General features: G+C 65.9%; 54 protein-coding genes, 1 tRNA gene and 1 riboswitch (2 of these 56 cut by a window edge). Of the genes, 33 read left to right on the forward strand and 22 right to left on the reverse strand.

From position 1 onward, the window contains the following. On the forward strand, positions 1-1,011 hold the 3' portion of the coding sequence (locus AC07UW_RS12600) for an NADH:flavin oxidoreductase/NADH oxidase (protein ID WP_105163262.1). The gene continues 93 nt to the left of window position 1, outside the view; the window shows 1,011 of its 1,104 coding nt (coding positions 94-1,104); the start codon falls outside the window, past its left edge; its stop codon occupies positions 1,009-1,011. Between the two features lie 3 nt (positions 1,012-1,014). On the opposite strand, the gene AC07UW_RS12605 is transcribed toward AC07UW_RS12600, so the two are convergent. Further along, positions 1,015-1,926, reverse strand: a complete 912-nt coding sequence (locus tag AC07UW_RS12605) for a LysR family transcriptional regulator (protein ID WP_495212153.1) — start codon at positions 1,924-1,926, stop codon at positions 1,015-1,017. A 113-nt stretch (positions 1,927-2,039) separates the two neighbouring features. Between AC07UW_RS12605 and purU the strand changes: the two genes are divergently transcribed. Then, positions 2,040-2,891 carry a formyltetrahydrofolate deformylase gene (gene purU, locus AC07UW_RS12610; protein WP_093820901.1) on the forward strand — a complete coding sequence of 284 codons (852 nt, stop codon included), beginning with the start codon at positions 2,040-2,042 and terminating at the stop codon, positions 2,889-2,891. Here the strand turns inward: purU and AC07UW_RS12615 are convergent. The 3 genes from AC07UW_RS12615 to AC07UW_RS12625 all read right to left on the reverse strand — a co-directional run bounded on the left by AC07UW_RS12615 (position 2,884) and on the right by AC07UW_RS12625 (position 5,102). Then, a complete protein-coding gene (locus AC07UW_RS12615) occupies positions 2,884-3,603 on the reverse strand; it encodes an NYN domain-containing protein (protein ID WP_495212154.1) in 720 nt (239 codons plus the stop codon). The genes purU and AC07UW_RS12615 overlap by 8 nt on opposite strands. 143 nt (positions 3,604-3,746) lie before the next feature. Next, on the reverse strand, positions 3,747-4,373 hold the full coding sequence (pncA, locus tag AC07UW_RS12620) for a bifunctional nicotinamidase/pyrazinamidase (protein ID WP_223497483.1): 627 nt from the start codon (positions 4,371-4,373) through the stop codon (positions 3,747-3,749). Positions 4,374-4,430: 57 nt separating this feature from the next. Next, the gene (locus AC07UW_RS12625; protein WP_165376008.1) at positions 4,431-5,102 is read right to left on the reverse strand and encodes an epoxyqueuosine reductase QueH; all 672 of its coding nucleotides are present in this window, start codon (positions 5,100-5,102) and stop codon (positions 4,431-4,433) included. Positions 5,103-5,243: 141 nt separating this feature from the next. Beyond that, positions 5,244-5,474, reverse strand: a riboswitch (cobalamin riboswitch). Positions 5,475-5,616: 142 nt separating this feature from the next. Between AC07UW_RS12625 and AC07UW_RS12630 the strand changes: the two genes are divergently transcribed. Continuing rightward, positions 5,617-7,467, forward strand: coding sequence for an RpoH suppressor (locus AC07UW_RS12630; protein WP_495212155.1), 1,851 nt, complete (start codon positions 5,617-5,619; stop codon positions 7,465-7,467). Between the two features lie 62 nt (positions 7,468-7,529). Here the strand turns inward: AC07UW_RS12630 and AC07UW_RS12635 are convergent, their stop codons facing one another. Then, the gene (locus AC07UW_RS12635; protein ID WP_495212156.1) at positions 7,530-8,483 is read right to left on the reverse strand and encodes a DUF1028 domain-containing protein; all 954 of its coding nucleotides are present in this window, start codon (positions 8,481-8,483) and stop codon (positions 7,530-7,532) included. Positions 8,484-8,598: 115 nt separating this feature from the next. Here AC07UW_RS12635 and AC07UW_RS12640 point away from each other — a divergent pair, with 115 nt between their 5' ends. Next, positions 8,599-9,036, forward strand: coding sequence for a YfbO family protein (locus AC07UW_RS12640; RefSeq protein ID WP_099844655.1), 438 nt, complete (start codon positions 8,599-8,601; stop codon positions 9,034-9,036). 378 nt (positions 9,037-9,414) lie between these two features. Here the strand turns inward: AC07UW_RS12640 and AC07UW_RS12645 are convergent, their stop codons facing one another. Beyond that, positions 9,415-10,782: a helix-turn-helix domain-containing protein gene (locus tag AC07UW_RS12645; RefSeq protein ID WP_495212157.1), complete on the reverse strand. Its 1,368-nt coding sequence runs from the start codon at positions 10,780-10,782 to the stop codon at positions 9,415-9,417. Positions 10,783-10,897: 115 nt separating this feature from the next. On the opposite strand from AC07UW_RS12645, the gene AC07UW_RS12650 reads away from it, so the two are divergent. Genes AC07UW_RS12650 through mmsB form a run of 5 tightly spaced genes read left to right on the forward strand, consistent with a single transcriptional unit; the run spans position 10,898 to position 16,441 of the window. Further along, a complete protein-coding gene (locus AC07UW_RS12650; RefSeq protein ID WP_025875748.1) occupies positions 10,898-12,403 on the forward strand; it encodes a CoA-acylating methylmalonate-semialdehyde dehydrogenase in 1,506 nt (501 codons plus the stop codon). Between the two features lie 15 nt (positions 12,404-12,418). After that, positions 12,419-13,585: an acyl-CoA dehydrogenase family protein gene (locus AC07UW_RS12655; RefSeq protein ID WP_495212158.1), complete on the forward strand. Its 1,167-nt coding sequence runs from the start codon at positions 12,419-12,421 to the stop codon at positions 13,583-13,585. Next, entirely contained in the window at positions 13,582-14,379 is a 798-nt protein-coding gene (locus AC07UW_RS12660) for an enoyl-CoA hydratase (RefSeq protein ID WP_313249610.1), read from the forward strand. The genes AC07UW_RS12655 and AC07UW_RS12660 overlap by 4 nt, the downstream gene beginning before the upstream one ends. Further along, complete coding sequence (locus AC07UW_RS12665; protein ID WP_495212159.1) at positions 14,376-15,554, forward strand: enoyl-CoA hydratase/isomerase family protein; 1,179 nt, start codon at positions 14,376-14,378, stop codon at positions 15,552-15,554. The genes AC07UW_RS12660 and AC07UW_RS12665 overlap by 4 nt, the downstream gene beginning before the upstream one ends. Continuing rightward, positions 15,551-16,441, forward strand: a complete 891-nt coding sequence (gene mmsB, locus AC07UW_RS12670) for a 3-hydroxyisobutyrate dehydrogenase (RefSeq protein WP_495212160.1) — start codon at positions 15,551-15,553, stop codon at positions 16,439-16,441. Before AC07UW_RS12665 ends, mmsB begins: the two co-directional genes overlap by 4 nt. A 153-nt stretch (positions 16,442-16,594) precedes the next feature. Here the strand turns inward: mmsB and AC07UW_RS12675 are convergent, their stop codons facing one another. After that, complete coding sequence (locus AC07UW_RS12675) at positions 16,595-17,020, reverse strand: organic hydroperoxide resistance protein (protein ID WP_495212161.1); 426 nt, start codon at positions 17,018-17,020, stop codon at positions 16,595-16,597. A gap of 111 nt (positions 17,021-17,131) precedes the next feature. Next, positions 17,132-18,112 carry a cation diffusion facilitator family transporter gene (locus AC07UW_RS12680; RefSeq protein ID WP_312786554.1) on the reverse strand — a complete coding sequence of 327 codons (981 nt, stop codon included), beginning with the start codon at positions 18,110-18,112 and terminating at the stop codon, positions 17,132-17,134. Between the two features lie 212 nt (positions 18,113-18,324). Between AC07UW_RS12680 and AC07UW_RS12685 the strand changes: the two genes are divergently transcribed. The 4 genes from AC07UW_RS12685 (at position 18,325) to AC07UW_RS12700 (ending at position 24,002) form a co-directional block, all read left to right on the forward strand. After that, the gene (locus AC07UW_RS12685) at positions 18,325-19,779 is read left to right on the forward strand and encodes a SulP family inorganic anion transporter (protein WP_495212162.1); all 1,455 of its coding nucleotides are present in this window, start codon (positions 18,325-18,327) and stop codon (positions 19,777-19,779) included. A gap of 192 nt (positions 19,780-19,971) precedes the next feature. Beyond that, entirely contained in the window at positions 19,972-20,838 is an 867-nt protein-coding gene (locus AC07UW_RS12690) for a lysozyme inhibitor LprI family protein (RefSeq protein ID WP_495212163.1), read from the forward strand. A 129-nt stretch (positions 20,839-20,967) separates the two neighbouring features. Further along, positions 20,968-21,558, forward strand: a complete 591-nt coding sequence (locus AC07UW_RS12695) for a lysozyme inhibitor LprI family protein (RefSeq protein WP_312108058.1) — start codon at positions 20,968-20,970, stop codon at positions 21,556-21,558. A 41-nt stretch (positions 21,559-21,599) separates the two neighbouring features. After that, on the forward strand, positions 21,600-24,002 hold the full coding sequence (locus AC07UW_RS12700; RefSeq protein WP_495212164.1) for a VgrG-related protein: 2,403 nt from the start codon (positions 21,600-21,602) through the stop codon (positions 24,000-24,002). Positions 24,003-24,056: 54 nt separating this feature from the next. On the opposite strand, the gene AC07UW_RS12705 is transcribed toward AC07UW_RS12700, so the two are convergent. Further along, positions 24,057-24,635, reverse strand: coding sequence for a hypothetical protein (locus AC07UW_RS12705; RefSeq protein WP_495212165.1), 579 nt, complete (start codon positions 24,633-24,635; stop codon positions 24,057-24,059). A gap of 145 nt (positions 24,636-24,780) precedes the next feature. On the opposite strand from AC07UW_RS12705, the gene dusA reads away from it, so the two are divergent. The 4 genes from dusA to AC07UW_RS12725 all read left to right on the forward strand — a co-directional run bounded on the left by dusA (position 24,781) and on the right by AC07UW_RS12725 (position 28,596). Further along, entirely contained in the window at positions 24,781-25,812 is a 1,032-nt protein-coding gene (gene dusA / locus AC07UW_RS12710; RefSeq protein ID WP_495212166.1) for a tRNA dihydrouridine(20/20a) synthase DusA, read from the forward strand. A gap of 212 nt (positions 25,813-26,024) precedes the next feature. Then, positions 26,025-26,393, forward strand: coding sequence for a hypothetical protein (locus AC07UW_RS12715; RefSeq protein ID WP_025878314.1), 369 nt, complete (start codon positions 26,025-26,027; stop codon positions 26,391-26,393). Positions 26,394-26,465: 72 nt separating this feature from the next. After that, on the forward strand, positions 26,466-27,149 hold the full coding sequence (locus tag AC07UW_RS12720) for a response regulator transcription factor (protein ID WP_004136763.1): 684 nt from the start codon (positions 26,466-26,468) through the stop codon (positions 27,147-27,149). Between the two features lie 22 nt (positions 27,150-27,171). Further along, positions 27,172-28,596: an ATP-binding protein gene (locus AC07UW_RS12725; protein WP_032978238.1), complete on the forward strand. Its 1,425-nt coding sequence runs from the start codon at positions 27,172-27,174 to the stop codon at positions 28,594-28,596. A gap of 94 nt (positions 28,597-28,690) precedes the next feature. On the opposite strand, the gene AC07UW_RS12730 is transcribed toward AC07UW_RS12725, so the two are convergent. Both AC07UW_RS12730 and AC07UW_RS12735 read right to left on the reverse strand, forming a co-directional pair. Then, positions 28,691-29,473, reverse strand: a complete 783-nt coding sequence (locus AC07UW_RS12730; protein WP_495212167.1) for a M90 family metallopeptidase — start codon at positions 29,471-29,473, stop codon at positions 28,691-28,693. Continuing rightward, positions 29,440-29,715, reverse strand: coding sequence for a hypothetical protein (locus tag AC07UW_RS12735; RefSeq protein ID WP_088100739.1), 276 nt, complete (start codon positions 29,713-29,715; stop codon positions 29,440-29,442). Before AC07UW_RS12735 ends, AC07UW_RS12730 begins: the two co-directional genes overlap by 34 nt. Before the next feature lie 143 nt (positions 29,716-29,858). On the opposite strand from AC07UW_RS12735, the gene birA reads away from it, so the two are divergent. The 5 genes from birA (at position 29,859) to AC07UW_RS12760 (ending at position 32,814) form a co-directional block, all read left to right on the forward strand. Continuing rightward, the gene (gene birA, locus AC07UW_RS12740; protein ID WP_495212168.1) at positions 29,859-30,824 is read left to right on the forward strand and encodes a bifunctional biotin--[acetyl-CoA-carboxylase] ligase/biotin operon repressor BirA; all 966 of its coding nucleotides are present in this window, start codon (positions 29,859-29,861) and stop codon (positions 30,822-30,824) included. Further along, entirely contained in the window at positions 30,821-31,552 is a 732-nt protein-coding gene (locus tag AC07UW_RS12745) for a type III pantothenate kinase (RefSeq protein WP_025878323.1), read from the forward strand. Before birA ends, AC07UW_RS12745 begins: the two co-directional genes overlap by 4 nt. Before the next feature lie 9 nt (positions 31,553-31,561). Next, positions 31,562-32,395, forward strand: a complete 834-nt coding sequence (locus tag AC07UW_RS12750; protein WP_495212169.1) for an SPOR domain-containing protein — start codon at positions 31,562-31,564, stop codon at positions 32,393-32,395. A gap of 41 nt (positions 32,396-32,436) precedes the next feature. After that, positions 32,437-32,512, forward strand: a tRNA-Thr gene (locus AC07UW_RS12755). Positions 32,513-32,520: 8 nt separating this feature from the next. Beyond that, positions 32,521-32,814 (forward strand): helix-turn-helix domain-containing transcriptional regulator, encoded by a 294-nt coding sequence (locus tag AC07UW_RS12760; protein ID WP_495212170.1) that lies wholly within the window; start codon positions 32,521-32,523, stop codon positions 32,812-32,814. A 335-nt stretch (positions 32,815-33,149) separates the two neighbouring features. Here the strand turns inward: AC07UW_RS12760 and AC07UW_RS12765 are convergent, their stop codons facing one another. The 3 genes from AC07UW_RS12765 to AC07UW_RS12775 form a co-directional block, all read right to left on the reverse strand. Next, entirely contained in the window at positions 33,150-33,647 is a 498-nt protein-coding gene (locus AC07UW_RS12765; RefSeq protein WP_495212171.1) for a hypothetical protein, read from the reverse strand. Between the two features lie 103 nt (positions 33,648-33,750). After that, the gene (locus AC07UW_RS12770; protein WP_495212172.1) at positions 33,751-34,233 is read right to left on the reverse strand and encodes a hypothetical protein; all 483 of its coding nucleotides are present in this window, start codon (positions 34,231-34,233) and stop codon (positions 33,751-33,753) included. 705 nt (positions 34,234-34,938) lie between these two features. Beyond that, positions 34,939-35,874 carry a hypothetical protein gene (locus AC07UW_RS12775; protein WP_495212173.1) on the reverse strand — a complete coding sequence of 312 codons (936 nt, stop codon included), beginning with the start codon at positions 35,872-35,874 and terminating at the stop codon, positions 34,939-34,941. A 160-nt stretch (positions 35,875-36,034) separates the two neighbouring features. On the opposite strand from AC07UW_RS12775, the gene AC07UW_RS12780 reads away from it, so the two are divergent. After that, the gene (locus AC07UW_RS12780; protein ID WP_495212174.1) at positions 36,035-36,811 is read left to right on the forward strand and encodes a DUF3011 domain-containing protein; all 777 of its coding nucleotides are present in this window, start codon (positions 36,035-36,037) and stop codon (positions 36,809-36,811) included. A 58-nt stretch (positions 36,812-36,869) separates the two neighbouring features. Next, the gene (locus AC07UW_RS12785) at positions 36,870-37,814 is read left to right on the forward strand and encodes an ankyrin repeat domain-containing protein (RefSeq protein ID WP_495212175.1); all 945 of its coding nucleotides are present in this window, start codon (positions 36,870-36,872) and stop codon (positions 37,812-37,814) included. A gap of 18 nt (positions 37,815-37,832) precedes the next feature. On the opposite strand, the gene AC07UW_RS12790 is transcribed toward AC07UW_RS12785, so the two are convergent. Next, positions 37,833-38,180 carry a hypothetical protein gene (locus AC07UW_RS12790; RefSeq protein WP_093820738.1) on the reverse strand — a complete coding sequence of 116 codons (348 nt, stop codon included), beginning with the start codon at positions 38,178-38,180 and terminating at the stop codon, positions 37,833-37,835. A gap of 130 nt (positions 38,181-38,310) precedes the next feature. On the opposite strand from AC07UW_RS12790, the gene rocF reads away from it, so the two are divergent. The 3 genes from rocF (at position 38,311) to AC07UW_RS12805 (ending at position 39,969) form a co-directional block, all read left to right on the forward strand. Further along, positions 38,311-39,231 carry an arginase gene (gene rocF, locus AC07UW_RS12795; RefSeq protein WP_032978254.1) on the forward strand — a complete coding sequence of 307 codons (921 nt, stop codon included), beginning with the start codon at positions 38,311-38,313 and terminating at the stop codon, positions 39,229-39,231. A 167-nt stretch (positions 39,232-39,398) separates the two neighbouring features. Next, complete coding sequence (locus AC07UW_RS12800; RefSeq protein ID WP_019661832.1) at positions 39,399-39,536, forward strand: entericidin A/B family lipoprotein; 138 nt, start codon at positions 39,399-39,401, stop codon at positions 39,534-39,536. Between the two features lie 211 nt (positions 39,537-39,747). After that, entirely contained in the window at positions 39,748-39,969 is a 222-nt protein-coding gene (locus AC07UW_RS12805) for a CsbD family protein (RefSeq protein WP_025878332.1), read from the forward strand. A gap of 78 nt (positions 39,970-40,047) precedes the next feature. On the opposite strand, the gene AC07UW_RS12810 is transcribed toward AC07UW_RS12805, so the two are convergent. Further along, the gene (locus tag AC07UW_RS12810) at positions 40,048-40,854 is read right to left on the reverse strand and encodes a hypothetical protein (RefSeq protein WP_495212176.1); all 807 of its coding nucleotides are present in this window, start codon (positions 40,852-40,854) and stop codon (positions 40,048-40,050) included. 108 nt (positions 40,855-40,962) lie between these two features. On the opposite strand from AC07UW_RS12810, the gene AC07UW_RS12815 reads away from it, so the two are divergent. The 4 genes from AC07UW_RS12815 to AC07UW_RS12830 all read left to right on the forward strand — a co-directional run bounded on the left by AC07UW_RS12815 (position 40,963) and on the right by AC07UW_RS12830 (position 45,586). Next, positions 40,963-42,255 (forward strand): tryptophan--tRNA ligase, encoded by a 1,293-nt coding sequence (locus tag AC07UW_RS12815; protein WP_105163278.1) that lies wholly within the window; start codon positions 40,963-40,965, stop codon positions 42,253-42,255. Positions 42,256-42,392: 137 nt separating this feature from the next. Continuing rightward, positions 42,393-42,701, forward strand: a complete 309-nt coding sequence (locus tag AC07UW_RS12820; RefSeq protein WP_025878335.1) for a hypothetical protein — start codon at positions 42,393-42,395, stop codon at positions 42,699-42,701. A gap of 150 nt (positions 42,702-42,851) precedes the next feature. Beyond that, a complete protein-coding gene (locus AC07UW_RS12825) occupies positions 42,852-43,784 on the forward strand; it encodes an MBL fold metallo-hydrolase (RefSeq protein ID WP_495212177.1) in 933 nt (310 codons plus the stop codon). A 149-nt stretch (positions 43,785-43,933) separates the two neighbouring features. Beyond that, positions 43,934-45,586 (forward strand): M28 family metallopeptidase, encoded by a 1,653-nt coding sequence (locus tag AC07UW_RS12830; RefSeq protein WP_223497545.1) that lies wholly within the window; start codon positions 43,934-43,936, stop codon positions 45,584-45,586. Between the two features lie 280 nt (positions 45,587-45,866). Here AC07UW_RS12830 and AC07UW_RS12835 read toward each other — a convergent pair whose 3' ends face one another. Both AC07UW_RS12835 and AC07UW_RS12840 read right to left on the reverse strand, forming a co-directional pair. After that, the gene (locus AC07UW_RS12835) at positions 45,867-46,202 is read right to left on the reverse strand and encodes a hypothetical protein (protein WP_495212199.1); all 336 of its coding nucleotides are present in this window, start codon (positions 46,200-46,202) and stop codon (positions 45,867-45,869) included. A gap of 31 nt (positions 46,203-46,233) precedes the next feature. After that, the gene (locus AC07UW_RS12840; protein ID WP_025878340.1) at positions 46,234-47,568 is read right to left on the reverse strand and encodes an MFS transporter; all 1,335 of its coding nucleotides are present in this window, start codon (positions 47,566-47,568) and stop codon (positions 46,234-46,236) included. A 220-nt stretch (positions 47,569-47,788) separates the two neighbouring features. On the opposite strand from AC07UW_RS12840, the gene yedA reads away from it, so the two are divergent. Beyond that, complete coding sequence (gene yedA, locus AC07UW_RS12845) at positions 47,789-48,694, forward strand: drug/metabolite exporter YedA (protein ID WP_223497507.1); 906 nt, start codon at positions 47,789-47,791, stop codon at positions 48,692-48,694. Further along, complete coding sequence (gene rarD, locus AC07UW_RS12850; RefSeq protein ID WP_025878342.1) at positions 48,691-49,590, forward strand: EamA family transporter RarD; 900 nt, start codon at positions 48,691-48,693, stop codon at positions 49,588-49,590. Before yedA ends, rarD begins: the two co-directional genes overlap by 4 nt. 135 nt (positions 49,591-49,725) lie before the next feature. Here the strand turns inward: rarD and AC07UW_RS12855 are convergent, their stop codons facing one another. From AC07UW_RS12855 to AC07UW_RS12870, 4 genes are all read right to left on the reverse strand, one after another. Further along, entirely contained in the window at positions 49,726-52,584 is a 2,859-nt protein-coding gene (locus AC07UW_RS12855; protein ID WP_180831779.1) for a TonB-dependent receptor plug domain-containing protein, read from the reverse strand. A gap of 458 nt (positions 52,585-53,042) precedes the next feature. Continuing rightward, on the reverse strand, positions 53,043-54,359 hold the full coding sequence (locus AC07UW_RS12860; protein ID WP_495212178.1) for an ABC transporter permease: 1,317 nt from the start codon (positions 54,357-54,359) through the stop codon (positions 53,043-53,045). Positions 54,360-54,372: 13 nt separating this feature from the next. After that, positions 54,373-55,530, reverse strand: a complete 1,158-nt coding sequence (locus tag AC07UW_RS12865; protein ID WP_495212179.1) for an ABC transporter permease — start codon at positions 55,528-55,530, stop codon at positions 54,373-54,375. A gap of 14 nt (positions 55,531-55,544) precedes the next feature. After that, positions 55,545-55,717, reverse strand: partial view of an ABC transporter ATP-binding protein gene (locus AC07UW_RS12870; RefSeq protein ID WP_025878346.1) — the final stretch only. The gene runs 517 nt beyond the window's last position; 173 of the gene's 690 nt are visible here — the last part of the coding sequence; its start codon lies beyond the right edge, outside the window; its stop codon occupies positions 55,545-55,547.

Consider the following 55,717-nt stretch of genomic DNA (forward strand, 5'->3'; position numbering starts at 1 on the left):
GGCCGCGCCAGCGACTGGCACGCCATGCATCTGGGCAACCTGGCGCAGTCCGGTGCGGGCCTGCTGATCCTGGAGGCCACCGCGGTCGAAGCGCGCGGCCGCATCAGCTGGGCCGATCTTGGCCTGTGGGACGACGGCACCGAAGCGGCCCTGGCGCAGGTGCTGGCCAGCGTGCGCCGCTGGTCGCCGATGCCGCTGGGCGTGCAGCTGGGCCATGCGGGCCGCAAGGCGTCGGTGAATCGTCCCTGGGACGGCGGTGGCCAGCTGCCGGCCGATGATGCCCGCGGCTGGGCGACCGTGGCCCCCTCGCCGCTGCCGTTCCATGCCGCCGATCCGGCACCGCAGGAACTGGACGAGGCCGGTATCGCCGAAGTCGTTGCCGCTTTCGCCGCCAGTGCGGTGCGCGCCGAGCGGCTGGGCTTCGAGCTGATCGAGATCCACGCCGCGCACGGTTATCTGCTGCATCAGTTCCTGTCGCCGCTGAGCAACCGCCGCACCGATGGCTACGGTGGCTCGCTGCCGAACCGCCTGCGGATGCTGGTGGAAGTGTTCGACGCGGTGCGTGCCGCAGTGTCGGACAAGGTCGCCGTAGGCGTGCGCATCTCCGCCAGCGACTGGGTCGAGGGTGGCTGGGACATCGTGCAGAGCGAAGCGCTGGCACAGGTGCTGGACGCGCGCGGCTGCAATTTCCTGCATGTGTCCAGTGGCGGCCTGCACGAGCGCCAGAAGATCAGTGTCGGCCCGGGCTACCAAGTGCCGTTCGCGGCGGCGATCAAGGCCAAGAAGGTGCGCATGCCGGTGATCGCGGTGGGCATGATCACCGAGCCGGAGCAGGCCGAATCGATCCTGCGCCACAACCAGGCCGATGCCATCGCACTGGCCCGCGGCATCCTGTACGACCCGCGCTGGCCGTGGCACGCCGCTGCTGCACTGGGCGACAGCGTGGTGCCGGCACCGCAGTACCTGCGCTGCGAACCGCGCGACGCACGCGGCGTGTTCAGCCCGCGCTGAGCACTACACCTGCCAGGCCGGCGGCAGGCCGGCCTGCAGGTGCTCGAACAGCGCGCGGATCTTGGCGGTGAAATCGCGGCGGTCGCTCACGCAGAAGTAGACGTCCATCGGTTCCGGCTGCCAGTCGGTGCCGCAACCGAACACGCACTGCAGGCGACCATCGCGCAGGTAGGGCTCGGCCACGAACGCCGCCAGCCGGGTGATGCCGGCACCGGCGGCGGCCAGCTCGGCCAGCGCGTCGATGTCATCGCAGACCATGCTCGGCGGCAGCGCGGCATCCACCCGCTCGCCGTCCTTCAGCAGGCCCCAGCGCAGCGGCCGGCCATCGGTCGGAAAGCGATGCAGCAGGCCGCGATGGGCGGCCAGCTGCGCCGGTTGCAGCGGCATGCCGTGCGCCTGCAGGTACGCCGGCGATGCGCAGAACACGAACGGGACGCGTGCCAGTGGACGTGCCACCAGCCCGTCCTCCAGCTGCGCGCCGATGCGGATGCTGGCATCCACCGCCTCGGCACCGTGCTGCACGGCACGATCGGTCAGGCGCAGTTCCAGCTGCAGCTGCGGGTACCGCTGCTGCAGTGAGGGCAGCAGTGGTGCCAGCACGTGCCGGCCGAACGCGCTGCTGCTGGCGATGCGCAGGGGCCCGGCCGGCTCCACGTCGCCGGCGGTCACCATCGCCTGCGCGCGCGCCAGGTCGGCTTCGATATGCCGCACCTGCGCGAGGTACACCGTGCCGGCCTCGCTCAGCGCCAGCTGACGCGTGCTGCGGTTCAGCAGGCGGACGCCCAGATGGGCTTCCAGCCGGTTGATGTTCTGGCCCACGGCGGTGGCGCTGATGCCAAGGGTGCGCGCCGCAGCGGCAATGCTGCCGGTCTCTGCGGTGCGGGTGAAGCTGCGGATGAGCTGCAACAGGTTCATGACCGACCAGCTTGCCATGCGGAAGCCCAAGTATCGCTTGGGTCTGTACCAAGCAGTCGGTTGCATCGGTGACCATCGTCCACCGCGCAACGGTGCTGCCCTACACTCGGGCAATGCGCCCCGATTCCATCCTCACTCTCTCCTGTCCCGACCGTACCGGCATCGTCTACCGCGTGTCGGGCCTGTTGTTCGACCACGGCTGCAACATCCTCGACGCCCAGCAGTTCGGCGATGAGGAGAGCGGTCGCTTCTTCCTGCGCGTGCACTTCGACCGCGATGCGGGCCTGCCGCTGGACACCGTGCACGCCGCGATGGCCGCACTGGCCGCGGACTTCGGCATGGACTGGCAGCTGCATGATGGCCGCCGCCGGCCGCGCCTGCTGGTGCTGGTCAGCAAGCAGGGCCATTGCCTGAACGACTTGCTGTTCCGTGCCCACAGCGGCCAGTTGAAGGTGGACATCGCTGCGGTGGCCTCCAACCATGCCGACTTCGCAGCACTGGCAGCGTCCTACCAGGTGCCGTTCCACCATCTGCCGGTGAACGCGGACACGCGCGCGGCACAGGAACAGCAGATCATCGATCTGGTCGAGCGCGAGCGCATCGACCTGGTGGTGCTGGCGCGCTACATGCAGATTCTCTCGCCCACGCTGTGCCGTGCGCTGGCGGGCAGGGCGATCAACATCCACCACAGCTTCCTGCCCAGCTTCAAGGGCGCGCAGCCGTACCACCAGGCGCATGCGCGCGGGGTCAAGATCATCGGCGCCACCGCACACTACGTCACCGAAGACCTGGACGAGGGCCCGATCATCGAACAGGACGTGGCCCGCGTGGATCACGCGATGACCCCGCGCGAATTGGTACGGCTGGGCAGCGATACCGAATCGCAGGTGCTGGCGCGGGCGGTACGCCGGCATGTGGAGCATCGCATCCTGCTCAACGGGCACCGCACGGTGGTGTTCAGGTAACGCGGGCTGTGCCCGGGATGGAGCCCGGCAATTGCCCACGATGCGCCCGCTGTTGCTGCACTGGCCTGGGGCAGGTCGAACGCACGCCATCGATATGTTCCATCAGCCCTTTGGGAATGGATGACCACATCGGATCCAATACAAAATCGACCCCTTCACGCCGGGCGAGCTTCGCGGCGGGTACGAAGTCGGCGTCGCCGGCCATCAGGATGATCTGGCGGACCTGGCGCTTGAGGGCGAGTGAGGAAATGTCGATGCCGATGCGCATGTCCACGCCTTTCTGCCGTACATCCGGTTGCAGCTCATCGGCCTGAAGATCGCCGAACGTTCGCTTTCCCTTGAGCAGGTCGTCGAAGGTTCGCGATCCGGTCGTCCACGAACTGAAGTCGGTGAGATGGCCAAGACGCAGGGCGACCTTCCGCTTCTGCTTAAGTGCCTCGTGCAGGCTGGTTCTGAACAGCGCTTCGTCGGATCGCGAATAGTCGATGCACAGACCGGAAATCGGGTTGTGCATCTTCTTGCGCAGCGGCGGGCAGTCATAGAAGAAGATGCGATAGAGATCCCGTCGCTCGCCACTTGCATGCTTCAGATGGGCGATGGCCCATCGATGGGCGACCTCGGCGGCGCGTTGAGCGTTGTAAGCGTTGTGGGGCTCGATGCGGCGAAAGCGCTTGATGAAGTAGCCGCCATCAATGAGAACTGCCGTCGGCATACCTTTGCCCTCCTGGCTTCATCCAATGAAAAGCCCTCGGTTCGGCCGTCCCGCGATCTGTTGGGGGGCGTACTTGGAGGGCTGGATGGCTCGATTCTGCAGGTTGCGAATCAGGTACACAAGCGGCAGAGGCGACATGCCGCTTACAGGATCGCAATCCTCGCCTTCGCCAAGGCCTCGCGCACCATGCCGTCGTTGGCGTCGGTCACCGGGCGGGTCAGCTCCCACAGGAACTTCACCCGGAAACCGGACTTCACCGCGTCCTGCGCGCTCCACAGCACGCAGTAATCGCGCGCCAACCCGCACACGTGCACCTCGCGGATTCCCCGTTCGTGCAGCCAGCCGGCCAGTCCGGTCGCCGGGCGCGTGCCGTCGGGGCCGTGGTTTTCGCGGAAGGCGCTGTACGAATCCACCTGCTGGCGGGTGCCCTTGCGCAGGATCAGGTCGGCCACGGTCCAGTCCACGCCGGGGTGCAGTGCGGCGCCCGCACTGCCTTGCACGCAGTGGTCCGGCCACAGCGTCTGCGGCTGCGCGTGCAGCAGGATCGCTTCAAAAGGCAGATGCCCCGGATGCTGGCTGGCAAAGGAGGCATGGTCGGCGGGGTGCCAGTCCTGGGTCGCCACCACAGTGCGGTAGCGGCGTTCGGCCATCAGTGCCGCGATCGGCGCCACCAGCGCATCGCCCTGTTCGCAGGCGAGGGCGCCACCGGGCATGAAGTCCGGCTGCAGGTCGATCACCAGCAGGGCGACATCAGCGGGCAGGGCGGTCATGGCAGGTCCGGCACAACGGAAGAGGGGCGACCAGCGTGGCCGCCCCTCGCGCGTACGTCAATCGCCGCTGGCGGCGTCGTTGTCCTGTCCGTAATACAGCAGGCCGATCTTGATGCGCTCGCGGCCGTTCTCGCGACGGTGGCGGTTGGCGTCGCGCAGCGAATACACGCAGCCACAGTATTCCTGCTGGTAGAACTGCTCGCGTTTGCTGATCTCGACCATGCGGCTGGCACCGCCACCCTTGCGCCAGTTGTAGTCCCAGTATTGCAGGCCTTCGTAGTGCGAGGCGGCACGCACGCCGCAGTCGTTGATCTGCGCCATGTTCTTCCAGCGCGAGATACCCAGCGAGGAGCTGATGGTGTCGTAGCCGTGTTCGTGCGCGTACAGCGCGGTGCGCTCGAAACGCATGTCGAAGCACATCGTGCAGCGGATGCCGCGCTCGGGTTCGTTCTCCATGCCACGTGCACGGCTGAACCAGTTGTCGGTGTCGTAGTCGCAGTCGATGAAGGGGATGCCGTGCTGTTCGGCGAAGCGGATGTTCTCCTGCTTGCGCAGCTCGTATTCCTTCACCGGATGGATGTTGGGGTTGTAGAAGAAGATCGCGTAGTCGATCCCGGAGGCGGTGATCGCCTCCATCACTTCGCCCGAGCATGGCGCACAGCACGAGTGCAGCAACAGGCGCTGGCCGTTGTCGGGAAGGGTCAGGGTGGGGCGTTGGAGCTCGGTCATCGTCGGGTGCATCTGGGCGTGGGCAGCAGGTCTGGACGGAAACCGTGAACAGGACGCGCGCGGCCACATCGCCTGCACGCGCAGGACGACGATGGCCCCGGCAACCTCCCCGCGGAGATTCCAGGTCGAGTCAGGGGACGGTCGTGTCCCCCGGCCGGGGCCGGTATTCGGGCTGATGGACACGGGCCGGCTGGCCCACCTACTACCTGCCGCTTCCCAGGCGCGAGCCCAGTGCTGTTGGCAGGATTCGTTTCCATTCACCGCTGCGGGGCAGCTCCGGAATGGGCGCGCGAAGCGCCTTCACCGGATTCCCGTTTAAATCCATCCCCTCGCATGAACGCCAGGATGGACACCTTCGGCAGGTGCAAGGTGGACCCGTTGGCAGTCTTGGTCAAGGGACACCATCACGCGCCGAAGCTGTGGCTGCCTTCTCAGGCTGTGAGAGCGTGTCTTGCCATACTGGGCACCGACAGATGGGAGGTGGCTCGTGGCGGCGAAGTACTGCGATCTGGTCATGAAAGGTGGCATCACCAGTGGCATCGTGTATCCCAATGCGGTGCTCGCGCTGGCCCGCGAATACCGTTTCAAGAGCATCGGTGGCACCTCGGCCGGTGCGATCGCCGCTGCCGTGGCGGCCGCTGCGGCATACGGCGACCGGCGCCAGCAGGCCGGCGAAACCCTGCCCGGTGACGCCGGGTACGGTGGCCTGTCGGCGGTGTCGGCACAGTTGTCGCGGCGCGGGTTCATCTACAGCCTGTTCCAACCGGCCAGTGGCGCGCGCGCGGCATATCGACTGCTGGTGGTGCTGACCGGCAACGCAGGCTGGCCGCGCAAGCTGCTGTGCCTGGCCATCGCGGTGTTCCAGATCGCGCCGTTGGAAGTGCTGGTGTCGCTGGCACTGTTGCTCGGCCTTGGCTGGTGGGGCGGCGGCTGGAGCGGCGTCGCGGCGACCCTGCTGCCTTCGCTGCTGTGTGCCTATGGCGCAGGCGTGGCCGCCGCTGCGCTGCGCGTGGCCCGGGTGGCGCGGCGCAACCTGCTGGGCCTGTGCAGCGGGCTGAGCCGCCGTGCGGACAAGCCCGCGCTGACCGAGTGGCTGCATGAAAGCCTGCAGCAACTGGCGGGCAAGCCGATGGATGCGCCGCTGACCTTTGCCGACCTGCACGACGCGCCCCGTTACGCAGACGAGCCAGACAGCCCGCATGCCATCACCCTGCAGATGATCACCACCTGCGTATCGCACAACGAACCGCGCACGCTGCCGTTGGGTGGGGCGCAGTTCTGGTTCCTGCGCGAGGAGTTCGAGCAGCTGTTCCCGGCCAGTGTGGTGCAGTGGATGGTCGACCGCGCCGGACCACCGCGCGAGGTTGATGGCCGCAACTACTACCACCTGCCGCAGGGTGCGTCGCTGCCGGTACTGGTGGCCACGCGCATGAGCCTCAGCTTCCCGCTGCTGATCAGCGCGGTGCCGCTGCATGAGCCCTCGCGTCGCGAACGTCGCTGCGAGCCGACGTCGACGGCTGCAGGTGAGGCCGGACACAACGTGGCCGACAGCATGGAAGGGCTGACCAGCGCGGGCCAGGCCTGTGGTCCGGTGATCACCGCGTTCCGGGTGTGCTGGTTCTCCGATGGCGGCATCAGCAGCAACTTCCCGATCCACCTGTTCGATGCCGCGCTGCCGCGCTGGCCGACTTTCGCCATCAACCTGGTCTATCCGCAACGTCCCGAGCCGGTGGTGCGCGAGAGCGACAGCCGCCAGGCGCTGGAACGCGCGGTGTTCCTGCCCACCGAGAACCGGCATGGATGGCAGCGGCATTACCAGTCCATCGCCACGCCGTTGGCGGCCGGCGAACTGGGCCGTTTCCTCTTCGCGGTGGTGGCCACCATGCAGAACTGGCGCGACCTGCTGCAGGCGCGTGCGCCGGGGTATCGCGACCGCATCGTGCATGTGAGCCTGCAGGGCGACGAGGGTGGCATGAACCTGGACATGCCACAGGAGGTGCTGACCCGCATCGCCGACAAGGGCAGCCTCGCCGGTGCACGCTTCTGTTCGTTCTCGTTCGAGAACCATTACTGGATCCGTTGGCGCAACCTGGCCTCGGCTTACCAGCGCTACACGCTGGAGATATCGCGCACCGATGATCCGGCGCAGCAGGTGCTGGCCTATCGCGCGGCCTATGCGATGGTGGCCACCGGCACACCGCCACCGCCGTCGTACAAGCTGGGTTCGGAAGACAAGCGGCTGGCGTCGCAGCAGCTGTGGGGGTTGATGGTGGAGCAGGGCCGCAGCTGGTATGACCTTGGTCCCGACCTCACCGACGGCTCGCCACGGCCGTTGCCACAGATGAAAGTGACGCCGATCTATTGATCGCGGTGCGTGATCGCGGTGTGCCGCTGCGCTCGCCGGGTATGGCCCGGCGCTACCGTTGGCTATCGCCACGCCTCGACCACCGCATCGCCGCGCAATGGCGCATACAACGGCAAGGCCAATTCCTGCTTCACCCATCCTGGATTGAGCGCGCGCAATCCCGCCAGATATTCGCGGGCCAACGCGGTTTCACCCTGCGACATCGCCAGCCGTGCCGCACGTGCCCACGTCCGGTCCCAGCCATGCGCCAGCGCCAGCGAGGTGGCCAGCGACGCGCGTGCGCCGGCCACGTCGCCCTTTTCCCACTGCTGCTCGGCGCGGATGATCGCTTCATTTGAAAGCCGCATGTCGTACAGCTCGCGCAGGCGCGCCACGGCACGCGGATCGGCATCCACGCGCAGGTCGGTGTCCTGCCAGTCGCCGCCAGGCGTGCGCACCAGCAATGCCGCCGACCATTGCCCGCTACGTTGTCCACCCGCCGCTTGTCCCGCTTCCAGTGCTGCCAACAGGCGCGCGGCAAGCGCACCGTGGGTGGCCGCGAATGTGCGTTGCATGGCGGCCAGTACCTCTGGCCCTGCCAATCCATTGCCCTGCACGCTGACGTTGCCTTCGCCCTGGGCGCCGGCCCAATCGGCCTGCTGGGCGGTCGCGCCGGTGTACTGCGCGTTGCCACCGCGCGCGCTGACCAGGCCTATCTGGCGCTCGGCGATGCTGGTGCCATCGAAATCGCCGTCCTCATCCAGCAGTTGCTTCAGCACCTGCGTGGGCGAGCGACCCGTAGCCAGTAGTTCCAGACCCTTCGACCCATAAGTCGGGTTGGTTTCGAACTGGCTGGCGACCGCGCCGACCTTCGCCTGCGCCCACGGCACGCCCACTCCTCCGACAGCGAGGTTGTGCGTGGCCACCGCCACGCCGCAGTCGCCGGCCTCGTTGCAGGCAGCAATGGAAAAGGTCGCCCACGCCGGTGTCGCGACAGCAGCAAGCAGCAGGGCCAGGCAGGGGCGCAGCACGTACATGGTCGTCTCCGGTGATGGGGTTGGACTGGGATGCAACGAACCTGCGGAAGGTTTAATGCAGGCAGCGGCGGGCGCCCTAGAATGTCCGGCTCTTCATGCATGCAAGGAATGCCCGATGTCCGCCCGCCAGGAACTGCTGGACCTGCTTGAACGCCTCGATGCCCGGGACGCGGACCACTTCCCGGTGGTGCCGCTGGCGGCGTACTTCGAAGGCAACGACCAGGAAGAGAGCATCGCACCGAACCAGTGGGGCTATGGCCGTCCGCCGATCGCCGAACTGTACGCCCGCTTCGCCGCCATTGCCGCGCGCCCGGAGGTGGAAGGTGTGTACGTGGGCCTGCACCAGGACTGGGGCAGCGCACTGGAGGATGACAGCGAATGGCCAGCGGCCGAGAACGTGCACCTGCTGACCAGCGCCGATGCGGCGACCGTTGAAGAGTGGCTGCAGGGGCTGGAATGCGATGGCGTAGGCGAGGGCTGGCCGTATGGACAGCACGTCGATGCGCCGCTGCCCTCCGCCGGCCATCGCGTGCTGACCGTGTTCTGGGACTAGTAGAGCCACGCCATGCGTGGATGCATTTCGCGCACGGCCAGAGCGTGCCAACCAAGGTTGGCATCTACCAGAGCGGATATCCGGATGGGGTCAGAGCCCATTGCGTCGCAACGGGCTCTGACCCCGGTGCCGACCAACCGGTCGGCACCCACCATCAGCAGCAGGTTCCAACAGTCGCGGGAACCTGTCGAAGGCGGGGTGGGTTCGGTTGCGGGGGCGTGAGCCGCATGGATGCGGCGACCGAGCTTACATGGACGTACTTGCAGCGTCCCCCGCAACCGGACCCACCCCGCCATCCCCCGGAAAGCCCGCTGTTGCTTTTGCTGTTGCCTTGGATTGAAGCAGGTGCAGGGCGCAGCCCTACCGAACCCCCAACCCCTACCGCCCCGGCAACTGCGCGAACGCGCGCTGCATGCAGTCCTCGCGCGGGCACACCCGGCAACCCGGCCCGATCGACACCGAATTGCCCGGGCTCTGCACGTCCAGCCCCAGTGAATACACCAGCCGATCCGCATGCTGCAGGTCACACCCCAGTGCCACCGCGAAGGTCTTGCGTGGCTGGCCGTGGCCGACCGGGCCGCTGCTAACCTGCCGTGCCAGCCAGAAATGGCGGCGGCCATCGGGCATGCGCGCGGTCTGGGTGAGGATGCGTCCGGGCTGGTTGAACGCCTCATAGACGATCCACAACGGGCAGGAACCGCCCACCTGCGAGAAGTGGAAATCGGTGGCCGAGTGGCGCTTGGACACGTTGCCGGCGCGGTCCACGCGGATGAAGAAGAATGGCAGCCCCGGCGCACTGCGGCGTGCCAGCGTACTCAATCGATGGCAGACCGCCTCGAATCCCACACCGAACTGATGCGCCAGCAGCTCGATGTCATAACCGCTGGCCTCGGCCGCGCGCAGGAAACGCATGTACGGCATCACCAGCGCACCGGCGAAATAGTTGGACAGGCCGATACGCGCCTGTGCGATGCGGGCCTCGTCGGTGAAGCCGGTGCGCGCGATCACCGCATCGATCTGCGGCAGGTAGCCGCGCAGCGCCAGCTCGACCGCCATCTGGAACGCCTGCTGGCCCGGCTCCAGGTAGTCGGGCAGCCACAGCGTACGGCTGCCGGCATCGTACTGGCGCTTCTCGCGCCCGGCCTGCAGCGCGGCCACTTCCACCAGCACCCCGTGGCGGTCAGCCAGCAGCTGGCGCAGCCGTGGCGCCACATGTCCCGGCGCCAGCCCCCATTCGGCGAACAGCTGCTCGGCCAGTTCGTCCAGCTCGGGGATGTGGTTGTGCATGCGGTTGAAGAACTCGCGCACCTGGTCACCCGCCGGCAACGTGCTGCCCGCACCCGGCTCGCCCAATTGGAACTCCAGCGCGGCGGCATGCTCGCGCAATGCCAGGTGGCGGCGGTGCAGGTCCAGCAGCGCGCGGCTGACCTGCGGCAGGTTGCCGGCCAGCGCGCGCAGTTCGGTGGCGCTGACGTCGGCCAGGCCCAGATCGCGCAGGGTCTCGCCCAGCGACTCCTGCAGCGCAGCGGGCTCATCGTCGTCGAACAGGGTGGAAACATCGCCCAACACCTCGCCCAGCTTCTTCTGCACCGCAGGCGTCAGCGGGCGCTTGTTGCGCTCGATCTGGTTCAGGTAGCTGGCCGACAGCCCCAGGGCGCGGGCAAGGTCGACCTGGCTGTAGCCGCGCTGTTCGCGCAGCCGCAGCAGGCGAAGGCCGAGTTGCCGCTGGATGGCTGAATAATTCACAGAATTAACATGAATCGTCTGGCGTGTTGGCCAGATTAAGCGGATTCAGCCCGGAAATCGAGGTTGGTGCTGTGAATAATGCCAAGCATCTTTCGCACCCCGTGGGATTGTCGTCATGACTGTTGCAGCGCCCCGTATCCGCATGCTGATCGATGGCCAGTTCGTTGAATCGGCCACCTCCCACTGGCAGGACGTGATCAATCCGGCCACCCAGGACGTGCTGGCCCAGGTGCCGTTCGCCACCACCGGTGAAGTCGATGCCGCCGTGGCCGCCGCCAAGGAGGCCTTCAAGACCTGGCGCAAGACCCCGATCGGTACCCGTGCGCGCATCTTCCTGAAGTACCAGCAGCTCATCCGCGAAAACATGAGCGAGCTGGCGCACATCCTCACCGCCGAACAGGGCAAGACCCTGCCGGACGCCGAAGGCGATGTGTTCCGCGGTCTGGAAGTGGTCGAGCACGCGGCCGCCATCGGCAACCTGCAGCTGGGCGAACTGGCCAACAACGTGGCCAACGGCGTGGACACCTACTCGATCATGCAGCCGCTGGGCGTGTGCGCAGGCATCACTCCGTTCAACTTCCCGGCGATGATTCCGCTGTGGATGTTCCCGATGGCCATTGCCACCGGCAACACCTTCATCCTCAAGCCGTCCGAGCAGGACCCGATGGTCACCATGCGCCTGGTCGAACTGGCGCTGGAAGCGGGCATTCCCAAGGGCGTGCTGAACGTGGTCCACGGCGGTGAGGAAGTGGTCAACGCCATCTGCGACCACCCGGACATCAAGGCGGTGTCGTTCGTCGGTTCCACCCGCGTCGGTACCCACGTCTACAACCGCGCCTCGTTGGCCGGCAAGCGCGTGCAGTGCATGATGGGCGCCAAGAACCACGCCGTGGTGCTGCCGGACGCCAACAAGGAGCAGACCCTCAATGCGATGGTCGGCGCGGCCTTCGGTGCGGCGGGCCAGCGCTGCATGGCCGCCTCCACCCTGGTGCTGGTCGGTGAAGCACGCGGTTGGGTGCAGGACCTGGTCGAAAAGGCCAAGACCCTGAAGGTCAGCGGTGGCACGGTCGCCGGCACCGACGTCGGCCCGGTCATTTCCTGCAGCGCCCGTGATCGCGTCGAAGGCCTGATCGCTTCGGGCGTGGAGCAGGGTGCCAAGCTGGTGCTCGATGGCCGCAAGCCGCAGGTCGATGGTTTCGAGAAGGGCAACTTCGTCGGCCCGACCATCTTTGCCGGTGTCACCACCGACATGCGCATCTACCAGGAAGAAATCTTCGGGCCGGTGCTGGTCATCCTCGAAGCGGAAACGCTGGATGAGGCCATCGCCATGGTCAACAGCAACCCGAACGGCAACGGCACCGCGCTGTTCACCCAGTCCGGCGCCGCAGCACGCCGGTTCCAGGAAGACATCGACGTCGGCCAGGTCGGCATCAACGTGCCGATCCCGGTGCCGGTGCCGCTGTTCTCGTTCACCGGTTCGCGCGCTTCCAAGCTGGGCGACCTGGGTCCGTACGGCAAGCAGGTGGTGCTGTTCTACACGCAGACCAAGACCGTCACCGCGCGCTGGTTCGACGACGAGACGCTGAGCCACGGCGTCAACACCACGATCAGCCTGAAGTAACAGCAGGGAGCAGCCATGAGCCACTCGATGACGACGGAACAGGAAGAAGCGCAGCAGGCGTACCGCGAAGCGGCGCGTGACTTCGCACAGGCCGAACTGGCGCCGCACGCCGCGCGATGGGATGCGGAGGGCATCTTTCCGCGCGAGGCGATCGCCAAGGCCGGTGAACTGGGCTTCTGCGGTCTGTACATGGACCCGGAAGTGGGCGGCAGCGGCCTGAGCCGACTGGACGCCGCCGTCGTCATCGAGGAGCTCGCCAACGTCGACCCGTCGACCGCGGCCTACATCAGCATCCACAACATGGCCTCGTGGATGGTGTCCAAGTGGGGCCAACCGGCCCTGCGTGATGCCTGGGGCAATGACCTGTCTTCGGGCAGCAAGCTGGCCTCGTACTGCCTGACCGAGCCGGGCGCCGGTTCGGATGCAGCCTCGCTGAAGACCACCGCCGTGCGCGATGGCGAGATCTACGTGTTGAATGGCTCCAAGGCCTTCATTTCCGGCGCCGGTGCCACCGAGCTGCTGGTGGTGATGGCACGTACCGGCGGTGCCGGTGCAGGCGGGGTCAGCGCGATCGCGGTGCCGGCCGACCTGCCGGGCATCAGCTATGGCCGCAAGGAAGAGAAGATGGGCTGGAACAGCCAGCCCACCCGCGGCATCACCTTCGAAAACGTCCGCGTACCGGTCAGCCACCTTCTGGGAGAGGAAGGTGGCGGCTTCAAGCTGGCGATGAAGGGGCTCGATGGCGGCCGCATCAACATCGCCGCGTGCTCGCTGGGTGCTGCGCAGGGCGCGCTGGATGCCGCACGCCGCTACATGGGCGAGCGCCGCCAGTTCGGCAAGGCGTTGTCCGAATTCCAGGCGCTGCAGTTCAAGCTGGCCGACATGGCCATCGAGCTGGTTGCCGCGCGGCAGATGGTGCATACCGCCGCGCGCAAGCTCGATGCCGGCGCCAGCGATGCCAACGTGTGGTGCGCGATGGCCAAGCGTTTCGCCACCGATGCCGGCTTCAACATCTGCAACGAAGCGCTGCAGATCCACGGCGGCTACGGCTACATCCGTGAATATCCGATCGAGCGCCTGCTGCGCGATTCGCGCGTGCACCAGATCCTGGAAGGCACCAACGAGATCATGCGGGTGATCGTTGCCCGTCACCTGCTCAACACCGAAGAGGAACTGCGATGAAGGATTGGCGTACCCAGGAACACGTGGGCCTGAAGGTCGAGGCCGATGGCCACACCGCGGTCATCACCCTGCACAACCCGCCGGCGCATACCTGGACCGTGCACAGCCTGTCGGCGCTGCGCGACCTGGTGGGCGCGCTCAACGCAGACCGCGACATCTACGCGCTGGTGATCACCGGTGACGGCGAGAAGTTCTTCTCTGCCGGCGCCGACCTCAACCAGTTCGCCTCCGGCGACAAGGCTGCCGCACGCGAAGCGGCGCGCCGTTTCGGCGAAGCCTTCGAGGCGCTGTCCGCATTCCGTGGTGTATCGATCGCTGCGATCAACGGCTACGCCATGGGCGGCGGCCTGGAGTGCGCGCTGGCCTGCGACCTCCGCATCATCGAAGACCATGCCCAGGTTGCGCTGCCGGAGGCCACCGTCGGCCTGCTGCCGTGCGCCGGTGGCACCCAGAACCTGCCGCGCCTGGTCGGCGAGGGCTGGGCCAAGCGCATGATCCTGCTCGGCGAGCGCATCAACGCCGAAACCGCCGTGCGGATTGGTCTTGCCGAAGAAAAGGTTGGCAAGGGCGAATCCAAGGCGCTGGCACTGGAATGGGCGAAGAAGGCCGGCAAGCAGAGCCCGACCAGCATTGCCGCCTGCAAGACCCTGGTGCAGTCCACGCGCACCGGCACCCATGCGTCGGCGCTGGTGGCCGAGCGCGAGGCCTTCGTCGATCTGTTCGACACCGCCGATCAGGTCGAGGGCGTGAGTGCCTTCCTTGAAAAGCGCGCCGCGCAGTGGAAGAACGCATGACCGCGGTCGACACGAACGCTGCCGAAGCACCGGTGCTGTTCGATGAGCGCGTAGCCGGCAACGGTACGCGCATCGGCATCGCCACGCTGAACGCACCGCGCACGCTCAATGGTTTCTCGTTGCCGATGGCGCACCTGTTGCTGAAACAGCTCAACGCGTGGGCCGACGACGACGGCATCGCCATGGTGGTGCTGCAGGGCGCCGGTGAGAAAGCGTTCTGCGCCGGCGGTGACCTGCATAGCCTGTACCAGAGCATGCGTGCCTACCGCGACGCCGGCCATGGCGATATCCGCGAGAACGACTACGCCGCCGAATTCTTCGACGTCGAATACCGCGTCGACTACCTGATCCACACCTACGCCAAGCCGATCCTGTGCTGGGGCCACGGCATCGTGATGGGCGGCGGCATCGGCCTGATGTCCGGCGCCAGCCACCGCGTGGTCAGCGAGCGTTCCAAGCTGGCCTTCCCGGAAATCACCGTGGGACTGTTCCCTGACGTGGGTGGTAGCTGGCTGCTGCCGCGCGTGCCGGGCAACGGTGGCCTGTTCCTGGCGCTGACAGGTGCACCGCTCAACCCGGGCGACGCGATCTATGCCGGCCTGGCCGACGTGCATGTGACCGAGGAACGCCGCAGTGCGGTGTTCGACGCGCTGCTGCAGGTCGCGTGGTCGGCCGATGCCGCACGCAACCACGAGCGCCTGTCACAGCTGCTGCTGTCGTTTGCCAGCGATGCGGCTACCGGCCCGCTGCTGGCCAATGCCGCGCAGGTCGATGCGCTGTGCGCAGGCGATGATCTGGCCGCCATCGTCGAACGCATCAGCACCCTGCAGACCGATGACGCGTGGCTGCAGGCCGCACAGAAGACCCTTGCCGCGGGTGCACCGGGTTCGGCACGGTTGGCCTTCGAGCTGCAGCGTCGCAGCGCCGGCCAGGATCTGGCCAGCGTTTACCGGCTGGAATACATCACCGCCCTGCATTGCGCTGCGCATGGTGATTTTGCTGAAGGCATCCGCGCGCTGCTGATCGACAAGGACCGCAATCCCTCGTGGAACCCGGCCACGCTGGCCGATGCCGACCGCGCATGGGCCGATACGTTCTTCGCTTCTCCCTGGGCCGATGCCGCGCATCCGCTGGCCGACCTGGGTACCCCTCTCGCTGAAAGGAGCCTGGCATGAGCCGCATTGCATTCATTGGGTTGGGCAACATGGGTGGCCCGATGGCCGCCAATCTGGTCAAGAACGGCCACACCGTACGTGTGTTCGATCTGGTGCCTGCCGCGGTGCAGGCGGCGGTCGACGCGGGTGCCAGCGCAGCGGCATCGGCACGCGAGACCTTGGCCGATGCCGAGGTGGTGATCTCGATGCTGCCGGCCAGCCGCCACGTCGAAGGCGTGTACCTGGGCGACGACGGCATCCTTGCCGCGATTCCCGCCGGGGCGCTGGTCATCGACTGCAGCACGATTGCCCCGGCCAGCGCGCGCAAGGTATCCGAAGCGGCTGCCGCACGTGGCCTGCAGATGATCGACGCGCCGGTGTCCGGTGGCACTGCCGGCGCACAGGCCGGCACCCTCACCTTCATCGTCGGTGGCGAAGAGGACGCGCTTGAACGCGCCCGCCCGGTACTGCAGGCGATGGGCAAGAACATCTTCCATGTGGGCGCCAGTGGTGCCGGCCAGGTCGCCAAGCTGTGCAACAACATGGCGCTGGGCGTGATCATGGTCGTCACCGGCGAAGCCATCGCCCTGGGCGTGGCGCACGGGCTGGACCCGAAGGTGCTGTCGCAGATGATGGCGGTCAGCACCGGCCGCAGCTGGGCCACCGAAGTGTGCAACCCGTGGCCGGGTGTGCTGGAAAACGCGCCGGCGTCGCGCGGTTACAGCGGCGGCTTCGGCAGCGATCTGATGCTGAAGGATATGGGCTTGGCGGTGGAGGCGGCGATGAGCGTCGGCGCCTCGATCCCGCTGGGCGAAGTGGCCCGCAACCTGTACTCGATGAACCACCAGGCCGGCCGCGGCAAGCTGGATTTCTCCAGCGTCGTGCAGCTCATCACGAGCGAAAAGTGACCTGGTAGTGCCGGCCGCTGGCCGGCAACCTCATGCCCCCTTCCGGGACAACGAAGGTGGGATGGGCGGATGCCCGGTTTCGACCGGCATCCGCCCATTTTTTTGGTGGTCGGATCCCTTTCGCAACACGAAAGGGTTCTGACCCCGGCCGCATCAGGCAACGATCAGCGTCACGTCGATGTTGCCGCGGGTAGCGTTGGAGTACGGGCAGACGATGTGCGCCTTCTGCACCAGCTCTTCCACCTGCTCGCGTGGCACGCCCGGCACGTTGATGGTCAGCTCGGCTTCGATGCCGAAACCGGTCGGGATCTGGCCGATGCCGACCTTGCCGGTGACGGTGGTGTCGGCCGGCAGCGCGACCTTGGCCTGGCCGGCGACGAACTTCAGTGCGCCCAGGAAGCAGGCCGAATAGCCAGCGGCGAACAGCTGTTCCGGGTTGGTGCCCGGGCCGCCAGCGCCGCCCAGCTCGCGCGGGGTCGACAGCTGGATGTCCAGCACGTTGTCGGAGGACACGGAACGGCCTTCACGGCCGCCAGTGGAGATGGCCTGGGCGGTGTACAGAACCTTTTCGATGGACATCGGGATGCTCCTGGTCAGTGGGTGGGTGGTGCGTTGGAGCCTACTTTGCCCGGATTCTGCAGACGGTGGGTGACAGTTCGTCCGCAAAACTTGACGGATCGTCCGCCGGGTCTAGATCGTCCATTCCCGGTCAGTGGTGAACATGATGGTCAGCCAGCGGTCCGGCGAGGATTCGCCCAGCGCATCGCCGATTTCGTCGCGCAGGTGATCCCACTCCAGCAGGGGCCGCGGCGGGTCGTCCTCGCGCACCACGAAGAACAGCTCGATCTGTTCGCCACGGCCGACCTGCGCCACATAGCTGCGGTGTTCGACGAAGCCGTGTCGGGCGACGATATCGCGCGCCACCGCATCCACGTGCGCCTGCAGCTCCGGCGGGGTGACCAGCAGGATGCCGGCCAGTGCGCGGCGGACCGTGCCCAGTGGCGCGATCATCACCAGAACGCAGACGAAGGCGAGGATGGCCGGATCGATGTACGGCCCGACCCAGGCCAACGATGTACCGCGCACCAGCACGCCACCGAGGAAGGCGGCCAGGTAGCAGGCCGACATGCTGGCGGCGATCACCCAGTTCTTTGCGTCCAGGGCGATGAACTCCGAGCCGATACGGCGATTGGCGCGCAGCACGAACCAGGCCAACACACTCTCGGCAACGATCGACAGGCCAGCGAAGATGATCGCCGGACCCAGCGCGATCTGGCGGCCACCGGACATCAGCGCATCCACGGCGTTGACCAGCGCATACAGCGCGGCGCCGATCATCAACGTACCGCTGACCCCCAGCACGATCGGTTCCAGGTGCCAGAAGCCCATGGTGAAGCGTTGGTTGAGGCGCGACTGCACGGCATCGGTCTGCGTGGACAGGGCGATCAGCCGCGCGACCAGCAGCGACAACCAGGTCATCACCACATCGATCAGCCCGTAGATGCCGTCGAAGATGATCAGCGAAGAATTGGCCAGCAAGCCGAACACCACCGCGGCGGCCGCCAGCAGCAGCGAGCCGGCGATGGAAAGACGCAGCACGCCCTGTTCGGTCGCCGGGTCGAAGAAGTGCGGTCGGTCGGTGGTCATGCTCCGATTGTAGAGCCGAGCCATGCTCCGCCGCTTTCAGAAGGCGCCATCGCTACCCCGGCGGCGGATGTTCCCGTAGACTCCGCCCCTCCCACGCTACCCGACGACACACTGCAGTGATCACGCCACCCTGACCCTTGCCGCCCATCGGCAGCCGGCCCATCCGGCTCAGGAACCCGTGTCTTTCCACTGCAGCGCCACGTGGCCTCGCCTACGCGTGCGCGCGGAGTTTTCCCATGCAAACGTCCTATCCCCTGCGCCAGCAATGGCTCGGCAACCTCCGTGGTGATCTGTTGTCCGGCGCCGTTGTTGCCCTGGCGCTGATTCCCGAAGCAATCGCCTTCTCGCTTATCGCCGGCGTCGATCCCAAGGTCGGCCTGTACGCCGCGTTCTCCATCGCGGTGATCACTGCCATCGCCGGTGGCCGTCCGGGCATGATCTCCGCCGCCACCGGTGCGATGGCGCTGGTGATGGTGGATCTCGTCCGCGATCACGGCCTGCAGTACCTGTTCGCCGCCAGCATCCTGGCCGGCCTGCTGCAGGTAGTGGCCGGCGTGTTCAAGCTTGGCTCACTGATGCGTTTTGTTTCGCGCTCGGTCATCACCGGCTTCGTCAATGCGCTGGCGATCCTGATCTTCCTGGCCCAGTTGCCGGAACTGCTCGGCCGTGGGCCCGCGGTCTATGTGGTGTGTGCGGCGGCGCTGGCGATCATCTACCTGCTGCCACGCATCACGCGCGCCGTGCCGTCGCCGCTGGTGGCGATCGTCGTGCTCACCGCTGTAGTGATCGGCTTCGGCGTCGATGTGCGCACGGTGGGCGACATGGGCCAGCTGCCCGACAGCCTGCCGTACTTCCTCATCCCCGATGTGCCCTTCACCTGGGAAACGCTGCGCATCCTGCTGCCCGTGTCGGCCACGCTGGCGGTGGTCGGCCTGCTCGAATCGATGATGACCCTGCAGATTGTCGAAGACATCACCGAGACGCCCAGTGAGCGCAACCGCGAGTGCGTCGGCCAGGGCCTGGCCAACACGGTCACCGGTTTCCTCGGTGGCATGGCCGGCTGCGCGATGATCGGCCAGTCGGTCATCAACGTGACCTCCGGTGGGCGAGGCCGCCTGTCCTGCCTTGTGGCTGGCGTACTGCTGCTGGTGCTGGTGGTGTACGGCAGCGACCTGGTGCGGCAGATCCCGATGGCCGCACTGGTGGCGGTGATGATCATGGTCAGCATCGGCACCTTCAGCTGGCGCTCGTTGCGCGACCTGCGCACGCATCCGCGCAGCTCCTCGGCAGTGATGCTGTTGACCGTGGTGGTCACCGTGGCCACCCATGATCTGGCCAAGGGTGTCCTCAGCGGCGTGCTGCTGTCGGCGCTGTTCTTCGCCCGCAAGGTCGGCCACATGCTCGACGTGCAGCGCGAAGACGTTGCGGACATGCAGGTCTACCGCGTGCGCGGCCAGGTGTTCTTCGCCTCCGCCGGGCAGCTGGGTGCGGCGTTCGACTACCAGCACGTGGCGCCGAAGGTACAGATCGACCTGCGGGAGGCCCACCTGTGGGATCTGACTGCCGTCGCCGCGCTGCAGCGCGCGCAGGAAAAACTGGCCGCGCACGGCGCCGAAGTCAGTGTTGTCGGCCTCAACGCCGCCAGCCAGACGCTGATCGAACAGGTGGGAGGGCGCGGCGGCGCGCATTGACCGCGCGCTCGCGGCTCCATGCCTCGGACTGGCCAGGCAGTTTCTGCGACGCCGTCCGCGCAAGCTGAATTCAGTCAGCCATCTGAAACCGCCGCTGTCGTAGGATCTGCACCGTGATCGGGGCCGATGGACGGTCCCTCCCCGCCGGCACCCGCTGGCGACACGCAAGGGAGATACAGGCTGATGCAGGCAATGGATGCCCGTCGGGGCAATGAACAGATCGTCTCCGGCCGTCGGTACTGGAAGGTGCTGGCCCTGTGCCTGGCGCTCACCGCGTGCCAGGCACCTTCTTCCCCTGCATCGGCCGAAGCGGCGGCCACCCCGGCACCGCTCGCCGCGGCATCGCCGGCAACCGCCCCCAACCCAGCGACCGGTGATTCCTCTGGGTACCCTGATGCCTCCTACACAGATGGTCGCCTGCGCCCGGCTTATGGCTGGTGCGTGGATGGCGTGGAGGATGCGGGCAAGCTGCAGGCCTGCGGCAAGGATGAACTGGCCTATCAGGAGGGGCGCCTGGAAGAAGGTGCCAGCAAAGCCGTGACCGGGCTCGACGGTGCTGCCAAGCATGCGTTCCTGGCTACCCAGGCGACCTGGCGCAGCGATACCGATCGGCATTGCGCCGCTCCGGCCAATGCCGGTGTGGATGACCTGCAGAAGGCACAGGAGTGCCGCCTGTTCCGTGTGGCCAAACGCGCCGACGCATTGCTGGCGCAGAGCGGCCCGCCCGATACCTCCTACACCCAGGCAACGCTTCTACCGGAATTCATCCGCTGTGTGCAGCAGGCCCGTGGCATGAACGACCATATCCAGGCCTGCGGCGATACCGAGCTGGCCTACCACCAGACGCAGCTGCAGGCCGAAGTGGCGCGCCTGATGAACGGCCCCGACGGTCCGGCCAAGGACCGCTGGATGGACGAACAGGCCACTTGGGCCGAGGACACCGACAAGCGCTGCAGCCCGGGTACAGAGAGCGTGGGCCAGGCGCTGGACGCGCAGTCGTGCCTCATCAACCGCTACGCCAACCGCGCGGAGGAACTGCAGGCGCGCGAGCGGCGTTGATGTCGGCTGAAACCTGAATTCAGTCAGGCATCGGCATTCTGCGCTGGCGTAGCATCCTCACCGTGATGGGGCCGATGGACGGCTCCTCTTTGCCGACCCACCCGGCGACTCACCAGGGAGAAGCAAGCAATGCAAGCCTTGAGCGCGCCTGCGCGCATTGATCGATCCGCCTTTGAAATCCGACGCGGAATTGCGCTGGTGCTGTGCCTGTTGCTGGGCGCCTGCCAGGCCCCTTCGGCCGACAGCGCCACGGTTGCCGCTGCCGCCAGTGCAGATGAGCCCACACCGGCAGCCACATCGACACCGGCCAGCGCGACGCCTGCAACTGCAGCCGCCGATGCCGACGCGGATGCCGAAGACTTTCCCGCGCCGCTGCCCGATGCCTCCTACACCCAGGCCAACCTGCGTCCTACGTACACCCGTTGCGTGGACGCCAGCGAAGCGGTGACAGCACGCCTGCAGGCATGTGGCGACGAGGAGTTGAGTTACCAGGAAGACCGCTTGGCCGAGATCGTCGCCGGTGTCGTGGCAAGTCCCGACAGCAAGGCCAAGGATGACTGGATGGATGCGCAGGCTGCCTGGTGGTCGGACACCAATCGCCATTGCCGCTGGGATCCCAAAACCGATGGCCAGGGCCAGAGGTTGGACGCGCAGTCGTGCCGCATCAACCGCGTGGCCAACCGCGTTGACCAGCTGCAGGCCGCTGCACGGAGCAAGTGACCTCAATCCACCGCATTGCCAACTGAGAGGAGTCCTTCGACATGGATGTAGTGACCGATGCAAGGAAGGCGATGGAACACTGGCATCGCGGCCAGACCTCCGCCCGTTTTGAAACCGACAACCGTGGTCCAGGCTGGATTTCCTCGGGCAAGGGTGACCATGGCGGCGTGTCCTATGGCAGCTACCAGTTCGCCAGCGCCGTTGGCGGGGTGGACGAGTACCTGAAGTCGTCCCGCTATGCGGACCAGTTCCACGGCCTGAAGCCTGCGACGGAAGCCTTCAGCGAGCGCTGGAAAGCGGTGGCCGCACGCGACGAAAAGGGCTTCGCCCAGGAACAGCACGATTTCATCCAGCACCAGTATTACGACGTGCAGATGGATCGCCTGAAGAAGGTCGGCGTGGACCTGCAAGGTCGCGGCCCTGCCGTGCAGGACGCGCTGTGGAGCACGTCGGTGCAGTATCGCAACATGACCCGTGGTGTATTCCAGAATGGCCTGAAACAAGCCTATGGTGATGATTACAAGCTGTCCGAGCTGAGTGACGAGCAGATTGTCAGGGCCGTGCAGGATTACAAGCACGCCAACGTCCAGCGCCATTTCGAGAGCTCGCCCAAGCAGTGGGATTCGCTGCGCGAGCGCACGCTCAATGAAAAGTCCGAGCTGGTTGCGCTGGCGCGCTACGACAGGATCAACCACGACCCGCAGCCGTACCTGGGCAAGACCTACGAACAGGCGTTCGGCGAGCCGGCGCATCGTCAGTCCGCCGCGCGCCCGGCGCGTGCACCGATGGCCGACGGTGTGCTGGTGCAGGGCGAACGCGGCAATGAAGTGCTCGCGCTGCAGCAGAAGCTGGCGCAGGCCGGCTACACCGGTGTGGATGGCAAGGTGCTGAAGCCCGACGGCGATTTCGGCAGCGATACCTACCACGCGGTGCGTCAGTTCCAGAAGGCGCATGGGCTGGAAGAAGATGGCAAGGCGGGGCGTGACACGCTGTCTGCACTGAACGCCGGGGTTCGCCCACCCGCACAGACACCGGCACCGCCATCGGTACCCTCGCCGGAACGCCACGAGCCGAAGGCGCCCTCTACGGATGGTGCGCCGGTGGCGGCCGCCCCCGGTGGCGGCCGCATCACGGTGATCGAGCCCTACGGCAATGTCACCAGCAACCGCACGCTGGCCCACGGCATCAGTGGCGAAACGGCCTATCGCGAACTGAAGATCCATCATCCCAACACCAATGCCGAAGCCGTGCGCACCGGCGATGCCCGCAAGGCCGACCGCCAATCGGGCATGGTCGAAGGCGAGATGGAGAACATCCGCACACGTGAGGACAAGAATGACATTCCGCTGGTGCGCAAGGACCTGATCCTCACCGATCGCCTGGGCAGTCGCGATGTGATGATTCCGAACCCGGTGGCCGGCTACGCGCAGTTCAACAAGGACGCGACCAATTCGATCAGCCTCTACAGCCACCCGGCCGGCGATCCGCGCCGTGAGCTGGTAGGCCAGGTGCTGCACGGCGCCGCTGGCACGTCGCCCTACAAGAACGGTGACTTCGTCGAGTACGGCGCTCCGCTGATCCAGCAGTCGAACGCCGGCAGCAAACCGGTGCACGCGCATATCGAAGTAGAGCCAGCGCAGTTCCGCCGCTACCTCGGCGACATGCTCAACGACCGCATCACCCTCGGCGGCAAGGTACACGCGCAGGGGCCCGAAGCCGCGCAGGCCGCACGTGCCACGCAGCAGGCGCCGATGGCTGATGGCATGCTGGTGAAGGGCGAACGCGGTGACGAGGTCAAAGCGCTGCAGGGCAAGCTGGCGGCACTGGGCCACGTGGGCGCCGACGGCAAGCCGCTGGCGACCGATGGCATCTACGGCAAGGACACCTTTGCGGCGGTCAAGCAGTTCCAGGCCAACAACGGCCTGGAGCAGGATGGCAAGGCTGGCCGCCAAACCCTGGGCCGATTGGACGACCCGGCCGCAGTGAAGGCCGGCGCGCAGACCGCCGCCGCCCCGGCGCGCACCGAACCGACCGCACCGGCAGCGCCCAGCATGCGCGATCCTTCGCATGCCGAGAATCCGCGCTTCAACCAGGCCCTGGAGAAACTGCAGGAGCTGCAGCAGCAGCGTGCGCAGGCCGGGCTGTGCCCGCTGTTCGCCAACGCGCAGGAAACCGAACGCGCCGCTGGACAGCTCGCCTACGAAAGCAAGGTCGCCGGCATGCACCAGATCGATCATGTGGTCGCACGCCCGGATGGCAGCGGCTTGTTCGCCGTGCAGGGCAATGTCGGCGACCCGGCCGCGCAGCGCACCTTCGTCGACAGCCGACAGGCCGTGTCGCAGTCGGTCGAGGCCAGCACCCGCCAGAGCGAGGAACTGGATGTCCAGTTCAACCAGCGCGTGCACGAACAGCAGCAGGAGCAGGTGCGCAACCGCGGCCTGTAAGACTGCCGCACTGTGGGCAAAGGCTCCGGGTCCAACCCGGAGCCTTTTGCGGATTCACTCTGCAGGACCGACCCGCCGGTACACCCCGAACTGGGTACTGCGCTGGCCCATCGGGATGATCAGGGCCAGCAGGACTGCGCCTCCGCCCACCTGCTTCACCACCAGATCGTTTTCCACAGTGCAGGACAGTTCCACGCGCGACCAGACGCAGCCGGCGCCGGCTTCGCCCGGTTTGCACGATGACCACCGGTTGATGACCAGCTGTTCTCCTTCGGCGCTGTAGCTCCTGCTGGAAGCGCTGCCTGCAGCCTCGATGCCGGTGCCGTCGGCGGCATGGAAGCGGGCCACCAGCCGGCTCGCCTCCTGGCGGATCGTGACCTGGTGGATGTCCTTGTTGTAGTCGCCAAAGAGCCTGGAAAGCGCACCGATGGGTGCATTTTCCTGCCCCGCCGACAGGTAGGCCGGCCGGTTGTCGAAGGTGGCGCCTTCGGTGAAGTCGCATCGTGGGCCCGGCCTGATTTCGGTGAGGCGTGCGTCGCGGACGCTGCTGCAACCACTGCCCAGGGCCAGTCCCGCCAGCAGGGTGAGGCAGGCGAGGCCAGAGCCCGCCAGCGAGGATGCAGTTGGTTTCATTGTGGCTTCCCTTCCAACAGGCGCGGTGCAACAGGAACTCGCGTGCCGAGTATCCCCACGCAACGGCGGCAGCGGCAACCCGGCCTGCAACCCGGCTGCCCGTCGCCATTCATCCGCCCGGTGTAAACTATTGATCTCACTGGCAATGCCAGTCTCCACGATCAACCGCCCGATGACGTCCGCCACCGCCCGTTACGCTGATTCCCTGCGTCTGTCCGTCGCCCCGATGATGGACTGGACCGACCGCCATTGCCGGGTGTTCCACCGCCTGCTGGCACCGGGTGTGCGGCTGTACACCGAAATGGTGCACGCCAATGCGGTCATCCATGGCGATCGCCAGCGCCTGCTCGGTTTCGATGCCAGCGAACAACCGCTGGCACTGCAGCTCGGTGGCAGCGATCCGGCCCTGCTGGCGCAGGCCGCGCGCATCGCCGCCGATTGGGGCTACGACGAGGTCAACCTCAACTGCGGCTGCCCGTCCGATCGCGTGCAGGCCGGGCGTTTCGGCGCCTGCCTGATGCGCGAGCCGGTGCTGGTGGCCGAATGCGTGTCGGCCATGGTCGAGGCAGTGGACATCCCGGTGACGGTGAAATGCCGCTTGGGCGTGGACGAAGACGACAACTACGAGGTATTCGCCAGTTTCGTCGACCGCCAGGTTGAGGCCGGCGCCGCGATGGTGGTGGTGCACGCCCGCAATGCCTGGCTGAAGGGCCTGTCGCCGAAAGAGAACCGCGAGGTTCCACCGTTGAAGTACGACTGGGCCTACCGGCTGAAGCAGGAGCGCCCGGCACTGCCGGTGGTGCTCAATGGCGGCTTGGCCAGCATCGAGGCGGTGCAGGCGCAGGCCGCGCACGTCGATGGCGTGATGCTCGGTCGCGCGGCCTACCACGACCCCTACCTGCTGCATCAGCTGGAAGCGCTGCAGACCGGCGCGCCGCTGCGTCCGCGCGGTGAGCTGCTGCGCGCCCTGCGCCCGTACATCGACGCCCGCCTGGGCGAGGGCCTGGCCCTGAAGCACATCACCCGCCACATCCTCGGCCTGTTCCACGGACAGCCCGGTGGCCGCGCATTCCGCCAGGTGCTTAGCGAGGGCGCCCATCGTCCCGGTGCCGACTGGACGTTGATCGAGCAGGCGCTGGCAGTCACCGAACGCGAAGCCGATCGCGCCGCTGCGTGACGTCAGTCACATTCCTGACTTGACAAGGGCGGCCGTTTCGTCCCGAATGTTCACTTAGCTGAACAACGGTCTGGAGCATCTGGAAAAGTTCAGACCGGATTCACTGCCCGAAACCAAGAATTTGCAAAAGATTTGTAAAACGCCGGGTTCCATTCCGGTGCCCGGATTTACGACTTTTGAACGAATCGCCGTGCTCGGCTAGGATCGCATCGATGTCTTCCGCTCCCTTCCACCGCTGTATTGCCCTGGCCACCTGCGTGGTCCTGGCGGCTGCCCCGCTGTCTTCGGCGCTGGCGCAGGACCCGCAGCGGGAACAGGGGCGCGCAGAAATGATGGAGCGTGGAGGCCGTGGCGCCAGCAACGAGCGCTCGCTGTCCGATGCCGTGCGCCGCGTGCAGCGCACCACCGGTGGCCACATCCTGGGCGCCGAGCGTGTGCCGTTCGATGGTCGTGACATCAACCGGGTCAAATACATGGACGACCGCGGTCGGGTCCGCTACATGGACGACCCCGCTCCGGCACGTTCACAGCCGCGCACGCCGCGGTCGGATATGTCATCACTACGCGGCGATAACCCCTGAACAGGGATAGTTGTCGCTATCAACCCGTACCCACAGGCCTCCGGGCCGCACCCAGCACACTAGGGAGAGTTCATGCGTATCCTTCTGGTCGAAGACGAAGCCCCGCTGCGTGAGACCCTGGCAGCCCGGCTCAAGCGCGAAGGTTTTGCCGTCGATGCAGCGCAGGACGGCGAAGAAGGCCTGTACATGGGCCGCGAAGTGCCGTTCGACGTCGGAATCATCGACCTTGGCCTGCCCAAGATGTCGGGCATGGAGTTGATCAAGGCCCTGCGCGACGAAGGCAAGAAGTTCCCGGTGTTGATCCTGACCGCGCGTTCGAGCTGGCAGGACAAGGTCGAGGGCCTGAAGCAGGGCGCCGACGATTACCTGGTCAAGCCGTTCCATGTGGAAGAGCTGCTGGCCCGCGTCAACGCGCTGCTGCGCCGCGCCGCAGGCTGGAGCAAGCCGACCCTGGAATGCGGCCCGGTTGCCTTGGATCTGGCAGCGCAGACCGTGAGCGTGGCCGGCAGCAATGTCGACCTCACCAGCTACGAGTACAAGGTGCTGGAGTACCTGATGATGCATGCCGGTGAACTGGTCTCCAAGGCCGACCTCACCGAGCACATCTACCAGCAGGACTTCGATCGTGACTCGAACGTGCTGGAAGTGTTCATCGGCCGCCTGCGCAAGAAGCTGGACCCGGATGGCGAACTGAAGCCGATCGAGACCGTACGCGGTCGTGGCTACCGTTTCGCGATTCCGCGCAACGAGGGCTGAGGCCTTCAGCAGGCGATAAACGATGTCCGGCCGTCTGTGGTTCTTCCGACGCTGGCGGCCGCGCTCTCTGCAGGCGCGCCAGATGTTCGCCGCGTCAGTGGGTCTGGTCGCGTTCCTGGCCCTGGCCGGTTACGCGCTTGATGCCGCCTTCGCCGATACGGCGAAGGCGAACCTGCGCGAGCGCCTGAAGAACTATGCCACCGCCTATGCGGCCGGCATCGACTTCACCCGCGACCGCTCGCTGTACATCCGCGAGCAGCCGCCGGATCCGCGTTTCGACGTGCCCGGCAGCGGCCTGTACCTGCAGGTCGTCATGCCCGACGGCAAGGGCAATTCGATGTCCGCCGAAGGCCCGATGCTGCCCACGGTCGGCGGTGGCCTGCTGGCCCCGCGCCAGGAAGTCTTCGAAGGCCCGCTGCCGATGATCCAGATCGACGGCAGCCAGGGCTCGGTGTATCGCTACGGCCTGGGCCTGGTGTGGGATGCCGACGCCGACCCGGCCACCGAATTCCCGTACACCATCTACGTGATGGAAGACTCGCGCGCGTTGGGTGCGCAGCTGCGCGTGTTCCGCAGCCGGGTCTGGTTCTACCTGGGCGGCATCGGCCTGATCCTGCTGCTGCTGCAGACGGTCATCCTGCAGTGGAGCCTGCGCCCGTTGCGGCGGGTGATCACCGAACTGACCAAGGTCCAGCGCGGCGAGACCGAGCGCATGAGCGAACGACACCCGCGCGAGCTGGAGCCGTTGACCGACAGCATCAATGCCTTCATCGAGGGCGAGCGTGAGAACCTGGAACGCCAGCGCAATACCCTGGCCGACCTGGCGCACAGCCTGAAGACGCCGATTGCGGTGCTGCGTACGCAGATGGACAGCGGCGCCGGCGATGGCGCCCTGCGCGAAGAGCTGGACGTGCAGCTGCAGCGCATGAACAACCTGGTGTCCTACCAGCTGGCACGCGCGGCCTCGTCGGGCCACAAGCTGTTCTCGGCACCGCTGCCGATCGAATCCAACGCCGAGGAGATCGTGCGCGGCCTGGAGAAGGTCTATGCGTCCAAGGGCGTGCTGTGCGAATTCGACATCGACCCGGCCGCGCGCTTCCACGGCGAACCGGGTGACCTGCAGGAGCTGCTGGGCAACCTGCTGGAGAACGCGTTCAAGTGGGCCAAGCGCCGCGTGTTGCTGACCGCGCAGCCGTTGCCGGCGCCGAATGCGCGTCGTGCCGGTCTGCTGCTGGCAGTAGATGACGATGGCCCGGGCATTGCTCCGGAGGACATCGGCAAGGTGCTGCAGCGTGGCGTGCGCGGCGATGAGCGCGTACAGGGCCACGGCATCGGCCTGTCGATCGTGCAGGACCTGATCAAGGACTACCGCGGCGAGCTGCAGGTGTCCCGCTCCAGCGAACTGGGCGGCGCCCGTTTCGAAGTGCGGCTGCCGCCGGGGCCGTAAGCCTCCGCACTCGGTAGTGCCGGCCGCTGGCCGGCAACCTCATGATCTTCGATGGCATTGCCAGGTTGCCGTCCAGCGGCCGGCGCTACCGTATTTATATCTTCGGCGGCTCGCCGTAGAACCGCCTGAGATGCGCAGCCACCTCCGGCAACGTTTCGGCCAGCAGGTCCGGCGCAGAGAAGTGGTACTCGCTGGCCACCGCGAAGAACTCTTCCGGCGCCTCTGCCGCATACGGATCGATCAGTGTTTCCACGCCGGCATCCACCTGCGCACAGAACCCGTCGTACGATCTCTGGAAGTCAGCAGCCCACTCGCGTTGCCACGCACGCGGCAACGGCGGCGTGCCGTCCATCGCACCGTCGAGTGCATCCAGCTTGTGCACCATCTCATGCACGGCCACGCAGTAGCCCTCATGCGGTGCCGCCAGATCGGCCTGCACATCGGCCCACGAAAGAATCAACGGACCGCTGTCCCACGACTCGCCGATCAGCTCGTCATCCCACTCGTGCAGTACCCCGGCGGCATCCATGTGGCTGCGATGCACGCGGAACGCATCGGGGTAGACGATCAGCTGCGACCAGCCCTCCAGCCCCGCTTCGCCGAACTCCAGCAGTGGCAGGCAGCACAGTGCGGCCAGCAGCACGCCATCGGCTGGCTGCAGCTGCAGGTCGCCGATCGGGGAGATGGTCTTCTCATGCAGGAAACGCGTGGCCAGCGCGCGCAGGCGTGCATGCCGTTCGCCGTCCAGGCCGCGCAACCACGCTGCGCGATGGCAGGCATCGTTCCAGTGTGGGTCTTCGATCGGTCGCGGCGCGGGCCGCAACCACTGCAGCAACGACTTGATCAGCGGAACATACCCGGCAGGTAGCTGTGCCACTTCGGCGCGCGGATGCGCTGCAGTACATCGTCGTCGCCGCCACCTCCGCTGCTGGTCGCGGCGGCCGGACGTACCGGTGCCGGCTTGGCGGCCGTCGCTGTCGGCGTGTTGGTCGGTGTGCGCTGCGAGGCTGCATCGCTGGCCGAGTAGACGCAGGCGCCACGGCTGTCATCAAGCGCTGCTGTTGCAGACGCCGCGAAGGGCATCGTCAGCAGGATCAGGCAATGGGCATAACGGCGCATTGACGACATCCACGTTAAGGGAAGGTGAGTTCCCGATTCTAGCCCGAACCCGGCGCCAGATTGGAAGCCTGCCGGAACCGGGGCCGGCGGGCGTCGCTGGCGGGTTTCCCGCATAATTCCGTCCTGACCTTGTGGAAGCTGCCGTGGACGATCGCCAATTGCTGGCCAAACTCGCTGCCGGTCGCCTGTCCGGCGACGCCCTGGCCCGTGAGCTGGGCCAGACCCGGGCCGCCATTTGGAAGCGAATTCAAGGGCTTAGAGCCGCTGGCGTCGAGGTTGAAGGTCGCGCAGGCGAGGGCTACGGGCTGACCCGGCCGGTCGACCTGCTGGAAGCCGGAGCCATCCGCGCCGGCCTGCCCAAGGAGGCCGCAGCACTGCTGCACGACCTGCAGGTGGCCTGGACGGTGGACTCCACCAACGCCGAATTGCTGCGCTGCAGCGCGCCCCAGCGCGGTGTCAGCGTCCTGTTGGCCGAGCGCCAGACCGGCGGCCGTGGCCGTCGAGGGCGCACCTGGGCGTCGCCGCTGGCCGCGCATGTGTATCTGTCGGTGCTGCGCCTGTTCGAGGGTGGCCTCGGCCGTTTGGCCGGGCTGAGTTTGGTCGCCGGCGTCGCCGTGGCCGAAGCCCTGCACGATCTGGGCTACACGCAGGCGCAGCTGAAGTGGCCGAACGACGTGCTGGTCGATGGCCGCAAGCTGGTGGGCCTGCTGGCCGAGGGGGGGGGCGAATACGCCGGCCCGGCGCGTGCAGTGATCGGCATCGGCATCAACGTGCACATGCCGCCGGCCTTCGCCGAACAGATCACCCAGCCGTGGGTTGACCTGGACACACTGGCCGGCGCATCGGTGGATCGCAACACGGTGGTGGCCGCGGTGCTCGCACGGCTGCTACCGGCGCTGGAGGAATTCGACCGGGAAGGGCTGGCGCCGTTCCTGCCGCGTTACGCAGCGTTCGACATGCTGGCCGGGCGCGAAGTGCGCGTGCAGCTCGATGGCGAATGGCAGCACGGTACCGCGCTCGGCTTGGCTGACGATGGCGCGCTGCGCGTGCGTATCGATGGCCGCGAGCGCCTGCTGCATGCCGGCGAAGTCAGTGTGAGAAAAGCATGAGCGACTGGTTGTTCGATCTGGGCAATTCGCGCTTCAAGTTCGCGCCGTTGCAGGGTGACCGTGCCGGTGATGTGCAGGCCTGGGCGCATGGCGCCGAAGGCATGGCCGGGCAACCGCCGCACAGCCTGCCCAGTGGCGGCACCGCGTTTGTGGCCAGCGTCGCCGCGCCATCGCTGACCAGCGCGATGCTGGATCAGCTGCAGCGCCGCTTCGAGCACGTGCATGTGGTGCGCACCAGCGCCCAGTGTGCGGGTGTACGCATTGCCTACGCCAAGCCGGAAAAATTCGGTGTCGACCGCTTCCTGGCCCTGCTGGCTGCCGCCAAGGCACAGCGGCCGGTGCTGGTGGTCGGTGTCGGCACCGCGTTGACCATCGACCTGCTGGATGCCAACGGCCAGCATCACGGTGGACGCATTTCCGCCTCGCCGACCACCATGCGCGAGGCGCTGCACGCGCGCGCGGTGCAGCTGCCGGCCAGCGGCGGTGACTACAGCGAATTCGCCAACGACACCGCCGATGCGCTGGCCTCCGGCTGCGATGGTGCCGCCGTGGCGCTGGTTGAACGCAGCGCCCGCCAGGCACAGGCGCTGTTGGGCGTGATGCCGTCGCTGCTGGTGCATGGCGGTGGCGCACCCGCGCTGATGCCGCTTCTGGACGGCGCCGACTATCACCCCTCGCTGGTGCTGGATGGCCTCGCCCGCTGGGCGGTGCACCAGCCCGCAGGCTAGTATCGGCGCATGCTGACCCGTGCCCTGATCGTCGTGCTGGCGATCCTCAATCTTGGTGTTGCCACCTGGTGGCTGTTGCGCGATGAACCCGCGCGTGCGCCGTTGCCACCGCCCCCGACCGGCGTGGCCGAGCTGCGCTGGTTGCCCGGTGGCACCGATGCGGCCGTGGCCGCGCAGGCCTCGGCCGCGGCACCCACTGACGCACTGGTGGAGCGTGAGGCAGCGCCGGCTACCGCAGTGGCCGCTGCACCCGCACCGGCAGCGGCGACACCTGCAGCACCCAGCAAGCCCGCCGAACCAGTGAAGGCGCCTGAGCCGATGGCCGCCGTCGCCAAGCCAGCGCCGGAACCGGTGGCTGAGAAACCCGCAGCCCCGGCCGTACCGCCGCGCTGCCTGGCGCTGGGCCCGTTCGCCGACCGCGCCGCTGCCACCGCCGCACAGGGGCGTGCGGGCAACCTGCTGAGCCAGGCACGCCTGCGCGAGCAGCCCGCCGCCAGCGGCAGTGCCCGTTACCGCGTGCTGCTGCCCGCCGCCGCCAGCCGCGATGACGCGCAGGCCACGGTCAAGCGCATCGTCGCTGCCGGGCTGAGCGACTACTACATCATCAGCCAGGGCGACGAGACCAACGCCATTGCGCTGGGCCAGTACCGCAACCGCGAGGGCGCCGAACGGCGCATGGCCGCGGTGCAGGCCGCCGGCTTCCAGCCACGTCTGGTGGCCAGCGGCGATGCCGGCCAATGGTGGCTGGAAGGGCAGCTGACCACCGGCAGCGAACCGGCCCAGGCGCAGCAGCGCAGCGGTGCCGCGCAGCAACGGTCGCTGGAATGCACGCGACTGCGCTAGAATTCCCAAACCACGGCGCTGCCGTCGGCGTTTCACCCCGTGCCGCTTTAGCTCAGTTGGTAGAGCAACTGTCTTGTAAACAGTAGGTCATCCGTTCGATTCGGATAAGCGGCACCATCAGGCATTTGCCAACGCAGCCCGGGAATTGCGCGAAGGAGTCAGCGCTCCTCTCGCTCATCGCCAAGGCACTCGGCGACATTGCACGTGCCCAGGGGCCGGGCAAGGTCGTACGTGCGGCGGGTCTGTCGCGGGAGAGCCTGCATCGCGCACTGTTAGACGAGCGCAGCGTTGATTTCACGCCCCTCCTCAAGGTCGCCCGCGCCCTTTGCGTGCAATTACACGCCAACGCTGCTTTGAGCGCACCTGTCGACGTTGATGTGCTGGCGCGGGCTGGCAGCAAGGGCTCGGTAAGAATGTGAAATAGCAGACTTTCGACGGTCTTTCTGTCTCAAGCTGGTGACTCAACTCAATGACGTGGCGAAAGAGGATTCGTAGCGATATCAAGTGGTCATGAAGGTAGGCCGGCAATACCCTGATGGCTTGGACTGATTGGAGCCGACGTGAGCAGAGTGGTTCATTGAGGAGATTTGCGAACCACGCGACCCTGGCGCCACGCACTCATCCAGACATCGGCGGGCCACCTTCAAACCCTCTCGAGCTCTCAGCCAGCACGGTCTTTCTCCTTCCACGTGCAAACGCCAGGTGGGGCGTAGGATCTCCAGCAATGAGATCAAGTCTGCCGCTGTGCGTCTCGTCAATGATTGTAGACGCAGGCCTGCCTTCTATGAATTTCGAGCGCCCCGGTTCTTCCAGTCTTGATGCAGAAGCTGGTGGAGTAAAAAGCGGTCTGAAAAAAACTTTCAACGGTGCGTGCGGTGTCTATGCTGAATATGTACGTTTTGTTCAGTGACAAAACTGGATTGAGTGAATTTTCATTAGTGGCTATTGGAATATACCCATCTGGAATCCTTGTATATGACATGCAGTCGCCAGGCATAAGTGTCAGGGGCTTCGCTCCCGGCGCCAAGCTGATAGCCCAGACTCCTCCCGTTGTGTGGCCGTCGTATATCATTGCCCGGCCAACCGGGAATGAAGATCTGCTCTTGCTGGGGATACAGATCGCCGGACTGCCATCGACAAGAATAACGTCCGCCTCTTTCCCTTTTCCGAGCGGGATCGCATTGGCGAATTCAGTATCCGTGAAGCAGCATGTTGCCAGAATCGCGACCCCAGCCGTTTTGTAAATTGTCATCGTTTGTCAACACTTCTGCTGGAGAAGATATATGTCCATTAGCGTGCATATGTGGATTTTATTGAGGTGACGTATTGGGTTGGAGATATGGGTGGCGTTTCTTTTAGTGTTCATTCTCAATACGGTAGAGTTCAATGGAGATCTCGAAAATTCTCCATATGATGGCGTTAGAATGGCAATTGATGATGCGGGTGCGTTCACTGGCTGTTTTTGATCTATATATGGTGCCGCCCATTTTTCCGCATTTTTCATCTGCCAATATTTTCCACGCTTGTTGATCTTTCCTCTTGGATTTTCTCCAGTGCCTCGGCATTTCTCTCAGTGCGTATCCAAGCATGGTTTTGTTGTATTTATAGTATTGCTCTGCGGAATCCAGCGATTCGCCATCGCTGAAGAGGCTTGCTGGCGGAGCCTGGACGAGCGTGTGTACGTTCTCGCCTTTGGAATCAGTGCATCCCGGCTCGGATACGATTGATGTGTCGGTGTTGATGTAATGGCTGTCGGTTTTCCCGCTCGTCGAGCTGTACGCTGGCATGCATGCCAGGATGGGCGTGCATACAATCAATGATCTGATTGCGATTATCATTGCTGATTTCCCGTTTGTTTTATTCAATTTCCATGGCCTGTCTTGGTCGCGCGTGGAGTGACGGTCAGTCAAGCGGGCGTGCGGATATCCGCCAATCCAGCCAGTACGCTCCGGTTTGCCGTCCGCGACCGAAGATCAAAGATAAATATTCTTGGCCTGAGGTGCTGATATTCCAGCCTGGCCGACACCCCTCTTCCGTGACTCAAGATGCGTGTACCCCGGCCCGAGGCATCGGAAATGCCCTCAATTTTCAGGGTTCAAGTGCCGCTTCCGGATAAGCTTGCGAGGCTTGCTCAAATGCTCTTGGCGTGCAACGTGTATGCGGAATGCGACAGTTTGCGCAGCGACGTTCTCAAGCGCTTGAAGAGCGCTTCCGAGCTCCGCCCGGAATACAGCAGTAGACGGATTGCCAGCCGCTGTCGCCCACACAGGCGCGACGCCGGTCATATTGGGTACGCGGAGTCGTGACGTGCCAATCAAGTGCTCCGATGAATGCAGTGTTCCCGAAAGGAAGAATGAACTGCAACGATTGGCCCGTTTTTCTGCTTTACAGGCAAAAACGACAGTGTGCGCAGGTGTGATCGAGGTGCCCTGACGCAATCACCTACATCGCAACGCTGCGAGCCAGGCGCCGCATGCATTGCAAAGCTTGCTTAACAGTCGCGGCGAACCATGCACGGCCTCAGTGCGGTGCCACGCAAACTGTTACCGCTGCCCGGTTTCGCCCGGCACCAGATGCGCCCACGGGAACACGTTCTTCTCGAAATGGCAGACGTAACCGCCCATGCCCGCTTGGATGACCATGAACGACAACCGTGGGCGCATGGCCTGCAGCGTCTGTAGCTGCGCCACATCCAACGCGCTGTTGCGCAGCCGGAAGGTATGCAGCGCATCGAAGGCTTGGCTGGCGAACAAGCGCTCATAGGCCGCGAAAGGCGTGACCGCTTCAGCCACGCGCGCGTCGGCCCAGGAGAACTGCAGCTCCGTCGATTCGCAAAAATCCAGCAGGCCCAGGGCAGGCAGGTTGCGTGATGCGGCGAGGTTGTCGATGAAGCGCTGGGTGTCAGAGCCACCGCCGATGCGCAGGCTGTGCAGGTGTGGCAGCGGAACCTCGAAGAACGCGGCGTCCGGTGCATTCGGCACGACCAGTTCGCTCAGATACGGGGCCTTGGAAACGAAGCGGGCGATCTCGCCGTCTTCTTCCATGATGGTGCCCGCGCGCTGCACCAGCGACATGTTGTGGTCGGCCGGCTCTGTGGGGGAGATCGACAACGCGCGCAGGCGCGGGAAACGCACATCGCTGTCCAGCAGCGCGGTTAACTCCCACTCGCGCGTGCCATTGGCCCCTTCGTCCGGGCCGGTGAACGACAGCGACATGATCGCATCGGCCACGCGCTGGTCGGACAGGCAGGCCAGCGTCCATGCGAATGGCTCTTCCCATGGATTGCCGAAGAACTCCACGTGCAGGCCGCCGTACAACGGCGCCACGGTCACCCGTTCCTGCAGCGCTGCCCACAGCGGGCCGGCCGGGTCCTGGATATCCAGCTCATGCTCGGCGGCACTGTCCAGATTGAAGGCATGGATGCGTTGCTGCAGCGCCAGCAGCTGCTGCTGCGCGTGGTCGAGGGGAGGAGCTGTCATGTGTGCATACCGGACGTCCGTGTGATGCGCCCGATGATAGCGCTGGCCTGATGGCGGTGGTCTGCGGCCCGTGATCGGTTGCTTGATATTCCTCACGGTCGAGCAACTCCGGCAGCCTCCATACTGGCGCCTCCGCTCAATTCTCACAAGGAAGCCGACCATGCGCCGCCACCGCTTGCCGTTGACCGTCGCGCTGCTCGCCAGCGCCTTCACAGCACCGGCGATGGCCGCCGTGCCGTTCTTCAATGCCAGCTGCCCCGGTGGGCTGGATGTCCATGCAGACGAGGGCGGGCCGGTCTACGTGCAGGGCCGCGAGACCACGCTCAAGCGCTTCAACGATCGCTATTTCGAAGCGCGCGATGCCAGCAGCGGCACCACGCTTTCAATCAGCACCGGTGACGACGGTACGCCGCAGGTCAGCTACACCGGACGCGGCGGTGCCAACGGCATCTGCCAGGTCAGCAACAACGGCACGCCGGCGGCTGCCGTGGAAGGTGGCAGGCACCACCGTGATCAGGAGCGCGATGACGATGCAGCACTGCCACGCGAGGTGACCTGCGAATCCACCGACCAGCGCCAGGTGTCCTGTGACATGGACACGCGTGGCAATGTGGAGATCGTGCGCCAGCTCAGCCGTACCCGTTGCGAGCAGGGCAGCAACTGGGGCCTGTCGCGGCATTCGGTCTGGGTCAATGGCGGCTGCCGCGCGACGTTCCGCAACATGTCCAAGGCTGCAGCCAACGCGCCAGCGGGCGATACCGCGCTCGGTTCGTGCAATGCAAGCAAAGGCGCACAGGGCACGCTGGTGACCCAGGTGCCGGTCGGCACCGATTACCAGGAACTGATCATCGATTATCCCGAGGGCCGCTTCCTGTGCATGATGCGCAACGACGGCCGGGTGCAGAGCGTGACGCCGATTCGCCGCCGCGGGGGTTGAGCTCATCGTGCCTGCAGCCCTAAGGTGACCACCCTTACACCCGTCTGGCGGCACCACCATGTCCCATCTTCTGGCCAAGGCAGCCGAGGAACAGGATCTTGACCGAATCGACGCATTGCTGGATGCGGGTGCCGATATCGAGTGGCAGCACAAGGGCACCGGACGTACTCCGCTGCTTTCGGCTGTGATCGCCGGAAAGACTGACTCGGTGTTGCGGCTTTTGGACCGTGGCGCCAACATCCAGCACGCCTGCACGGCGGCGGGCTTTACCGCAATGGGATGGGCGGCCGAGCGCAACGACGCAGACATCGGACGCCTGCTGATCGCACGCGGCGCCTCGCTGGACGCGGCCTCCCCGGAACTGCATCGTACACCGCTGATGGTGGCGGCGCAGGGCGGTCATCTGCCGATGGTCGAGCTGCTGCTGGCTGGCGGTGCTGATGTCGCACGCGTGGATTTCGAAGGACGTAATGCGCTGTCGCTGGCCGAAGCGCGCGGGCATGCGGCTGTGGTGCAGTGCCTGCAGGCAGCGGGCGCGCAGATGCCACCGATGTTGGAGGAGGCGCCGCCGCTTGCGTGGCCTGAACCGGCCGCAGAGGGGGAACCGGCATCAGTGGTGCGTGGCTATATGCTGGCCTGCAATGAGTGGGAAACGCGTGGTTACCGTGATGCCAAGGTCGGTGGAGTCCTGCTCGGTAGTGCAGCATTCCAACAGGAGCGCGCGGACATCCTCGCGGCCTGGTGTACCGACCGGAAGCGGGTGTATTCCACGGGCATGTCGGTGGGCAATCCGCCGGTGCACGTGCCGGAGGACCTGCTGGCCGCGGTCGGTCAGCCGACGGCCTCCAAGGCCGAAGTCCTGGTACGTGACCATGCACAGAAATCCCGCGCGCTGCGTTACGAGCGCCTGTTCGTGCTCAAGCGCGTGGCTGGGCAGTGGCGGATCGACATGCTGAAGAAGCGCCTGTTCCGCACCGAAGCGTGGTCGTCGGCGATTCTCTGAGCACGGCCCGAAGTGCCGTCAGCCGGCGGCGTTGTACAGCACTACCCACGCCAGCATCAGGGCGAACATGCCGGCGAACGTCAGGCCAAACCACAGCGCCGCCACCTTCACGTTGCCGATCAACGCTGCCAGCATCCGCTGCGGCTCGCTCTTCAGGATCGGATATTCGGCGTGTGCCTTGCGCAGACGCTGCCAACCCAACCCGAGGAATACCAGGGTCGAGAACGGCACCAGCAGGAGCGTCGCCTGCATCAGCCAGCCATTCGGCGACGCATCCATCGAGCTGCTCAACAGAATCGCAAAAACGGCGATGGGCAGCGCCCCGATGAAAAAGCGCGGCCAAGCGGTGTTGATGAAGGGCGACATCGCAATCTTCCATGAAGGGCGGTCGGGTCCGCGCGGCATCATGCCATGCGATGGCCCTGCTGCACCGCCGCGAGTGGTGTCACATGCGTCTGGCTAGACTGTGCTTCTTTTTCGTTTGCAGGAGGCACCCATGGCCCATCATCCCGCCGTTACCCTGATCGGCGTCCCCACCGACATCGGGGCGGGCCATCGCGGCGCCCGGCTGGGGCCGGAAGCCCTGCGCGTGGCGGGCCTGCCGGAAGCACTGGAAGCGCGTGGCGTGGACGTGCGCGACCTCGGCAACCTGGACGGCCCGCGCAACCCGTGGACCGCGCCGGTGCAGGGCTATCGCCACCTGGACGAGGTGGTGGCGTGGAACCACGCGCTGATGGAAGCCAGCTACGCCGAACTGCAGGCCGGCCGCATGCCGATCATGCTCGGCGGCGATCACTGCCTGGGCATCGGTTCGATCACTGCCGTCGCGCGCTGGTGCCGCGAGCAGGGCAAGGACCTGCGCGTGCTGTGGCTGGATGCGCATTCGGATTTCAACACCAGTGAGGTGACCCCGTCGGGCAACATCCACGGTATGCCGGTGGCCTGCCTGTGCGGCCTCGGCCCGGATGCGCTGACCAGGCTGGGCGGCACTTCGCCGGCGATCCAGCCCTCACAGGTGCACCAGATCGGCATCCGTTCGGTGGACCCGGAAGAAAAGCGCCTGATCAAGACCCACAAGGTCGATGTCTACGACATGCGTTACATCGACGAGAACGGCATGAAGCGTACCGTGGAAGCGGCGCTGGCCGGCATCGACGAGAACACCCACCTGCACGTCAGCTTCGACGTCGATTTCCTCGACCCGAGCATTGCCCCGGGCGTGGGCACCACCGTCCCGGGCGGGGTGAACTACCGCGAAGCGCAGCTGGTGATGGAGATGATCGCCGACAGTGGCCGCATGGGCTCGCTGGATATCGTCGAACTCAATCCGCTGCTGGACAACCACAACAGCACCGCCGAACTGGCCGTGGACCTGGTGGAAAGCCTGTTCGGGAAATCGACCCTGATGCGCGACTGAGAGGATCCAGCCTGAACGGTTGGACGAACCGTTCACACGCGCTCCACGCCCCTGCCGCCAGATTGCACCTCACGCGGCAGTGTTGGCTTCGAGCCAGCCTGCCGCCCCGATCAATACAACCGAACCCCGTGATTGAGCGGTGTAGCGGCAAACCCAAGGAGAAGCCCATGAAGCGCGTAGTTGCCCTGATGCTGTTGTCGATGTTCTCGGTGGCCCTGCTGGCCGGTTGCAACACCGTTGCCGGTGCCGGCAAGGACGTGCAGAAGGCTGGTGAGAAGGTTGAGGATGCCGCCAAGGGCAACTGAGCCTGAGGTGGTGCGCACTACGGAAAAGGCCGGGATCTTCCCGGCCTTTTTCATGCGCGATTGTTGCGTGTGTACGCCGCGTGCCGACCGGTAGTGAACCATTCAAGCAGGTGAGCGGCGCTTTCATGGCCGGTTGACCGTGCTTCAACGTGCACTGCGCGATGCTGCAGCCACGGTAACAACGCCGTTGCATACCAAGGAAGCCTCAGCAATGAACAAAGACATCATTTCCGGCAAGTGGTCCCAGCTCAAGGGCAAGGCCCAGGCGAAGTGGGGCGATCTGACCAATGACGATTTCGATGTGGCCGAGGGCAATGCCGAATATCTGGCGGGCCGCCTGCAGGAGCGCTATGGCTGGGCCAAGGACCGCGCAGAAACCGAAGTGCGCGATTTCGAGAAAGCGATGCACAAGGATTACCCGGACTACAAGTAACGGGGCGTCGAACGCCCGCGTTATGCCCCCACAGACAACGCCCGCGCCGGAAGGTGCGGGCGTTGTGCTGTGTGCAGATCAACGCGCCGGCGGGTCGGGCACGTAACGGTTGGGGAAGGCCTGCGGCTGGCGGTCCAGGCGCGAGGGCGAATCGAGCAGGATGCCGCGTGCACGCAGGTTGCGGGCGCTGTCGTAGCGTAGCTGCAGCACCTGTGCCGGGCTGCGGGTGGCGCGTTCGAAATCGGTATCGCGCACTGATGAACTCTCGCGCGCACCGTGGCCGGTGCCCAGCGCAGGTGCCTGCGACTTGGCCGAATAGCCTTCGATGCGGCTGGCGCTGGCGTCGGCAGCCGCCGAGGCTTCGGCCGCCGCCGGTGCCGGCCCGGCGCGACCGCGCAGGATCGGCTGCGGACGCGGGTACCAGTGACGCGCTTCCTCGAACACCGCCACGCCGACCACGCCGACGTTGTCCGGGCGGCCGGTGCGGCTGGCATAGCTGCCGCTGGGGCTGCTGAAGACGAACTGGGCTACTTCGTCCTGGGTCTTGCGCCAGCCGGTGATGTCGGCGCGCTGGCCTGGGTTGAGCACGTAACCGGTCTGCGAGGGATCGGCATCTTCGCCGGAGATGGCGTTGACCCCGTCCACCGACAGCACCACCAGCACCCGTCGCGGGCTGTCGTTGTACAGGCGCACCGCATAGCGGTGGCCGCGCTCACCGGCCACCCAGCGCTGGCCGTCGGCCGGGTAGCTGCGCAGCTCGGTGCCGCGGTCGCGGTCGACCAGGGCCACGCGCACCGGGCCGTCCTGCGGCATCGGCGGGGGCAGCGGAGCCGGGCGGAAGCCGGCCAGGGGCAGGATCAGCAGCAGGGGCAGCAGGCGTTTCATCGGGCGTCTCCAGCGGGGTTGGGTGAATGAACGTGCCGGGGGCCCTGACGGGGTTGACCGTGTGCACGGTAAACTGGCTCCGTTCATAGAAGGTTTCCGTACGCAGTCATGACGACCCGAGTCCTTACCGGCATCACCCCCTCCGGCACGCCCCATCTGGGCAACTACGTTGGCGCCATCCGCCCGGCCATTGCGGCCAGCCGCGCGCCGGACATCGAGAGCTTCTTCTTCCTGGCCGATCTGCACAGCCTGATCAAGTCGCAGGACCCGCAGCGCACCCAGCGCGCGACCCTGGAGATCGCTGCCAGCTGGCTGGCCTGTGGCCTGGACCCGGAACACGTGTGGTTCTATCGCCAGAGCGACATCCGCGAGACCACCGAGCTGATGTGGTTCCTGACCGCCATCGCCAGCAAGGGCATCCTCAACCGCGCCCATGCCTACAAGGCGGCGGTGGACAAGAACCGGGAGGAAGGCCAGGACGAGGACGCAGGTGTCAGCGCCGGCCTGTTCATGTACCCGGTGCTGATGGCGGCCGACATCCTGATCTTCAAGGCCAACCAGGTACCGGTGGGCCGTGACCAGATCCAGCACATCGAGATGGCGCGCGACTTCGCCCAGCGCTTCAACCACGTATACGGCAAGGAGTATTTCCCGCTGCCGGACGTGGTGATCGACGAGCAGGTGGCAACCCTGGCGGGCCTGGATGGCCGCAAGATGAGCAAGAGCTACCACAACACCATTCCGCTGTTCGTGCCGCGCGAGGAGCTGAAGAAGCTGGTGTTCTCGATCCTGACCGATTCGCGTGCACCGGGCGAGCCGAAGGACACCGAAGGTTCGGCGCTGTTCCAGATGTACCAGGCGTTCGCCACCCCGGAGCAGACCGCTGCCTTCGCCAAGGCCTTCGCCGATGGCATCAGCTGGGGCGATGCCAAGCAGCAGCTGTTCGAGCGCATCGACAGCGAACTGTCGCCGCTGCGCGAGCGCTACAACGCGCTGATGGCCGAGCCGGAGAAGATCGAAGCACTGCTCAAGCGCCGTGGCCAGCAGTTGCGTGAGCAGCTGGCAGCACCGCTGCTGGAAGAACTGCGCCATGCGGTGGGCCTGCGTGATCTGTCCGATGCCGGCGACATCGCCAGCGAAGATGCCGGTGAAGCCCGCGCCGCTCCGCCGCTGTTCAAGCAGTACCGCGAGAAGGATGGTCGCTTCTACTTCAAGCTGACCGCCGGTGACGGCACACTGCTGATCCAGAGCGAAGGCTTCGACTCGCCGCGCGATGCTGGCCAGCTGATCGCCGTGCTGAAGCAGGCCGAGCAGGGCGACCAGCTGCAGAGCGATCTGTTCAAGCTGGAAGCCGAGGTGGATGCGGTGCTGGCGGCATTGGCTGTGTTGCGCGAAGCGTAAGGGTAGTGCCGGCCGCTGGCCGGCAACTGCAATCACCCCGTACCCTGCGGAATGCCGGCCAGCGGCCGGCACTACCACGGCATTGCACCCATGGCATGATGTCCGCGCGCCTCAGGCGCGATGACATGGAGTCTGCAATGGCCTGGTTGTCGCTGCTGCTGTTCCTGCCCTGGTTCATTCTGCTGGGCAGCCTGTACTGGCTGTTTCCGCGCCAGCCGCGTACCGCGCGGCGACGCCTGTTCGATGGCACTACGCTGGCATTGGCTCTGGCCCTGAGCATCGTGGCGATGCTGTGGGGCCACCACATCGGTCTGGTACAGCCGGGCGCTGGGCCGATCTGGCCGCAGGTGCTGGCGGTGCTGTATGCCTATGGCGCGTTCCTGGCGGTGCTGGTACTGGCGCTGCTGCTGCGGCCGCGGTTTGCATTGCGCCAGGCTGATCGGTAATGCCGGCCGCTGGCTGGCAATGGCATTCGCCGCGGCGTCCATGGGGTTACCGGCCAACGGCCGGCACCATCCGACCAAAGCCGCATCGATCACGCCATGCCGGCGCGCCTACCATGGGTGTCTGTTCCCGATCCTGCCAGGTGCGCGTCGATGACCGCCGATCCCAGCATCCACACCATCGATACCGGTTTCCAACGGCCTGATTTCGATGCCGCCTACATGATCATCGAAAACGGTCGCGCCGCGTTCGTCGACTGCGGTACCGGCCTGTCGGTGCCAGCGATGCTGCGGGCCCTGGCCGACAACGGGCTGGGCGTGGAGGCGGTGGACTGGCTGCTGCTGACCCATGTGCACCTGGATCATGCCGGTGGCGCTGGCCTGCTGTTGCAGCAGTTGCCCAATGCGCGCGCGGTGCTGCACCCGCGCGGCGCGCCGCACATGATCGATCCGACCCGGTTGATCGCCGGTGCCACGGCCGTTTATGGCGCTGAGGAAATCGCCCGCAGCTATGGCCGCATCGAAGCGATTCCCGAGCAGCGCGTGGTGGTGGCTGACGACGGCCAGCGCATCGACCTGGCCGGCCGCGAGCTGGTGCTGCTGCATACCCCGGGGCACGCGCTGCACCACTACTGCGTGTGGGATGCACGCAGCCGCAGCTGGTTCACCGGCGATACCTTCGGTATCTCCTACCGCGAGCTGGACAGCGCGCAGGGCGCTTTCATCTTCCCCACCTCATCGCCGGTGCAGTTCGACCCGGAAGCGATGAAGGCGTCGATCCAGCGCATGCTCGGTTACGCACCGCAGGCGATGTACCTGACCCATTACGGTCGTGTCGAACAGGTCGAAAAGCTGGCCGAGGATCTGTTCGAACAGATCGATGCGATGGCGGCGATCGGCCGCCAGTGCGACGGTCGCCCCGATCGTCATCGCTGCCTGCTGGCCGCGCTGCAGGCGCTGTACCTGGAGCGTGCACAGCAGCATGGCTGTGCGCTGGACCAGGCTGCAGTGAGCGAAGTACTGGCGATGGATATCGAACTCAACGCGCAGGGCCTGGCTTGCTGGCTGGACCGTGTATCGCGCTGACTTGCGCACGCCCTGGCGGCGGAGATCCGCTGCGCCCCTGGTAGATCCACGCCATGCGTGGATGACACGGTCCCGGGCCGCGCCGCGATGTCACGACCACGTTACACTCTGGTGACTTTCAAGCTAGCCGTGGTGTTGCCGTGAATCCGATGCGCGTGTTGCTGCTGTCGTCCTGCCTGTTCGTCGGTGGCCTGGCCCATGCGGCCAATGACCTGCCCGGCGGCGGCATCGATCCGCAGGCGCTGTCGCGTCATGTGCGCGTGCTGGCATCGGACGAATTCGAAGGCCGCGCACCGGCCACCGAAGGCGAAGAACGCACAGTGCAGTACCTGATCGAGCAGTTCCGCAGCTACGGCCTGCAGCCGGGTGGCGTGGACGGCAGCTGGGTACAGCCGGTACCGCTGGTGCGCGCGCAGCTGGATGGCCCGGCCAAGGCCAGTCTCGCCCTGAAGGGCGGCAAGCGTGCGCTGGCCAATGGTGTGGACGTGACCCTGCAGAGCCTGCAGCCGCGCACGCGCGTGCAGATCAAGGATGCACCGCTGGTGTTCGTCGGCTATGGCATCGATGCGCCCGAGCGCCACTGGAACGACTACAAGGACGTGGACCTGCACGGCAAGATCGCCGTGATGTTGATCAACGACGCCGATTTTGAAGCCGATGCGCCGGGTGCGTTCGATGGCAAGGCGGTGACCTACTACGGCCGCTGGACCTACAAGTTCGAAGAAGCCGCGCGCCGTGGTGCCGAAGGCGTGCTGATCGTGCATGAGACCGCACCGGCGGCCTATGGCTGGGCCACGGTGAAGAGTTCGGGCACCTCGCCGCTGTTCGACATCGAGCGCGGCCAGGCCGAAGCGATGGCCCAGCACACGCCGCTGCGTGGCTGGATGCAGCGTGAGCTGGCCGAACAGATCTTCGCTGACGCCGGCCTGGATTTCGATGCCGAGAAGCGCAAGGCGATGAGCGCGGACTTCCGCCCGGTTGCGCTGGACAACGCGAAGCTGAGCGTCGATTTCGCGCTCAAGCGCGAGCAGGTGGTGACCCGCAACGTGGTGGCCAAGCTGCCCGGCGGCGAGCATGCCGATGAGGCGGTGATCTTCTCGGCGCACTGGGATGCCTTCGGCATCGGCCAGGCCGACGCCAAGGGCGACCGCATCCGCCGTGGTGCGATCGACAACGCCACCGGCGTGGCCACCGTGCTGGAACTGGGCCGGGTGTTCGCCGCCGGCCCGCAGCCACAGCGCACCCTGTACTTCGTCGCCCTGACCGCCGAAGAGAAGGGCCTGCTGGGTGCCAGCTACTACGCCGCGCACCCGCTGGCGCCGCTGGACAAGACCGCTGCGGTGCTGAACATCGAGATGTTCAGCCCGGATGGTGCCACCCGTGACATCGCCTCGTGGGGCAAGGGCCGGGTGTCGCTGGAAGGCGACCTGGAACGCGTGGCCAAGGCCCGTGGCCGCAGCTACAGCCCGGATCCGAATCTGGAAGCCGGCTTCTTCTACCGTGCCGACCACTTCGCCTTCGCCCGCCTGGGCGTGCCGGCGATCACCATCGGCCCTGGCCTGGACAAGCTTGAGGGCGGCGTCGAGGCCGGTCGCGCGCTGCGCGAGAAGTACTTCGCCGACTGCTACCACCAGGCCTGCGATGCATGGACGCCGAGCTGGGATCCGGCGGGCCACGCGGCAGACACCCTGCTGGTCTACGACCTGGGCGCCGAACTGGCCAACAGCCGCCGCTGGCCGCAGTGGGAGAAGGAATCCGAATTCCACGGCGCCCGCGAGAAGAGCGAAGCCGCCCGCCGGTAAACGCACGGCAATGCCGGCCGTTGGCCGGCAATCTCCAAACGCACGGCAATGCCGGCCGCTGGCCGGCAACCCCAAACGCACGGCAATGCCGGCCGTTGGCCGGCAACCCCCAAACGCACGGTAGTGCCGGCCGTTGGCCGGCAACCCCCAAACGCACGGCAATGCTGGCCGCTGGCCGGCGATCTCCAAACGCATGGTAGTGCCGGCCGCTGGCCGGCAACCTCATGAACCTTCCGAACGGATATGCAGTTGCCGGCCAGCGGCCGGCACTACCGCATCTTCAGCCGCGTGGCCGCAGCAGCTTCCACGCGCCCCAACCGGCGAAGGCAAGCGCGCCCAGGTAACAGGCCACCATCGTGCGCAGACCGGCCACCGGTGCGGGGTTGATGCCCCGGCTCAGGCGCAGATGCAGGGTGCTGGTACCGCTGCCCAGATCCACTGCCAGCTGCAGCATAAGTGCAGCGCAGAACGCCAGCAGGGCAATACCGAAGCCGATACGTGGCCAACTCGCTTGGGCGCCGGGCCGGCGGATCATCCATGCCAGCAGGGTTGCCACGCCCAGACCCAGTGCGAGCCACACCAGCGGCGTGGCAGGAGATGCGGCGGCCACCGGCATTGCACCGGTGGCCGCGATCACTACGGCGCGTTTACTTGCGCGTGCCGTCGAGCCAGTTGGGGCCCTTGTTGGTGAGGAAGAACACATAGACCACCAACGATACCGCGATCGTCGCGGTGACGTAGATGGCGAACCAGTCCACGTGGCCGGTCTTCAATGCGCCCTGGTACAGCAGCGGCGCGGTGCCGCCGAACAGCGAGTTGGCCAATGCATAGCCGAAGCCCACGCCCAGCGCACGAATGTGGGTGGGGAACAGCTCTGCCTTCACCACGGCGTTGATGGAGGTGTAGCCGGTGAGGATGACAAAGCCCAGTGCCAGGGTGAGGAAGGCGAGGGTGGCATCGTGCTGGTGCGGCAGCTGGGTGATCAGGTACCAGCTGTACAGCACGCCGCCCACACCGAAGAACACCAGCAGGCTCTTGCGGCCGATGATGTCCGACAGCCAGCCGCCCACCGGCTGCAGCACCATCAGGAAGGCCAGCACACCCAGGTTGATCAGGGTGCCGGTCATCGGATCGTTGCCGGCGAAGGCGCTCTGGATCATCTTCGGGCCGTTCACCGAGTAGGTGTAGAAGGCGATGGTGCCACCGGCGGTGATCAGGAAGCACAGCAGCAGCGGGCGCCACTGGTGCACGAACAGCTCGTACATCGAGCCGGACTTCTTGTCCTTGCCCTCGCGCGCGGCCTCGATGGAGGATTCCGACAGCGACTCGTCCATGCCACGGCGCAGCCAGAACACGACCACGGCGGCGATGCCACCGATGCCGAAGGCGATGCGCCAGCCCCACTCGGAGATTTCCGGCTTGGCCCAGAACGTCAGCATCACGAACAGGGTCAGCTGGGCAAGCACATGGCCGCCCACCAGGGTGACGTAGTGGAACGAGGACAGGAAGCCGCGGCGGCCCGGAATGGCGGCCTCGGACATGTAGGTGGCGCTGGCACCGTACTCGCCACCGGTGGCGAAGCCCTGCAGCAGGCGCGCGAACAGCAGGATGATCGCCGCCCAGATGCCGATGCTGGCAGCGGTGGGGGTGATGGCGATGATGAACGAGCAGAAGGCCATCAGCGTGACCGACACGGTCAACGCAAGGCGACGGCCATGACGGTCGGCGAAGCGACCGAAGAACCATGCGCCGATCGGGCGCATCAGGAAGGTCGCGGCGAAGATCGCCCACACGTACATGGTGGAGTTCTTGTCTTCGGGCGAGAAGAACTGCGATTCGAAGTACACGGCGAACACCGAGTACACGTAGACGTCGTACCACTCCACCAGGTTGCCGGCGGAGCCTTTGAGGGTGTTGGAGATGGAACGCCGCAGGGCGGCGCCGTCGGTGCTGGGGACAGCGGATTGGGACGTAGTGCTCATCCGGGTGGGGATCCTCGATGCGGTGCGTCCATGCGGGAAATTGCGCTGCCAGGCGCGCGGTGCGCTGCCGGCCAGCCTCCTTGGTACTGCAACCCACGTCAACGCCGGGTGCCGGAAGGGCGGGCGGGGCATGGATGGATGACAGCGTGCCACTACATGGGCTGCCGGACCATAACCAAAACGTCCTAAAATCCGTGTTCCCCCAGCTCCCTGGTGTGTCATGTCGGCTCCCCCCGTTCCGTCTGCGGCTGCCCCACGGGGCGGCCTTGTCGTGCTGGCACTGCTGCTGGTCTACGTGGTCTGGGGCTCGACCTACCTGGGTATCGCCAAGGCCCTGCATGGCGGCGCGCTGCCACTGACGATGGTCTCCGGCAGCCGGTTCATCATTGCCGGCGGCCTGATGTACCTGGCGCTGCGCCTGTTCTGGAAGATGCCCAGACCCACCCTGCGGCAGTGGCGCAACCTGGTCATCATGGGCGTGACCATGCTGGTGCTGGGCAACGGCATGGTGGTGCTGGCCGAACGCGAGGTGTCATCCGGCCTGGCCGCCACCGCAGTGGCCTCGGTGCCGCTGTGGATGGCGCTGTTCTCGGCCCTGCGCGGGCAGCATGCCAGCAAGGGTGAATGGCTGGGCATCGCCGTTGGCTTCGTCGGCGTGGTCTGGCTCAACGCCGGCAGCAGCCTGACCGCATCGCCCACCGGGCTGGTGTTGCTGCTGATCGCGCCGGTCGGCTGGGCGTTCGGCTCGGTGTGGGCACGCGGGCAGGACCTGCCGGGGCCGTTCATGACGGCCGCCGGGCAGATGATCTGCGGTGGCGTGCTGCTGGTGGTGATCGGTCTGGTCGTCGGCGAGCGCCCCACCACGCTGCCCGATAGCGGTGGCCTGCTGGCGATGGCCTACCTGTGCGTGTTCGGTTCGATCGTGGCGTTCACCGCCTACGTCTGGCTGCTGCAGAACGTGCGCCCGGCGCTGGCCGGCAGCTATGCCTACGTCAATCCGGTGATTGCTGTCCTGTTGGGGGCTGCATTGAATGGTGAACGCTTTGGTTGGCGCGACTTCCTGGCCATGGCGGTGATACTTCTGGGTGTGGTGGTACTGACGATGGCAAGGACACGCAAGCGATGAGCATGGACGAGAAAGAACAGCGACGGGGCCTGTTGATCACTGCCTCCACCTTCGTGCTGTGGGGGCTGGTGCCGGTGTACTGGCATCTGCTGAACGAAGTGCCCTCGTTCCAGATCATCGCCCACCGCATCATCTGGAGCACCGTGCTGGTGGTGGCCTGGCTGCTGATCGCATCACGGCTGGGCTGGTGGAAGAAGATCGCCGCGCAACCGCGCGCGCTGCCGATCCTGGCGGTATCGAGCCTGACCATCGCCTTCAACTGGGGCCTGTACATCTGGGCGATCAACGCAGGGCATGTGATCGAAACCAGCCTGGGCTACTTCATCAACCCGCTGGTGAACGTACTGCTGGGCGTGCTCGTGCTGAAGGAGCGCCTGCGCCGCGTGCAGTGGCTGGCGGTAGCCATCGCAGCGGTGGGCGTGGCCTGGCTGACCATCGATGCGGGCACGCCGCCGTGGATCGCGCTGGGCCTGGCGTGCTCGTTCGGCCTGTACGGCCTGCTGCGCAAGCTGGTGTCGGTCGATCCGGTGGCCGGGCTGGGCGTGGAAAGCCTGTACCTGTTCCTGCCCGCGCTGGGCTTCGCGCTGTGGTCGGAAAACGGCCATGGCGGTGGCTTCTTCGGTGGCTGGGGCTGGGCCAACGACCTGATGCTGATCTTCGGCGGGGTGATCACGGCGGTGCCGCTGATCGGCTTCGCCTACGGGGTCAAGCGCATTCCGCTGTCGCTGGTCGGCATCCTGCAGTACATCGCACCGAGCCTGCAGTTGCTGCTGGGCGTGTTCTTCTTCCACGAGGCCTTCGACACCGGCAAGGCGATTGGTTTTGCGGCGATCTGGGCCGGGTTGGTCCTGTACGTCGGTGACAACGTACGGGCGATGCGCGGCGCGAAACGATAGCGCCTCCGGGATCAGAGCCCTCCGCGATGCAAATGGAGCCGACCCTGTAAAAAAGAACGGCGCCCCGAGGGGCGCCGTTCTGCTTCCATCCACGGCCAGGAGAGAGTTGGCCGGGGCGGGAACGCGGTTGCAGGCTTAGAAGCGCTGCTGGTACTTCATGTACATGAAACGACCGATGTCGAAGCCACCGTAGTAGGTGAAGCTGCTGTTCGGCTGGCTGTACATGATCGGACCCTGGTGGTCGAACACGTTGTTCAGGCCCAGCGACACGGTGCCATCCCACGGCAGGCTGTAACGCACCTGCAGGTCGTGGAAGGTGTTGGAACCCACCTTGCGGCTCGGCTGTGCATCGGTATACGGCGAAACGAAGTCGGCCATGTTGCAGTCCGGGCCACCGCCCAGATCGTACGAGCAGGCTTCCTTCATGCCCGAGTAGTAACGGGCGGTCCAGCCGATGCCCAGATTGCCGTACTGCCAATCCAGGTTGAAGGTCGAACGTACGCGGAAGTCACCGGCCCAGCCCACGCGCTGCTCCACCGGGGTGGTGGCGGCGCTGTCGTTGCGCTGCTCCAGGTAGTCGGTGTAGGTGGTGTTCCAGTTGATGGCGAACTTGCCGTATGCGGTTTCCGGCAGGCGGTAACGCACACCGATGTCATAGCCGGCGGTTTCGCGGTAGCCGGCGTTGACCAGCGAACGATCCAGCGCCGAAACCTGGCCGCGGGTGGCCGCAGCGGTGGAACGGGTGAAGCGACCGCATGCCGAATCCACGCCCTGCACGTAGCACTGGTTGAGGATGTCGGTAGCCGACTCGCCCACGATGGCGTTGTCGATGCGGATCTTCCACCAGTCCAGGCTGACGTCCAGGCCCTGCACGAATTCCGGGCTGTAGACCAGGCCGACGGTCCAGGTCTTGGCGGTTTCCGGCTTCAGTTCCGGGTTGGAACCGGAGTTGAAATCGGAGGTGGCCTGCTGGCCCGGGCGGTTGGCAAGGTTGCCGTCCGAACCGGTCTGCTGACGGAAGTTGGCAGGCACGTTCAGCGCCTGGCAGCGTGCTGCCACGGTCGGGCTGCTGGCGGCGATGCCGAACTTCGTGTCGCACGGATCGGTGAACGAATCGCGGCTGGAAACCGCGCCGCCGTAGAGATCGTCCACGGTCGGTGCACGGAAGCCGGTGCCGTAGGTGGCGCGCACCAGCAGGCTGTCGATCGGCTTCCACTTCAGGCCGAACTTGCTGTTGGTGGTCGAACCGAAGGTGTTGTAATCGGTGTAGCGACCGGCCAGGTCCAGCGACAGCTCGCGGGCGAAGGCCATGTCGGCCAGCAGCGGCACCTGCATTTCCAGGTAGACCTCGTTGAGCGAGTAGTCGCCACGGGTCGGCTGGCCGGTGGTGCCGGCGATCTGGCCCTTCTGCACCATCAGGTCCGGGGTGTAGCTGGCTTCTTCGCTGCGGTGCTCAAAGCCCATCGCGCCCATGATGTCGCCGGCCGGCAGGGTGAACAGCGAGCCGGAGATGTTGGCGCTGGCGACCTTGGTGGTGCTGCGCATCTTGTCGACGAAGCGGGTGAACAGGTAGTCCTGCACGTCCTGGTTGCCCAGCGAGCCCGGGCCGGTGTAGCCCATCGGTGCAGCCGGATTCCACGGCACGCAGCCGGCGATCACCGCACCCGGCGTACCGCAGCGGGCCACGTCGCCGTCCATGAAGGACGGGCCGACGGCCAGGTTGACGTTCGGCTGGTACATGCTGCCGGTGCCAACGCGCTCGCCTTCATTGCGGTTGTACATGTAGCTGACGTTCCAGTCCCAGTAGCGCGAACCGGTTTCAAAGCTGCCTTCCAGGCCGAGGCTGGCACGCTTGGTTTCCAGCGTGTTCTCGGTACCGCGCGGCAGCTCTTCGGTGCGGTGCGAGAACAGCACGTCCTGGCCCCACTTGTTGAAGGTGCTGTCCTTGGACAGCGCAGCGCGCGTGCCGTTGCGCGACTGCGCAGCCGAGACCGAGTACGGGTAGCCGGCCAGGTGCTTGGTCGACTCGCGCTTGCTGTACAGCGCGTCGGCGACGATGCGCAGGTTGTCGGTGATCGAGAAGCCGCCGTTGGCGAACACCGAGGTGCGCTCCAGGCCGCTCAGCAGGCTCATGTTGGTCTTGGCGTTGGCGCCGTCAGCCGGATCCGGCGTGTGGAAGTTGCCAGCGCTGCTCGGGTCGCCGCCCGGGCCAACGGTCAGCGGCTTGCCACCGACGGTGACCGTGCCCCACTGGGTGGTCGGGCTCAGCGCGTCGACGTCGTCGGCATGGCGCGGGCCACCCGGGTAGCGGCTGAACTCGCGCGCATCGCCAAGGATTTCGTCTTCCTTGGTGCGCTCGGCGCCGACGCTGAACCAGCCGCGGTCGAAGGTCTTGCCGAAGGTGGCGCTATAGGAGCGCTTCTGGCCGTCGCCTTCACCGTACTGGCCGACATAGACGCTGGCTTCGCCACCGTCGAAGTTCTTGCGGGTGATGATGTTGACCACGCCGGCGATGGCGTCCGAGCCGTACAGCGCCGAGGCGCCATCGGTCAGCACTTCCACGCGTTCGACGATCGCCGACGGAATCGAGGCCAGGTCGGAGTAACCGCCGGCGCTGACGCCCATGCGGCGGCCGTCGATCAGCACCAGGCTGCGTTCCGGGCCGAGGTTGCGCAGGCTGACATACATGCCGCCGAAATCGCGCGACGAGCTCAGCGAGGACGAACGGCTCAGGCTCGGTGCGCCGGCTGCAGTGACGTCCTGCAGGATGTCGGCAACGTTGACGTAGCCCTTCTTCTCGATGTCGGCGCGGTTGAGTGCCACCACCGGCTGCGCGGTCTCGACACTGGCCTGGCGGATGCGCGAGCCGGTGATCTCGATGCGGTCGAGGTTGGTGGGGGTATCGCCGGCTTCCTGTGCGAAAGCGGGCGTGGTGCAGCTGGCGGCCAGCGCGATGACGATCGCGTTGCGCAGCGGGGTGGTCTTCAGGGACATCCGTGAAATCTCGTGTTTCAGAAAAAACATGCGTCCGTTCTATGGACGCGTGGGGTGCTGCAAACCAACGTGGGGGCCGGATTCTAGAGTGTTTTCATCGGTAACTGTTTGTCCGCGCGCGCTGTAACGCCGCGAAAATGAATCGCAACCAACAATCCACAGGTGTGCTGTGCGCGGCGTCACGCGCGCTGCGTTTGCGATGGGCAGAGGCACCGATAGCGGCAGTGTTTCCGCAATCTGTAATCGTTGTTGCGTGCGTACACGCATCCATCCACGCATGGCGTGGATCTACCGCAACAACGTCGGCATCCACGCCATGCGGATGGGCCAGTAGATCCACGCCATGCGTGGATGGGCCACCAGTAGATCCACGCCATGCGTGGATGACGTGCAAAGAAAAAGGGACGGAGCCTTCGCTCCGTCCCCTGCGCAACGCTCAATAAATCAATGCGTGATGCTCAGGTCTCGCGCAGCGCCGTGGTGATCGGCAGTCGCGCGGCGCGCAGTGCCGGGAACAACCCACCCACCAGGCCGATGCCCAGTGCCCACTTCAGTCCACTCCACAGCAGTTCCGGCGATACATGGAACTTGAACACCACCGCGCTGAAGTTGCTGCCGATGGTGGACACGCTGTAGCCGTTGAACAGCAGCCATGCCACAGCGCAGCCAAGCAGTCCGCCGAGCAGGGCCAGCAGCATGGTTTCCAGCATCACCGCAGTCACCACCGGCAGGCCACGGAAGCCGATCGCACGCATGGTGGCGATCTCGCGCGCGCGCGTGGCCACGGCGGCATACATGGTGTTGAGCGCACCAAACACAGCGCCCACCGCCATGATGGTGCCGATCACCTTGCCGAGGATGTCGATCAGCTTGGTCAACCCGCCACCCTGCTTGCTGTAGTAGACGCGGGTGGTTTCCACGTCCAGCTTCAGGCGCGGATCGGCGGCCACGGCGGCCTTGAACTGCTCGAAGCCGGCCTTGCCGTCGGTGCGCACGCTGATCGACTGCCAGGCACTGCGCTGGTAGGTGGTGGCCAGCGTATCGGCGTCGGTCCACAGTTCCGAGTCATGCGCATCGCCGGTAGCGAACACGCCCACGACCGTCCAGGTCTGGTTGCCCAGGGTGAGCGTTTTGCCAACATCCATGTCGCGGAACTGGCTCCTGGCGCCCTGGCCGACCACGATCTCGCGCAGGCCGGCGGCGAACCGGCGGCCTTCGACGATCTTGACCTTGTCATGCACGGCCCACGCCTGCGGGCCGACACCGCGGAATTGCGCGTTGACGTCGGTGCCATCGGCCTTGGACACCAGGTTGACCACCTGCGAGAGCTCCGGTGACAGCAGCGGCCGCCCCTGCGCATCGCGGGTGATGCCGGGCAGGGTGGACAGCGTGGGCACCTGTTCGCGGGTGATGACCGAGTTGGTCTCGGCCTGCGAACCGCCGCGCAGCACTATCGCGGTGGTGTCATCGCCAGTGTTGTTGAGCGTGGCCTGGAAGCCTTCGCCCATCGCCAGCATCGCCACCAGCACACCGACCACGCCGGCGATGCCGACCACGATCACCGAGGAGGCACCCCAGCGCTGCGGCAGGCTGGCAATGCCGATGCGGGTGGCGGCCAGCGCCAGCCGTCCACTGCGGGTGAGTGCCAGCCACAGCCCCACCAGCACCGCGATGGCCAGCACGCCGATCCACGGCAGGCCGATCCAGACGGCCAGGCCGGCGGCCAGCAACAGCACGGTCACCGCGTTTCCCAGCCATTTCTTGAGCTTGTTCATGTCGGTGTCCTCTTCAGCGGCCGGCGAGCGCGTCAACGATCTTCAGGCGCTTGGCACGCAGTGCGGGCAGCAGCCCGACCACGATGCCGATCACCACGATCAGGACGATGCCCACCAGCCAGGTCGGCGTCGGTACGTGCGGCGGCAGCATGCCCATGCTCTTGGGGCTGATGGCCGGCAGGATCAGCGCCGCCAGGCCCATGCCGATCAGCCCACCAAGGCCGATCAGCAGCACCGATTCGACCATCACCAGGGTCAGTACCGTGCTGTCCTTGAAGCCCAGCGTCTTCAGCGTGGCCAGTTCCGGAACGCGCTCGCGCACCGCCTGGGCCATGGTGTTGCCGGTCAACAGCAGCAGGGTGAAGAACACCGCGCCCATGATCGAGGTGACGATCATGCCGATGTCGGCGAACTGTTTCACGAACGCCTGCTGGAACGCCGATTCGGTCTGGGTCTTGGTTTCGTGGTCGGAGTTGGCCGAGATCGCATCGATGGCCTGCGCCACCCTTGATGACTGCTCCGGGTTGTCCAGCGTCACCGTGTACCAGCTGACCTGGTTCTTGATGTAGTCGTTGGACTCATCGAAGTACTTCCAGTTCATCATCAACTGGCGTTCTTCATTGGCCGCCAGTGCGCGATCCTTCGAGCGGTAGATGCCCTTCAGTTCCAGCGGCCAGTCGTTGCTGCCGCCACGTGGGAAGATGGTGGCCTGCAGCGGGATGGTGTCGCCGATCTTCCAGCCGAACTGCTTGGCCAGCGTCTCGCCGACGATCGCGCCGGTACGGGTCTGCTGCCAGTCCTGCAGCTGCGCCGGGTCGATCTGCAGCTCGCGGTAGACATCGAAGTAGTTGGGCGCCACCGAGAAGTTGGGGAAGAAGTTCTTCGGGTCCTGGTAGATGCCGCCGAACCACATGCCGTAGGTGACATCGCGCACGCCGCTGACCTGGCGGATCTGCGTCTCCAGGCGGATCGGCAGCGACTGGGTGATCGACAGGCGCGAAGCCACCACCAACCGGTTGGCACCTTCCACGCTGCCACCGGACGAGAACGCCACGCGCACCGAGTCGAGCATGCCGAACAGCAGGAACGCGGCCACCACCGACAGCAGGGTCAACAGGGTGCGGATGCGGCTGCGGAACAGCTGCGCCCAGACCAACGAGAAGTATTTCATCGCTGTGGCCTCCGTCAGTGGGCCAGCGGCGCGTCGGCCAGCTCGCCCTTGTCCAGGTGCACCGTGTGGGTGGCGTACTCGGCAGCCTTCGGGTCATGGGTGACCATGATGATGGTCTTGCCGTGTTCGCGGTTGAGCTGCTGCAGCAGGCCCAGGATCTCTTCGGCGGACTGGCGGTCAAGATCGC

The sequence above is a fragment of the Stenotrophomonas sp. GW821-FHT02D01 genome, from assembly GCF_059421765.1.

Coding starts and splice junctions, on each gene's coding strand:
- AC07UW_RS12605 (WP_495212153.1), bottom strand. CDS start 1,926: ATGAACCTGTTGCAGCTCATCCGCAGCTTCACCCGCACCGCAGAGACC.
- purU (WP_093820901.1), top strand. CDS start 2,040: ATGCGCCCCGATTCCATCCTCACTCTCTCCTGTCCCGACCGTACCGGC.
- AC07UW_RS12615 (WP_495212154.1), bottom strand. CDS start 3,603: ATGCCGACGGCAGTTCTCATTGATGGCGGCTACTTCATCAAGCGCTTT.
- pncA (WP_223497483.1), bottom strand. CDS start 4,373: ATGACCGCCCTGCCCGCTGATGTCGCCCTGCTGGTGATCGACCTGCAG.
- AC07UW_RS12625 (WP_165376008.1), bottom strand. CDS start 5,102: ATGACCGAGCTCCAACGCCCCACCCTGACCCTTCCCGACAACGGCCAG.
- AC07UW_RS12630 (WP_495212155.1), top strand. CDS start 5,617: ATGAAAGGTGGCATCACCAGTGGCATCGTGTATCCCAATGCGGTGCTC.
- AC07UW_RS12635 (WP_495212156.1), bottom strand. CDS start 8,483: ATGTACGTGCTGCGCCCCTGCCTGGCCCTGCTGCTTGCTGCTGTCGCG.
- AC07UW_RS12640 (WP_099844655.1), top strand. CDS start 8,599: ATGTCCGCCCGCCAGGAACTGCTGGACCTGCTTGAACGCCTCGATGCC.
- AC07UW_RS12650 (WP_025875748.1), top strand. CDS start 10,898: ATGACTGTTGCAGCGCCCCGTATCCGCATGCTGATCGATGGCCAGTTC.
- AC07UW_RS12655 (WP_495212158.1), top strand. CDS start 12,419: ATGAGCCACTCGATGACGACGGAACAGGAAGAAGCGCAGCAGGCGTAC.
- AC07UW_RS12660 (WP_313249610.1), top strand. CDS start 13,582: ATGAAGGATTGGCGTACCCAGGAACACGTGGGCCTGAAGGTCGAGGCC.
- AC07UW_RS12665 (WP_495212159.1), top strand. CDS start 14,376: ATGACCGCGGTCGACACGAACGCTGCCGAAGCACCGGTGCTGTTCGAT.
- mmsB (WP_495212160.1), top strand. CDS start 15,551: ATGAGCCGCATTGCATTCATTGGGTTGGGCAACATGGGTGGCCCGATG.
- AC07UW_RS12675 (WP_495212161.1), bottom strand. CDS start 17,020: ATGTCCATCGAAAAGGTTCTGTACACCGCCCAGGCCATCTCCACTGGC.
- AC07UW_RS12680 (WP_312786554.1), bottom strand. CDS start 18,112: ATGGCTCGGCTCTACAATCGGAGCATGACCACCGACCGACCGCACTTC.
- AC07UW_RS12685 (WP_495212162.1), top strand. CDS start 18,325: ATGCAAACGTCCTATCCCCTGCGCCAGCAATGGCTCGGCAACCTCCGT.
- AC07UW_RS12690 (WP_495212163.1), top strand. CDS start 19,972: ATGGATGCCCGTCGGGGCAATGAACAGATCGTCTCCGGCCGTCGGTAC.
- AC07UW_RS12695 (WP_312108058.1), top strand. CDS start 20,968: ATGCAAGCCTTGAGCGCGCCTGCGCGCATTGATCGATCCGCCTTTGAA.
- AC07UW_RS12700 (WP_495212164.1), top strand. CDS start 21,600: ATGGATGTAGTGACCGATGCAAGGAAGGCGATGGAACACTGGCATCGC.
- AC07UW_RS12705 (WP_495212165.1), bottom strand. CDS start 24,635: ATGAAACCAACTGCATCCTCGCTGGCGGGCTCTGGCCTCGCCTGCCTC.
- dusA (WP_495212166.1), top strand. CDS start 24,781: ATGCCAGTCTCCACGATCAACCGCCCGATGACGTCCGCCACCGCCCGT.
- AC07UW_RS12715 (WP_025878314.1), top strand. CDS start 26,025: ATGTCTTCCGCTCCCTTCCACCGCTGTATTGCCCTGGCCACCTGCGTG.
- AC07UW_RS12720 (WP_004136763.1), top strand. CDS start 26,466: ATGCGTATCCTTCTGGTCGAAGACGAAGCCCCGCTGCGTGAGACCCTG.
- AC07UW_RS12725 (WP_032978238.1), top strand. CDS start 27,172: ATGTCCGGCCGTCTGTGGTTCTTCCGACGCTGGCGGCCGCGCTCTCTG.
- AC07UW_RS12735 (WP_088100739.1), bottom strand. CDS start 29,715: ATGCGCCGTTATGCCCATTGCCTGATCCTGCTGACGATGCCCTTCGCG.
- AC07UW_RS12745 (WP_025878323.1), top strand. CDS start 30,821: ATGAGCGACTGGTTGTTCGATCTGGGCAATTCGCGCTTCAAGTTCGCG.
- AC07UW_RS12750 (WP_495212169.1), top strand. CDS start 31,562: ATGCTGACCCGTGCCCTGATCGTCGTGCTGGCGATCCTCAATCTTGGT.
- AC07UW_RS12765 (WP_495212171.1), bottom strand. CDS start 33,647: ATGACAATTTACAAAACGGCTGGGGTCGCGATTCTGGCAACATGCTGC.
- AC07UW_RS12770 (WP_495212172.1), bottom strand. CDS start 34,233: ATGATAATCGCAATCAGATCATTGATTGTATGCACGCCCATCCTGGCA.
- AC07UW_RS12775 (WP_495212173.1), bottom strand. CDS start 35,874: ATGACAGCTCCTCCCCTCGACCACGCGCAGCAGCAGCTGCTGGCGCTG.
- AC07UW_RS12780 (WP_495212174.1), top strand. CDS start 36,035: ATGCGCCGCCACCGCTTGCCGTTGACCGTCGCGCTGCTCGCCAGCGCC.
- AC07UW_RS12785 (WP_495212175.1), top strand. CDS start 36,870: ATGTCCCATCTTCTGGCCAAGGCAGCCGAGGAACAGGATCTTGACCGA.
- AC07UW_RS12790 (WP_093820738.1), bottom strand. CDS start 38,180: ATGTCGCCCTTCATCAACACCGCTTGGCCGCGCTTTTTCATCGGGGCG.
- rocF (WP_032978254.1), top strand. CDS start 38,311: ATGGCCCATCATCCCGCCGTTACCCTGATCGGCGTCCCCACCGACATC.
- AC07UW_RS12800 (WP_019661832.1), top strand. CDS start 39,399: ATGAAGCGCGTAGTTGCCCTGATGCTGTTGTCGATGTTCTCGGTGGCC.
- AC07UW_RS12805 (WP_025878332.1), top strand. CDS start 39,748: ATGAACAAAGACATCATTTCCGGCAAGTGGTCCCAGCTCAAGGGCAAG.
- AC07UW_RS12810 (WP_495212176.1), bottom strand. CDS start 40,854: ATGAAACGCCTGCTGCCCCTGCTGCTGATCCTGCCCCTGGCCGGCTTC.
- AC07UW_RS12815 (WP_105163278.1), top strand. CDS start 40,963: ATGACGACCCGAGTCCTTACCGGCATCACCCCCTCCGGCACGCCCCAT.
- AC07UW_RS12820 (WP_025878335.1), top strand. CDS start 42,393: ATGGCCTGGTTGTCGCTGCTGCTGTTCCTGCCCTGGTTCATTCTGCTG.
- AC07UW_RS12825 (WP_495212177.1), top strand. CDS start 42,852: ATGACCGCCGATCCCAGCATCCACACCATCGATACCGGTTTCCAACGG.
- AC07UW_RS12830 (WP_223497545.1), top strand. CDS start 43,934: ATGCGCGTGTTGCTGCTGTCGTCCTGCCTGTTCGTCGGTGGCCTGGCC.
- AC07UW_RS12835 (WP_495212199.1), bottom strand. CDS start 46,202: ATGCCGGTGGCCGCCGCATCTCCTGCCACGCCGCTGGTGTGGCTCGCA.
- AC07UW_RS12840 (WP_025878340.1), bottom strand. CDS start 47,568: ATGAGCACTACGTCCCAATCCGCTGTCCCCAGCACCGACGGCGCCGCC.
- yedA (WP_223497507.1), top strand. CDS start 47,789: ATGTCGGCTCCCCCCGTTCCGTCTGCGGCTGCCCCACGGGGCGGCCTT.
- rarD (WP_025878342.1), top strand. CDS start 48,691: ATGAGCATGGACGAGAAAGAACAGCGACGGGGCCTGTTGATCACTGCC.
- AC07UW_RS12855 (WP_180831779.1), bottom strand. CDS start 52,584: ATGTCCCTGAAGACCACCCCGCTGCGCAACGCGATCGTCATCGCGCTG.
- AC07UW_RS12860 (WP_495212178.1), bottom strand. CDS start 54,359: ATGAACAAGCTCAAGAAATGGCTGGGAAACGCGGTGACCGTGCTGTTG.
- AC07UW_RS12865 (WP_495212179.1), bottom strand. CDS start 55,530: ATGAAATACTTCTCGTTGGTCTGGGCGCAGCTGTTCCGCAGCCGCATC.